Below are 57,671 nucleotides of genomic sequence, written 5' to 3'. Positions count from 1 at the left end.
AATTATTTTAGCCCCAATGACTTTGAAAGCCATTTTTAGGTATATTTCCTAAATATATACGGAGTTTAAAGAGCTTTGTTATCAGGAATAATCTACAAAAAATACACCAGCTCTTTTTTTTGTCTTAGCAATCCTTTTGCTCTATATGAAATCATTATCTTTGCAATTCTAAATAAAGCTAAGCGATACACATGCTACAAGTAAATTTTATTCGTGACAATTTTGATCAGGCAGTAGAAGGATTAAACAAACGTTTTTTCCCTGAGGCAGCTCAAAAACTGCAGGATGTCCTGGATTTAGATAAAAAAAGAAAAGAAACTCAATTAGAGAGAGATCAGCTTCAAGCCGAATCCAACAGCATTTCCAAAAAAATTGGAATGCTTATGAAAGAAGGCAAAAAAGATGAAGCCAATGAAGTAAAAGCTAGAACAGCTGAAATCAAAGGCCAAATAAAATCCTTGGAAGAAAGCTATAACGAGACCGAAGATTCCCTTCGCTCGCTATTATATAATATCCCCAATATTCCTCATAGTTCTGTTCCTGCAGGAAAATCAGCAGAGGACAATGAAGTGGTATTTGAACACGGTGAAACACCCAACTTATACGCGGGCAACCAGGCTCACTGGGACTTGATCAAAAAGTACGACATCATAGACTTTGAACTAGGGAATAAAATCACTGGTGCTGGATTTCCTGTTTATAAGGGCAAAGGAGCCAGACTTCAAAGAGCCTTGGTCAACTTTTTCCTTGATGAAGCTACCAAACAGGGCTATAATGAAGTTCAGCCACCGATTCTTATCAACGAGGACAGCGGTTATGGCACTGGTCAGTTACCTGACAAAGAAGGTCAAATGTACCATGCTACTGCAGACAACCTTTTCCTGATCCCAACAGCTGAAGTCCCTGTGACAAATATGTACAGGGATGTGATGGTCAAGGAATCTGATCTCCCTATAAAAAACACTGCCTTTACGCCATGTTTTAGAAGGGAAGCGGGCAGCTGGGGTGCCCACGTGAGAGGACTAAACAGATTGCACCAATTTGACAAGGTGGAAATTGTACAGATTAGTCACCCGGACAAATCATATGAAGCCTTGGAAGACATGAGCCTTTACGTTCAAGGACTCTTAAAAAAACTAGGTCTTCAATACCGCGTCTTAAGACTTTGTGGAGGAGATACTGGCTTTACTTCTGCCCTTACGTATGATATGGAAGTTTACTCAGCCGCTCAGGGAATGTGGCTTGAAGTAAGTTCAGTAAGTAACTTTGAAACATACCAAGCCAATAGACTAAAGCTCAGGTTCAAGGATGAAAATAAGAAAACAGTCTTGGCACACACCCTAAACGGAAGTGCATTGGCTTTACCGAGAATTGTGGCATCCATTCTGGAAAACAACCAAACGGAAAAAGGCATTAAGATGCCTGAGGTACTGGTTCCTTATCTAGGCTTTGAATGGATTGATTAATTCTCATCTATCCATCATGCTAAATGCCTTTTCAGGACTTTCTGAAAAGGCATTTTCTATTTCAGCCCCTATTAGAAAAAAACAACTTGACAGCATCTTATTCAGCTAAACCAATCTTTCCTATATTTGTGCCGCTATGTGGAATGAAATAATTGTTTTGATCAAAAAGGAAATCACCCTAGAGTGGAGACAAAAATTCGCACTCAACGGTATCCTATTATATGTGGTCAGCGCAGTGTTCATCACTTACCTGAGTGTCGGTGCCAAGCAGGGCAACCTTTCCATCCCTACTTGGAATGCACTTTATTGGATCATTATATTATTCTCCTCAGTCAATGCTGTCGCCAAAAGCTTTGTCCAAGAACACCAGGGAAGACAGCTATATTATTATATGATTGCCTCTCCAGAATCAATTATACTATCAAAAATAATTTATAATACGCTTCTGACCTTGATATTGGCCCTATTGGGGTATACTGTATTCAGCATCATTTTGGGTAACCCGGTTCAGGACCAGGGAATGTTCATCCTCAACCTACTACTAGGGTCGGTTGGATTTTCTGCCTGTCTTACCATGGTTTCAGGCATCGCTTCCAAAGCAAGTAACAATGCCACCTTAATGGCCATTTTGAGTTTCCCTATTATCATTCCTATACTTTTGATGGCCATAAGAATCTCAAAAAATGCGATAGATGGTCTTGACAGAGGAATAAGCCTTGATAAACTTTTCACCCTTTTAGCTATAAATGCAATAATTGGCGTTACGGCTTATATACTCTTCCCCTATCTCTGGAGAAGCTAAGAGAGTTTACAGACTAGGGAGCGTCCGCCCATGTAACTTTTTAAGGAAAAGGTCGAAAATGAGGAACTTATACCTTACTTTTGCATTTGTATAGCAAATTTATCAAAATGCGAGCACACTGGTGGAAAGTATTGGCGATCATACTATTAGCATACACGATTGTCGCCGGTCTTCTATTTGAAGTACCTAGATTACCCATTCTCAACGAAACAATCCGCGCACTTTATTTTCATGTGACCATGTGGTTTGGGATGATTCTCATGCTGATGGTGGCAGTGGCATATAGTGTAAAATACCTCAGGTCCGGCAATCTGCAGGACGATGATGTGGCCTTGGAATTCACCAATGCAGCCATATTATTTGGCGTACTCGGCATCATTACCGGTATGCTTTGGGCCAAGTTTACCTGGGGCGATTATTGGAGTGGAGACCCTAAGCAAAATGCAGCGGCCATAGGCTTGTTGATGTATTTCGCTTACCTCATCTTAAGGAATTCGCTAACTGACGTTCATCAAAGAGCCAGAATTGGCGCTGTATATAATATTTTTGCTTTTGCGGCCTTTATCCCGTTGATTTTTATTTTGCCACGTCTTACTGACAGTCTACACCCAGGAAATGGTGGCAACCCAGGCTTCAATGCCTACGATATGGACAGCAAGCTCCGCATGGTATTTTACCCTGCAGTAATTGCCTGGACATTATTGGGTGTTTGGCTTTCCAACCTTAGAATAAGAGCAAAGAGATTAGAAAGAAAATTAGAAGATAAAATTATTAATCAACATTAAATGCGAAAGTGGTTAGTGGTTTTCCTGCTTTTCATCAGCCTTCAGGTGGTGGCCCAGGAAAAAACAGAAATCAAAACTGAAGATTACGAGAATTACAGTGTAGACATGGCTGACCAAATGCGCGAAAACGGAAAAATCTACGTTTTGGTTGGCATAATTGGAATTGTTATGGGAGGTATTTTGGTTTACCTAGTAGGAACCGACAAAAAACTCTCACGGCTAGAAAAGGAATTCAACAGCTAAACCCCAAGCAAAGGATTTGCGTAAGGATTTTAGTCAACAAGATTAAACATGAAAAAGGGACATATAATAGGACTGGGTATCATTGCAGTGGCCATTATGATAATCATTTCCTCAATTGGAGATGCCAGTTCATACGAGAGTTTTTCCACAGCCAAAGAAATGGCCAACAGTGGGGATGACGCGCCGATACATGTTGTCGGTCAACTGACCAAAGACAGCATGGGTACTGTCACAGGCTTGGAAGTAAGTGAGGACAAAACCTCTTTTACCTTTACCATGATAGACAACGATGGCACTGTGCAACAAGTTTATTATAATGAACCCGTTCCTTCTGACTTCACTCGTTCTGAGCAGGTAGTGGTTATAGGCTCTTATAAAAATGAAAAAATGTTTGTTGCAGATAAAATATTGATGAAGTGTCCTTCAAAATATCAGGAAACGGAGCTTAAAGCAGCCTCCATGTAATCTTCATCAAATTTTGCACCTTAGATTTTCTCTAAAATTATGATCAATACCTTTATAGGTAACCTCGGCCATTTCATGGTGATTTTGGCTTTTGTTAGCTCCCTTGTCACGGCCTACTCCTATTATCAATACACGGTAGTTTCTGAAATAGAAAAAGCCAACTGGAGAAAATTCAGCAGGGTTTTCTTCTATATTCATGCCTTTTCTGCTGTCTCCATAGCAGCAATACTTTTCTATATAATTTATACATTCAGATTTGAATACTTTTATGCCTATTCGCATGCCTCCAAATCATTGCCTGTTCACTATATGATCTCCAGTTTCTGGGAGGGACAGGAAGGCTCATTTATCCTATGGATATTTTGGGACGTAATTCTGGGATTGGTACTTATCCACACCAACAAATCTTGGGAGGGTCCAGTAATGGTCGTTTTCTCCTTGGTGCAAGCTTTCCTTGTATCCATGATTTTAGGTGTTGTGATCGGAGATTTAAAGATAGGAAGTTCTCCATTTATCCTATTAAGAGAAGTAGCCAATGCGCCTATATTTGAAATTAATCCTGATTTCGTTCCTGAAGATGGAACGGGACTAAATCCATTGTTGCAAAATATCTGGATGGTCATCCACCCCCCAACGTTATTCTTGGGTTATGCCTCCACATTAGTTCCCTTTGCCTATTTGATGGCTGGCCTATGGACCGGAAGGTTTAAAGAATGGATTAGACCAGCTTTACCTTGGACCATCTTCTCTGCGCTGATTTTGGGTATGGGAATAATCATGGGCGCCTACTGGGCATATGTAACACTAAACTTTGGAGGTTATTGGAATTGGGACCCGGTAGAAAACGCCTCTTTTGTTCCTTGGTTGATCATCGTGGCTTCTATCCACACCATGATCACCTTTAAGAAAAGTAGCACGGCATTAAAAACCTCCATAGTTCTCGTCACCCTACAGTTTATCCTGGTATTATACGCTACCTTCTTGGTAAGGTCAGGTGTATTGGGAGACACTTCTGTACACTCCTTTACAGATTTGGGACTATCAGGGCAATTACTGATTTATCTCTTCTTTTTCATGTTCGTGGCCATATATTTCTCGGCAAGGTCATGGAACAAAATCCCTACCTCTGAAAAAGAAGCTTCTGTATATTCCAGAGAGTTTTGGATATTCATTGGGGCCACCACTTTAGGCTTGATGGCTTTCCAAATTATATTGCCTACTTCCATCCCTGTATTTAATGCAATTGTAGAAGCATTTGGAGGCATCTCCAATATGGCACCTCCTGCTGATCCAGTAACTTTCTACACCAAATTCCAATTATGGTTTGGAGTGGTATTGGCATTGCTCACAGCTGTGGGGCAGTTTTTCTGGTGGAAGAAGATGGACAAAAAGGAGCTTAAAAATGCCCTTGCAACACCATATATCATTTCTCTACTTATAGCAGCTGTAATTATTACAGTAGCCAAAGTATTCAATATTTCCTATATGGTCATTGTCATGGCAGGTACTTTCACCATTGTCGCCAACGCTACAATACTGGCCGGACTACTCAAAAAGTCCACCTTTAAATTAGCTGGTGGTTCTTTGGCGCATATAGGCTTGGGATTAATCCTGATGGGAGTAATGTTCTCTTCAGGTTATTCAGATGTGATCTCCATTAACATGTCCGGCTTGACCTATAAAAAGGACTGGGAAGATGAGCTGAACAAGGAAAATGTACTGCTTTGGATCAACCAGCCCCTTCAGATGAAGGACTATGAAGTGGTGTATAGAGGTAGAAACAAAAAGCTAGAAGGAGTACCTGGTTATGTAAGTGTCAACAAATTGGAGTCTACTGACAATGTCAATGAAGCCATTGCATTAGAAGACATCACTATTGATGGTAAGACCTATCATAAGAAAGGCGATAAAGTAAAAATTGTACTAGAGGAAAACAGCTATTTTGAGATTGAGTATTACCAAGATCAACAACTGCAGTTCACTTTGTTCCCAATGTCTCAGCCAAACCCTACTATGGGTCTGATTTCATCTCCTGACTCAAAACACTTCTTACAGAAGGACCTTTACACGCACGTTTCTGCCATCAACAGTTATGATGATCCAGAGTGGAGTGAAGATAAAGTTTTTGAAGCATCTCCTGGAGAGCAATTCCATTTGGCGGACTATGTAACTACTTTCGAAGGTGGTGAGGTATTGAATGAGGTGGAAGGTGTGGACCTTCAAGAAGGTGATGTGGCGGTTAAAGCCAATCTTACCATTCACGACCATGATACTGAAATTCAACTGGATCCCATATTTTTGATCCGTGGGAATTCAGTGGGTAAAATTCCTTCGGTTAATAATGATCTGGGAGTAAAGGTACAAGTGGATAATATTTCACCTGAAACCAATAAATTCTCCTTCAAGGTCAATACCTATCAAAAAGATTATGTGGTGATGAAGGCATTGGTTAAGCCACATATCAATATACTTTGGATCGGCACCATTATTATGTTGATAGGATTTGGTGTAGCCATTTATAGAAGATATGATGAATTTGTAAAAATGAGAGATAAAGGGCTTGAATAAGCTTTTCTACAAATCAATAAAAAGTCTGTATTTGAATGCAGACTTTTTTTATGTCAAGGAAAGATGGTATATAAACTAATCCAAACTGGATTTGTCTTGATTGACACCTAAACATTTTGTACAATCAACGAAAGCCGTATCTTAGGTTTCCAAATCATTTAATAATCGTCTATCAACTCCCATGGAGAAATATTCTATTGCGATTTTAGGAACAGGAAATGTCGCCTGGCATTTGGCGCCAGCTTTGGAAAATGCTGGACATTCCATTACTGAGGTGTATAGTAGAGATTTTCACCGCGCAGAAAAAATCACCCAAAACCTATATACTGCTGAGGTAAAAACTGACCTGGACTTTTCCAATAGCGAGGCAGAGATTTACATTATGGCCATCAGTGACTATGCCATTGAGCAAATGGCTGACTCCATTATATTACCCGAAAACAGTGTACTTCTTCACACTTCCGGCAGTATGGATCTGAATATCTTGGGCTATAGTTCAGCCACCTACACTGGTATATTCTATCCATTACAAAGTTTCAGCAAATCGCGCCCCTTGGATTTTGAAGATGTTCCATTTCTGTTGGAATCAGATGATCAGCAGACCATGCAAATATTAAAAAGGTTGGCCAAAAGCCTAAAATCAAGCTTTTACCAAGTCAAATCCAAAGACCGAAGGGCCTTGCATGTCGCGGCTGTTTTTGCCAGCAACTTCACCAACCATATGATCAGGATTTCTGAAGATATCATGAACCGACAGGGGCTTGATTTTGAAATGCTCCAACCATTGATTATTGAACAAATCAGTAAAACCCTACAAATAGGCGCTAAATCTTCACAAACTGGCCCTGCGGTAAGAGGAGACCTGAACACCCTTGACCTTCACCATCAATTTTTAAATTATAATGAGCAATTAGCAGAAATTTATAAGCTAATCTCCCAAGATATTATTGACGCTAATTAAAGGCAAATCAAAACAAGCAAACCCAATATTTTCGAGGTATAACTAAGCACTAACCATAGATTCGCCTATTTTTGAACCATGAATACGTCATCATCACCAAAAGCATTCTCATTTTCCGCATTTTTCAAAATTATCAGATCCGATAATTTGATGATGATGGCTTTTGCCCAAATCATGACGGCGTACTTCTTGGTCGAAAAACAAACTAATGGACAACCGATTATCTCAGATTATAATCTTTATTTACTGATCCTGTCTACTGTGATCATTGCTGCAGCTGGATACATTATCAATGATTACTATGATGTCAAAATTGACTATATCAACAAACCAGATGAAGTCATTGTAGGCAAGGGTATGCGAAGAAGGATGGTCATGTTTCTTCATACAGTCTTGAATTTTGCAGGAATAGGTATAGCCTGTATAGTGAGCTTAAAAATTGGCCTAATACACTTTATAGCTGCCTTTATCCTATGGCTTTATTCCAATTCACTTAAAAGGCTGCCATTTGTTGGAAACCTTGCCGTAGCCTTTTTAACTGGCTTGGCCATTTGGATCATAGGTTTTTACTATCAGCGCTCTGAAATGCTCGTTTTAACTTACGCCATCTTTGCTTTTTTCATCAACCTAATCAGGGAAATCATCAAAGATATTGAGGATCGAGAAGGTGACAGAAAGCATGGCTGTAAAACATTGCCCATAGTACTGGGTTTTAGGGCCACCAAAAACATCATTTTTATTATTGCTGCCATATTTGTTTTGGCCATCTTAATCGTCGCCTATAAAGTCAACAATCCCTTGTTGTATATTTATTTCGGTGCCTTGGGAATTTTGTTTTTCCTCTTCATGTATAAAATCTATTATGCAGACCGAAAAAGCCATTTCAGCCAACTAAGTAAACTATCCAAACTACTCATGCTAACCGGGGTTATCAGCATGGCTTTTCTGTAGGTAAAACTTTTTCGTATACTTATACTTAGGGTTCAGGGAAATCGTTTTTACAAACTATCAGAAAAGTGATGTCAGCCTGAGCGGAGTCGAAGGCAAGAAAACGGATCTCGACTCCGCTCGGTCTGACACCTAACTACTCTAATTAAACAATATCAAGGGTTAATAACGATTTCCCTTTCTTAGGGGTGAAAATGCTTAATGGCTAAAAATTTATCCTTATTTTTGTGTCCTCAATCATTTAGGATCATCTAAACAGGTAATCACTTGAAAAAAATCGCCATCCTAGCCTCCGGAAATGGCAGCAATGCCGAGGAGATCATCAAACACTTCAATGGCTCCGACTTGGCCCAAGTAATTTGCATCGCCTCTAATAAGAAAGATGCTTATGTATTGGAAAGGGCAAAAAACCATAATATTCCATGTTTTTCATTTACCAAATCCGAAATGGAAGCAGGAATCTTGGAAAAGACCTTTGAGGAAATGGAAGTGGATTTTGTGGTTCTAGCAGGATTCCTGTTAAAAATCCCCGATGGACTTATCCATAATTTCCCTGATAGCATGATCAATATTCATCCTGCCTTGCTCCCCAAACATGGAGGTAAAGGCATGTATGGCATGCGCGTCCATGAGGCAGTAAAGGAAAATGGCGACAAAGAAACTGGGATTACCATCCACTTTGTCAATGAAAAATATGACGATGGCCGGGTCATCTTCCAGAAAGCAGTTGCTGTGGAAGAATCAGATAGCCCAGAGGACATTGCCAACAAAGTACACGCATTAGAATACAAATATTTCCCAAAAGTAATCGAAAGTCTGCTTTAATCGGCTGATTTTCCTACCTTTGCAGTTTAAAAATAATTACGCAAACCTATTTCATACAATCCTTTCAAAAATGGCTGTTAAGAAAATTCAATCTGCCCTTATTTCTGTCTTTTATAAAGACAATCTTGAACCTATCATCGCCCTTCTAAAAGAGCAGGGAGTAAAAATATACTCTACTGGCGGTACACAAAAGTTCATTGAGGAGCAAGGTGCAGAAGTAACTGCTGTAGAAGATCTTACTGGATATCCTTCCATCTTTGGAGGTAGGGTAAAGACCTTACACCCAAAAGTATTTGGTGGAATCCTTCACAGAAGAGAAGATCAGGGAGACCTTTCCCAAGCCCAGGAATTCAAAATTCCAGAAATTGACTTGGTGATTGTGGACCTTTATCCTTTTGAGGAAACTGTAGCTTCTGGAGCTCCTGAGCAGGACATCATCGAGAAAATCGATATTGGAGGTATTTCCTTGATCAGAGCAGCAGCCAAGAACTTCAAGGATGTAACCATCATCGCTTCCCGTGACCAGTACGGTGAATTGGAGGAAAGATTGAAAAAGAATGAAGGTGGCACTACTATTGAAGACAGAAGATACTTTGCCGCTCAGGCCTTCCAAGTGTCCTCTAACTATGACACACATATCTTCAATTATTTCAACCAAACTGAAGAAATCCCTGCTTTGAAAATCAGTGAAACTACTGCCAAAGCATTGAGATACGGTGAAAACCCTCACCAAAAAGCCCATTTCTATGGCAAGCTTGAAGACCTTTTCGAGCAATTGAACGGAAAAGAACTTTCTTATAATAACTTGGTAGACATTGATGCAGCAGTTGCATTGATGGCTGAGTTTGACGGAGAAACTGCTTTTGCTATCCTTAAGCATAATAATGCTTGTGGTGTGGCCAAAGGAGCTTCCGTAAAAGAAGCCTACCTTAAGGCATTTGAAGCAGATACCCTTTCTGCATTTGGCGGTGTATTGATCACCAACCAAACTGTGGACAAAGCAGCTGCTGAAGAAATGCACAGCTTATTCTTCGAAGTATTGATCGCCCCTGCATTTGATGAAGATGCTTTGGAAGTATTGAAAGGTAAGAAAAACAGGATCCTTCTACTTCAGAAAACCAAAGTAGGTGGTACTAAGCAAATCAAGACCTTGTTGAACGGTATCATTGAGCAAGACAAGGATTTGTTCATGGAAACCAAAGAAGACTTCAAAGTGGCAACCAAATTAGCCCCAACTGAAGAACAAAAAGACGCATTGGTATTTGCTGCCAAAGTTTGTAAGCACACCAAATCCAATACCATCGTATTGAGCAACCAAGATCAATTGTTCGCCAGTGGTGTTGGCCAGACTTCAAGGGTAGATGCTTTGAAGCAAGCCATCGAAAAGGCCAAGTCATTTGGTTTTGAATTGAAAGGTTCGGTAATGGCTTCCGATGCATTCTTCCCATTCCCTGACTGTGTGGAAATCGCCTCAAAAGAAGGTGTAGCAGCAGTAGTTCAACCAGGAGGATCTATCAAAGACCAAGACAGTATCGACTTCTGCGACCAAGCTGGAATGGCCATGGTAATGACAGGAGTAAGACACTTCAAACACTAATTAGAAAATCAATTCTGATATATAATAGAACTCCCCAGCTGAAAGGTCGGGGAGTTTTTTATTTCATTTGTTGCTGTTGTTGCTGTTCAGGATTTGTAATCCTGAACAATAAATAAAGAGGATTTGAAATCCTCAACATTTAGATTCGGGATTGCAAATCTCGAATAGCCAAATTATCCGAATACCAAAAATTTTCGGCTAGTCTTAGTTATTCAAATATGATCTCCTTAATTTAAACTAGTTTATATTTTTCAACTAATATTTTTTTAGATATGGCTTTTATGTATAAAATCAGAGATCAATATGGAATTTACTTTCTAACATTTACTGTCAAGCAGTGGGTAGATGTCTTTTCGCGCAAAGTCTATACAAACCTTCTTATTGAGAGTATAAAACATTGTCAAAAACATAAGGGATTATTGGTTTATGCCTATGTCATCATGACCAACCATTGCCACCTAATAATCGGAAGTAAAAAAGACCCTTTAAGTGATATTATCAGGGATTTGAAAAAATACACGGCCAAAAGCATTATCAAAGCCATTGAAGAAAACCCTCATGAAAGCAGAAAAAACTGGTTATTATGGCTGCTGAAAAAGGAAGATGGTATTTGGTTCTGGAAAGAGGGATATCATGGAGAAGAACTCACTTCTCAGTATTTCATTGATACTAAAATCCGCTACATCCACCAAAACCCTGTAAAAGCAGGGATTGTTGAGAAAGAAGAAGAATATCTACTCAGTAGCTGTGGCGAGTTCTATGGAGTCAGAAAATGCCCCATAGAACTCGCTCCATTATAGTTTAACTGTCTGCTGTTCTGCTGTTCAGGATTTGCAATCCTGAACTAGAAATAAGGAGGATTTGAAATCCTCTTCACCTAGATTCGGGATTGCAAATCCCGAATAGCCATTATAGTTTCGAAAAGATAGCGCCAAAAGGACAATTTGGACTGCTTTTTGCTTAATCAGCCCGAGCCAAGCACGGAAAATCAAATAATCACCTAAAAAAGCATATTCCTACATAGAAAATGTCTTTTATTGCAAAGCAGTTTTCTTTCTCATTGCAAGTGATTTAAAAAAAAATTGTGCTCGATATTATAAATCCAAATTAAGGTAATAATTTTGTTGTCCCTCGTTTTATTTAAGCGTTGTTAATGCTAACTTTAAACGATCAACTCAAACGTAATTTATTAAGAAAAGACCAGGATGGGATTATTCGACTTTTTCTCAAGTGATATAGCTATAGATTTAGGTACAGCCAATACCCTTATTATACATAAAGAAAAGATCGTGGTGGACGAACCCTCGATCATTGCTATCGACAAATCCAGCAACAGGATTTTGGCGGTAGGTCGTGAAGCGATGAACATGCATGAAAAAACGCATGAAAACATCAAAACGATCCGTCCTTTAAAAGACGGAGTGATTGCGGATTTCTACGCAGCAGAACAAATGATCAGGGGATTGATCAAAATGATTCCTGGACATAAAAAAGGCATGTTTCCACAGTCACACCGAATGGTAATCTGTATTCCTTCTGGCATTACTGAAGTAGAGAAAAGAGCCGTTAGGGATTCTGCAGAGCATGCTGGCGCCAAGGAAGTGTACATGGTTTACGAACCAATCGCCGCGGCAATCGGTATCGGTATAGACATAGAAAAGCCTATGGGTTCCATGATTGTTGATATCGGGGGTGGCACCACAGAAATTGCCTTGATAGCCCTTTCAGGTATAGTTGCTGACCAGTCCATCAGAGTCGCCGGTGACACCTTCACCAAGGACATCTTGGACTATATGAGAAGGCAGCATAACCTACTTATTGGTGAAAGGTCTGCTGAAAAGGTGAAAATTGCCATTGGTTCTGCCTTAACGGAATTGGATGATGCTCCTGAAGATTATGAAATCAGAGGCCGTGATTTAATGACTGGTATTCCAAAAGTCATCAAAGTATCCTATTCTGAGATTGCCTTTGCCCTTGACAAGTCTGTTTCCAAAATTGAAGAGGCAGTTTTAAAGGCATTGGAGATCGCTCCTCCTGAACTTTCCGCAGACATTTATGACAATGGCATCCACCTTACTGGAGGTGGTGCATTGCTAAAGGGGCTGGACAAAAGACTTCACCAGAAGACCAAACTCCCTATTCATATCGCCGAAGATCCTTTGAGAGCGGTAGTAAGAGGAACAGGTACCGCCCTGAAAAATATAAATAGTTTCAGAACCGTGCTGATGACTTGATGATTGAATGCAACGCATATTATTATTCCTATATAGTATAAGGGCCTTTTTGCTATTCATCATCTTGGAGACAATAGCAATCTGGCTGATCGTAAGTTATAATTCACCACAAGGGGCTGTTTTCTTTAACAGCTCCAATAGTTTTACCGGAAGCTTTCTTAATGCAAAAGATGGTTTCACTTCCTATTTCTCCTTAGGAAGCACCAATGAGGACCTAGCGGCAAAAAACGCGGAATTAATGGCCAAACTGGCCAGCTACACCCCAGAAAAGGACAGTGTCACTTTTACGCTGGACAGTGTGCTTAGTTCCAATTATGAATTTAGATCCGCAAAGGTCATTAATAATTCCATCAACTTGCAAACCAACCAAATCACCTTGAATAAAGGGGCCAAGGACGGAATCAAAGCAGGCATGGGAGTCTTTAACGGAGAAGGGATTGTAGGTAGGGTAAAAGGTGTTTCCAAAAATTTCGCATCAGTAATATCACTTTTGCACACTGACCTATTGATTTCCTCTAAAATCAAAACCAAAAATGAGATTGGATCCACCCAGTGGGATGGAAAAAATCCACAATTGGCCAAATTGAAATACGTTCCAAGACACGTGGATGTTAGCAAAGGCGATACAGTGGTAACTTCGGGTTATAACGCTGTATTCCCCGAGGGACTTTTAGTAGGGACTATTGAAGAGGTCAATAAGGGAACTGAAACCAATTATTTGGACATTACCATTAAGTTGGCGACCAACTTCAATAAACTAACTTATGTATATCTGGTAGAAAACAATATGGAGGCCGAACTGGATTCACTCCAAGAAATTTCCACAAGCATCAATGAACAGTAAAACCATATTTACATCCATTATAGGACTTGCCCTATATTTTTTGATACAAATTCTGGTATTAAAAAACCTGGTGCTTTTTGGCATGGCTTTTTGCTTTCTTTACGTTATATATTTGCTACTGCTACCAATTGAAATCAAAACTATACCTATGATGCTCTTGGCATTCATTTTGGGTTTTGGTATTGACATATTCTACGATAGCATGGGACTTCATACGGGCAGTGCAGTTATGATGGCCTTTTTGAGAAGGCCCTGGATTCAATTAATCACTCCGACAGGCGGATACGACTCCAACACACCGCCTAATCTGTTGAACATGGGAATGGGATGGTATCTTACTTATTCACTACCACTTATATTAGTGCACCATCTTACATTCTTCTTCATTGACAATATCGGTACTAACTTGTATATTCCAATGATATATAAGACCTTGTCCAGTACTGTATTTACCTTTATAATAGGTGTTATTGTTCAAGTCTTGTTTTATAAAAAAAGTAGAAGCATTTAAATGAATGAGAACAGACACAGTGTCATCACTGTGGTCATTATTATTGTAGGCCTAGTTTTACTCACTAAGCTTTTTGTCATCCAAGTATTGGATGATAGTTTCCTGCGACGTGCTGAAAGAAATGCGGTGCAAAGAATAGTTGACTATCCCTATAGAGGATTAGTTTACGACCGTCATGGGGAATTGCTGGTTTATAATAATCCTGTTTTTGACCTCATGGTCATCCCAAAAGAGTTCAGCATCAAGGACACTTCTAAATTCTGTAAGTTGTTCCAAATCGAAAAAGATCAACTTATAGAGCGCTATCAAAAAGCTAGGAAATACTCCTACGTTAAGCCTTCTCCTCTGATAAAACAAATCTCCAACACAGAGTTTGCCAAAATCCAGGATTACCTTATAGATTACCCAGGCTTGTTTATTATGACCAGATCCGTCAGGGCTTACCCAGATTCTGTTGGAGCCAGTGCATTGGGATATATTGCTGAAATCCAACCCAAACAATTAGAGCGTGATTCTGCCAATTACTATAACCAAGGTGATTATATAGGCCATTCCGGAATTGAATCTTATTATGAAGGAATTTTAAGAGGAAAAAAAGGAGCGAAATATAAGATGGTCAATGTAAGAGGAGTGGACAAAGGCTCCTTTAAAAACGGACAATTGGATACAGCTTCCATTCCTGGCTATAACCTTCAATCTACCATAGACCTGGAATTGCAAAAGTATGGTGAAAAGCTAATGGAAGGTAAAAAAGGTTCAGTTGTGGCTATTGAACCCAAAACTGGGGAAATACTTTCCATCATTTCCGCACCAGTCTACAATCCAAATTTGTTGGCAGGGGCCGCTTATGGAAAAAACTATGGCAAATTACTTAATGACTACACAAGACCTTTGTTTAACAGGCCTATCATGGCCATGTACCCTCCAGGATCTATCTTCAAAATTGTTCAATCTCTTATCGGACTGCAATGGGGCATCATTACTCCAAATACAACTTTTGCCTGTAACAAAGCCTTGGTTGCATGTCATAATCATCCCAGCCCAGTAAGTTTATTTGGAGCCATTAGAAACTCCTGTAACCCCTATTATTATCAGGCTTACCGATTGATGATCAATCAAGATGTCTCTTCCAATACGTTTACGGACACCCAAATTGGATTGGACAAATGGCATGATGCAGTTGAAAAATTTGGGCTTGGAAACCGATTGGGCGTTGATTTACCATCTGAAAAAAGCGGCAGTATTCCCTCAAGCTTGTTGTATGACAGAATGTATGGCAAGAACAGATGGAAATACTCTACCATATATTCCCTATCCATTGGCCAAGGAGAGATGTTGGTTACTCCCATCCAGATGGCCAACCTTGCTGCTATCTTTGCCAATAAAGGATATTACTACACTCCCCATTTGATTAAATCTGTAGATGGAGACCCTGGAAAAATACCTGAAGAATACCAAATCAAGCATGAAGTTGGAGTGTCTCCGCATCATTTTGACATGGTTCAGGATGCCATGGCTGAAGCGCTTTATGGAACAGCCATGCGAGCAATCATTAGTGACATCACCATAGCCGGTAAAACCGGTACGGCCCAAAACCCGCACGGGGAGGACCACTCGGTATTCGTTGCATTTGCACCTAAGGAGAATCCACAAATTGCGATTGCCGTCTATGTAGAAAATGCAGGCTGGGGTGGTCGAGCGGCAGCCAGCACAGCTAGCCTGATGATAGAAAAATATTTAAGAGGACATATAGAAAGACCGAACCTAGAAAATTATGTCTTGGTCGGCGATTTTGGAGACTAAAGTGAGACAAGACGATTTATATATCAACAAAATTGATTGGCTAACCATATTAATTTATTTAGCCCTGGTGATGATTGGCTGGATCAATATCTATGCTGCTGTTTACGATGAACAAGCGGCTAAAAGCATATTTGATTTTAGTATCAATTCAGGTAAACAACTGGTATGGATAGGCACAGCTGTTCTCTTGATTACCATTATCATGGTGGCCGACTATCGGCTTTTTGACAACCTAAGTTTGATATTATTCGGTTTTTTCCTACTCATTCTATTGCTCACGCCATTTATAGGAAAAGAAATCAACGGGCAAAGAGCTTGGTTTGAATTAGGACCTTTCCGACTACAACCTGGGGAATTTGCCAAATTCGCTACTGCATTGGCCTTGGCTAAATTCATAGAGAAACCTTCCTTTGACCTAAGCCTTCCCAAATATCAATTTCAGGCCCTTTTGATCATCCTATTACCTATCAGTTTGATCATGCTACAACCTGATACGGGAACAGCCATGGTGTATACTTCCTTTTTTATCATGCTATATAGAGAGGGAATGCCACAGAAATATTATGTCTTGGCACTGGTCTTTATTGCTATTTCTCTACTTTCACTAGCAGTGGAAAACAATATTTATATTGTAGCAGCTGTTTCTGGTATCACCATTTTGCTGATTTTATCAGGCAAAAAAACCTGGAAAAGAATCTTGACCTTTACGTTAATTGGTGCAGCTATTATTGCTTATAGTTATAGTTTGGACTTAGTAGTTTCCAAACTACCCAGTCACCAGCAGAATAGGATCATGGTACTTTTCAATCCAGACATTGATCCATTGGGTGTGGGTTGGAATGTAACCCAATCAAAAATTGCCATTGGATCTGGAGGTTTTTGGGGCAAAGGCTATCTAGAGGGGACTCAGACTAAATTTGACTTTGTGCCCGAACAGCATACAGACTTTATTTTCTGTACTTTGGGAGAGGAATTTGGCTGGATAGGAAGTCTCGTGGTAGTCTCTTTATTTGCTGCCTTATTGATACGTTTGGTATTCTTAGCCGAGCGGCAAAAGACCCGCTTTTCAAGGGTTTATGGTTACTGCGTAATCTCGATATTACTGTTCCACTTTTTCATTAATATCTCCATGACTATTGGCCTGTTTCCTGTAGTAGGAATCCCACTACCCTTCTTTAGCTATGGTGGTTCCTCTCTTTGGTCATTTACCATATTGCTATTTATATTCATCAAACTGGATTCCCACAGAATTCAATTATTGGGCAGAATGAATTAAAAAAAGCCGAAGAAAGTTCCTCGGCTTTTGCATGCTTCTCTTATTCGGGCTGGGTCAGCTGATATTTTTTATCATACTGTTCAACCTGCCTAATTCTCCACTCTGGGCCCTCTAAGAACAATGGGTGTGGCAATTGCACATCCCAAGTGCCCAGCTTTTTTAAAAGCCTTTTGGTAATATCAAGGTTTTCCAAGGCCACATCATTTTGCTCTGAAATATCTTTTTCAAGATCATACAGCATTGGCAATCGGTCTGGAACCCTGATCAATTTCCATTTCCCTTCACGTATGGCAGCACTGATGGTAAATCTCCATTTAATTTCCTCATGTACAACACCTTGCTTATCACCTTTGAGATAAGGCATCAGATTTACCCCATCAAATTTATCCTCATCTTTCAATTCACCCCCTGCCAAAGCGACAAAAGTAGGCGTCAAATCAAGAGATGAAACCTGCTCTTCAAATACCTCACCGGCAGGAAGCTGTCCAGGCCAGTTGATAATAAACGGCACCCTGATTCCACCTTCCATCAACATTCCCTTTTTACCATTATATGGGGCATTAACAGAAGCATTCGTTTCAGCCGGCCCACCGTTATCACTGATGAAAACAATCATGGTATTCTCCCTCAAACCGGCATCTTCTAAAGCCTCTACTATTCTTCCTACATTTATGTCCAGTCTATGGACCATAGCTGCATAGGTCCTTCTTTTCTCATCCTTAATATCCTTGTACAGTTCCAAATCAGCTTCAGTGGCCTGCATAGGAGTATGTGGAGCATTAAAGGAGGCATAAAGAAAGAAAGGTTCATCCTTATGTCGCTCGATAAAACCGACACATTCATCCCCTTTATCGTCCGTAATATAGGTAATTTCCTGAGGGGTCTTATAATTACATTCTATAGGGCTTTTATAGCCTTTTCCATTTGGCGCTGAGGTAAAATAGTCATGTCCTCCACCTCTATATCCCCAAAATTCGTCAAAGCCCCTATTCAAAGGATAAAATTGATCTTCATAGCCTAAATGCCACTTTCCTACAATGCCAGTGGTATAGCCCAAATCCACTAAACGGTCAGCTACCGTCTTTTGGTCTACAGGTAAGCCTAAATATTCAGGATCAAAGCCAGGTTGATTATTCGCCAAGTTATTGTCATATCCAAACTCCACCTGGTTTCTTCCCGTCAAAAGCCCCGCTCTTGATGGGCTGCATACAGCTGAAGAAACATATCCCCCAGGGAAAAACACTCCGGACTTAGCCAAGGCATCAATATGTGGAGTTTTAATCTGGGTGCTCCCCGTAAAACTTAAATCACCATAGCCAAGATCATCGGCGACAATCAATATATAATTGGGCTTTTCCGAGCCATTTCCATTTTGAGCCCTCAGGCTAAAAGTGCTCACCAAAAGTAGGAGCACCACGACTGTTAATCTTTTCATAAATTTTCCTTATCTCAAAATGGGCAAAGCATTTCATCCTGCCTTCCACCATTCTTCTATTATAAATTCATTTAGAGATTATCAGATCTGTTGGGTGTTATTTCTCATCAAACTTCCTATATATCAGGTGCAAAAACTCATGGACCTCTTCAGAGTTCTTGTCCCAACTCAATTCAGTCAAATATCTAGCGTTAATCAAATCAATGGCTTCCACGAAGCTATCACATTGATCTATGGATTTAAAGGCATGCCCCATCAGGTCTGGATTACCTTCAAATAATTTTTTGGTGAACATGAATCTTTGGTTGATAGCCACTCCATCTTCCAAGCTATCTATGGGGCCTTTTAAAAGTCCACTTTGTTCAGATTCAAACTTAGCCCAAGCCAAAGCAGGATCTATATTTCCTTCTGCAGAGCTCACGGACACTTCTTTCTCCTCAAAAACAGGAGCTTCCTCCCTTTCTTCCTCCTGTATTTTAGGTTCCTCTTCTTTTGTCTCTTTATCTTCAATCATTGCCTCATCAGGAATGTCTGCATCTTCCTCATTTACTTTTTCAAACACCTCGATACTAGGTAAGAGCTCCTCCCAATTAATCGGGAGGACTTGACTTAAACTTCCCAATAGTTCTTTGGCTGGTGTCAGCTCAGCTTTTAGCCTTTCATAGACTTTGCTCAATTCATTCTTAAAAGTATCGGAATTGGCCTGTCCTCCTCTTTCCAAAAGTTCACCCAGAAGTTTCCCATGCCATTTGATATACTTCTTACTGGCCTTAAGGTGGTCAGCAGGACTGTTAGAAGCCGCTTTTTCAATTTCTCCCCAAAAGTAAACCATGGGATCCAAGGCCAGCAAAACAGTGTCTATCACTGCCACCTCCATCATCGGTTCAAAATGACCACGTTCGATTTTTATTGCCCTTGAAAGAACATTCATAAACTCCTTAAGTGCTGAAGCCACTGCCATATCCCGGTAATCAAAAAAAGGATTGCTTTTCAGCTTTTCCAATTCTTCTTGCCACTTCTCAAAAAGGGTCTTAATGATCATGAAATTAACCTGAGAATTGGGTGTAAGCTGGATAATTTCCTGCCCAGACATGTACTTTTTAGTACCGAAATAATCAGAACATACCTTATCTGAAAAGGTCTGAGCATAGTTTTCTAAATAATTGAGGTTAATTTTATCGTTCATTAGTAAGGATTTTCTTATATGAAGTAGAAGAATGATGCCTAAAATAGTAATTGAAAACCTATACCACAAGGAGATTTACACAAAAGCACCTGATAACAAAGTTATCGAAATTATCCATGAAAATGCTATAGATTGGATGCATGCTTGCGGTAAAAAAGGACGTTGCACTACTTGCATGATGATTGTCACAGAAGGTCAGGAAAATCTATCAGACTTGACCGAGAGGGAAGAATATTTTCGAAAATTGGGCAGGCTAAAAGAAAACCAACGATTAACTTGCCAGACGAAGATAAATCAGGGCAGCATTCGCATCAAGGTGGATGAACGGTACAAATTCCCACATATGGATTATAGCGAATAATTCCCCTGTTATTCATACTTCAATCAAGCTAAATTGAGATAAAGATCAACTGAAAATGTTTATAGAGCCTTCCATAGGAAACAAGCACCCCAAAGATAAAACAGGTCACATAGAGGTTATTTGTGGCTCCATGTTCTCAGGAAAAACAGAAGAGTTGATCCGAAGGCTAAACCGGGCCCTAATTGCCAAGCAAAAAGTGGAAATCTTCAAACCAGCGATGGATACCCGATATCATGAAACCAAAGTGGTTTCCCATAATGAAAATGAAATCAGGTCTACTCCGGTCCAATTTGCAGACGACATCATGCTTTTAGCAGGGGATTGTGAAGTCGTAGGTATTGATGAAGCCCAATTTTTTGATGAAAATCTTACACAAGTGGTGAATAAACTGGCACTAGGAGGAAAAAGAATCATCCTTGCTGGTCTGGACATGGATTTTGAGGGAAAACCATTTGAACCTATGCCACAGCTTCTTGCTATAGCCGAATATGTTACTAAAGTACATGCCATCTGCATGAAATGTGGGGATTTGGCTTCTTACAGCTTTAGACTATCGGATGCTAAACAAAAAGTGGTGCTTGGAGAAAAAGAAAGCTATGAAGCAAGATGCAGGAAATGTTTTTATGAAGACAAAAAATAATCCCTCACCTCCCTTTGTCCATTAGGCCATGATAAAAAAAACCCAAGGCATCGTTATTCACTATATCAAGTACAAGGAGACTTCTATTATCGTTAAAATCTTCACTAGGGACCTGGGGCTGAAGAGTTATATAGTCAATGGTGTGCGCAGCCCTAAGTCTAAATCTAAAATGGCCTTTTACCAGCCTCTCACCTTATTGGACCTGGTAGTATATGACAAGGACAATGCTTCCCTCAATCGAATTTCGGAAGTAAAACTATCCATTCCCTTTCATAAAATCCCTTTTGATTATTATCGATCTGGTACAGCTATGTTTATTGCTGAAGTGCTAGGCAAATCCATATACGAAAACTATCATAATGAATATCTGTTTGACTTTATCTATCAAGCGATCGCTTTATTGGATCAAGAGGGAATCAATCTGGGCAATTACCCCATAGCCTTCTTATTGGAAACTTCGAGATTTTTGGGTTTCTCTCCCAACAATGCTACTGAATTCTTTGAACAGGTCCATCCTGACATCAACGACTCCTCATATGCTTTAGAGGAAAAGCGACACTTCAACCAGCTCTTACATGCGCCATTCAATAATGAAACTAGAATCCCAGCATCTATTCGCAGGAAATTATTGGATGACCTTTTAAAGTTCTACAGCATACACCTTGAGACCTTTTCAGAAGTCAAATCCTTGGAAGTCCTTAGAAACCTAATGTAAAGCCAATCATCCGCTAATGATAATTTCTTTTATGCTTTTGGAAAAGATCCCAGAAATTTCATTGCCATCAGAGTCTACCAGTACAACTTCGAGTTTATGTTTACCAACTGGAAGATCACTGATTTTAACCTGACCTAACTCCTTAACAATATATTCCTTGCCATCCACGCTGATTTTTATGGTCATTCCATCTTCTTCCAAATCTCCTCCTACCAAAATAAAGTCAACTAGTACAGCTTCATCTTTTTTGAACTCTTGGCCATTATGAGGCAAATTTAAGCCAATTACAGGGTCTTCATTTTCCGGGAAAGGATTCGATTCTCCCACCACGAAATCTCTATCTACGTAGTTACCATATTCCTTTAGGGCAAGACCTGTGTCATCTACCAGATAGGCCAGCACCTTATAGGTTCCCCTATCAAGCTTCTTTTTGAAAATTGGCATATTATATCCAATAGGATCATTGCCATTAATAATCATCTTTAGCTGAAATCCATTTATCCCATCTTCAAAAGGATAATTTTTGATATTGAATTCAAATGGCACTCGCCCCTCCTTAAACACCTCATTTTCTAAAGGACTGTAGAGTTCTAACATGGCATCAGGATAAGACGCTTCTTGGATCAAGTATTGGAATTTAATAGCCTTCTCCTCTACCACTAATTCTTCTTCAACAAGGGACTCTTGTTCAACTTTTTCGTTGGTTTTGGTCTCACATGAAAGCATGATAAATATCATTAAAAATATATAGGCAATTGGGCTGATTTTCTTCATATGTACAACTTTGGGTTTGCCTAAAGATATTTAAATTTCCCATAAAATATTTACCTTGCAACATAAATAAAATACGTCATGAGTGATATCCTATATAATGAAATCCCATCTCTGGACCTGGCTGATTTTACCACTGGCGATGCCAATACAAAAGCTGCCTTTGTAAAAAAACTGGGGGATGCCTATCAAAACATCGGTTTTGTGGCAATCAAAAACCATGGCCTTACTCAAGAACTACAAGACAAGCTCTATCAAAGTATAAAGAATTTTTTCATCCTAGATGACAGTGTGAAAAATCAGTATGAACGTCCTGAAATTGGATATCAACGAGGATACACTGGAAAAGGCAAGGAACATGCAAAGGGAAGAAATACAGGGGATTTAAAGGAATTTTACCATGTCGGACAAGATTTAAGCCATATCCCAGATAGTGATCCACTCAAAAAAGATTATCCACCCAATGTTTGGCCCACTGAAATCCCTGATTTTAAGGATGTGGCCTTAGAGGTATTTTCTACCATTGAAAATGCCGGTAAAGCCATGCTTAGGGCCATTGCTCTTCACTTGGAACTTTCTGAAGATTATTTCGAGTCCAAGGTATTGCATGGCAACTCTATACTTAGGCCAATTCATTATTTCCCTATTCAAAATCCAGAAGAAGTCCCTGCAGATGCTGTTAGGGCAGCGGAACATGGAGACATCAATCTAATCACTCTTTTGATGGGAGCCAGTGCCGATGGACTACAGGTGCTTAGAAAAGATGGAAAGTGGATCCCTATCACAGCTCTTCCTGAACAGCTAGTAGTTAATGTGGGAGATATGCTGGAAAGGCTGACCAATAAAAAATTGAAATCAACCATTCACCGAGTGGTCAATCCTCCTAGGGACAAAATGAACAGCAGTCGGTATTCCATTCCTTTTTTCATGCACCCAAGGTCCGATATGGACTTAACCTGTCTTGATTCCTGCGTGGATGAAGAAAACCCAAAAGCATTTGCTGATGCCACTGCTGGAGAATTTCTAGAAGAAAGGTTAAGAGAACTGGGCTTACGTAAATAGTTCTCGTGACCATAAGGAAAGTCAAATATTACCTCTACCTAAAGGATGTCATTACATTGTCAGTTACGGCATTTGGGGGACCTCAGGCCTTCTTGGCAATGGTCTTGGACATGATGGTTAAAAAACGCCGTTATATTTCAGAGGAAGATCTTTGGGAATTACACGCACTCTGCCAGGTCTTGCCAGGCCCTACTTCAACTCAAACCATCTCTGCTATAGGTTATAGGGTTGGGGGGCCTAATCTTGCCTATCTCTCCTTACTGGTATGGATACTTCCTGCTACCCTCATCATGACTTCTGCGGCCATCTTGGTGGATTTCCTGCAGACCCAAACTTCCGGTTCGCTCGATTTTGCAAAATTCATTCAGCCTATGGCGATCGGTTTTATCATTTATGCGGCCCAGAAAACCATAGGTAAAATGGTCAAAACTCCCGAAGCGACCGTTTTGATGATGCTCTCGGCTTTTGTGGCTTTCTTCTATAATTCCCCCTACGTATTCCCGGTAATGCTGGTAATCGGGGGAGTGTTCACCTCTTTGAAATTTCATAAGCAGCCAAAAATAGAGGAAAAACGTGGTATCAATGTAAAATGGGCCAACTTCTTACTTTGGGCAGGAGTACTGATTCTAGCGGCCACATTAGGGCACTTTACCCGAATTCTACCCATCAGGTTATTTGAGAACTTCTACCGTAATGGTAGCCTTATATTTGGAGGCGGGCAAGTCTTAGTCCCTTACCTTTACACAGAATTCGTGGAGTTCAAGGCCTACCTTACATCCGAGGAATTTCTAACGGGCTATGCCATCTCTCAAGGAGTCCCAGGCCCTACATTTAGCATTAGTTCTTATATAGGTGCTCTCTCCATGCGTAGTATGGGAATTACCGGCGCTATTACTGGTGGATTAATTGCTGCTGCAGGTATTTTTCTGCCGGGTACATTCCTGATATTCTTTGTGATTAAATTTTGGGATGAACTCAAAAAATACAGGCCTGTCAGAGCGGCTTTGGAAGGCATCAATGCTGTCAGTTGCGGGATGTTGATTGCAGCTGCCTACTTGCTTTTTGAACCTATGCCGGCCAATATATTCAATATATCAGCCATTGTAGGAACTTATCTTTTATTGCAATTCACCAAAATCCCTTCACCACTCATCATCCTGGGCGGCATTGTAATTGGCTTGGGCTACCAACTGCTGTCCAATAATTTCTTGGGCTAATTAGTTACTGAAACTTCAGATTCAATATCCACTTTCAGGAAAGCGCCGATTAGCGATACCAAAGCTGTAATCAGGAAAAAGATCAAGCTAAAAGCTACTGCAGCATTTTTATCTATCCCCATATAGCTATGACTAAAAATAAATACCAGCTCCCTTGCTCCTACTCCTCCAATGGTCAAAGGCAATACGGCAACAATCGAAGACAATAAAAACACAAACTGGTAATCCAATATCTGCTCATGTATCCCCAAAGCCAAAAGGATAAAGTAGGCACTTACGAGCTGGGAGCATTGCACCAATATAGAATACAAGGAGCTTATCAGCATCGATGATCTGAAGGACTTAAACCACCACCAGTAAACCACTCCAAAAATAGTTGGTGTTAATAGCAAACCTGCTCCTGCAAGCATATTCAAGTCCATTATCGGCAGATCTATCCCATCTTTTTGCAAGAAAAACCAAATTCCCAAAAGCAAAAACACTAAAGCTGCCAATCCACTTATCCTATCCAAAAGCACCGCTGCCAAAAGCTTTTTAACTGGCCCTTTGAAATATTTATTGAGCAAGTAAACCTTATATCCATCCCCACCTATTCCACCAGGAAGGAACAGATTATAAAACATCCCTTTCCAATATAATTTGAGATTGCTTGTTTCAGACAAATTCACCTCCAAATCCCTGAAATAAAAATTAAGACGCAAAGAAGAAATCACCTTTGAAAGTGTAAAAAATAAAACGGCCAATAAAAGATAGCCCAAGTTGATATCCTTCAACACTTGCCAAGTGGCTTGTGTATCAATCTTTCGAATTACCAGGTAAATCGCTACTCCCGTAAGGAGTACTTTTAGGAGTAGCTTGATGTTTTTCTTATTCACCTCGGAATTCCTCTTTTACTTTATATGTCTTTTTATCCTGGGATTCAAAATAAGTCCTTATTATAATCTCTGCAACAATCCCTGTTGTGATCAGTTGCAAACCTCCTAGAACCAAGATCAAGCCCACCAACAATATTGGCCTTCCCCAGATATCTTCACCCAGAATTTTAAGGGCCAATAAATATATATTGATGATCACTCCAATGAAAAAGGCTAAAAGCCCCATAGTACCGAAAAGGTGAATAGGTCGCTGAAGGTACTTTTGGAAGAAAAGCATCAAAATCAAATCAGCCATTACCTTAAAGGTCCTGTTCAAGCCATATTTTGAAGTACCGTGAATTCTTGGATGATGCTTAACATCCACTTCGGTCATCCTAGCCCCTTCCTGCTTCGCCAAAACAGGAATAAAACGATGCAATTCCCCATATAATCCCATGTCTTGGGCAATATGTGCCTTATATACCCTTAAACTGCAACCGTAATCTTTCAAATGTACCCCTGTAGTATTTCTAATCATCCAGTTGGCCATCTTACTAGGAATCTTCCTAAGTACAAAACCATCCTTTCTATTGGCCCTTACTCCTGCCACCACATCCCAATCCTCATCAATGGCCTTTTTTAGCATCATTGGAATATCTGAAGGGTCATTTTGCAAATCTCCATCCATGGTGGAAATATACTCCCCCTCAGCATGGTCTATTCCGGCAGCCAAGGCAGTAGTTTGTCCATAATTCTTATTAAAAATCAACACCCTGGTTCGCTCATTTGCATATTTCTTTGATTCGGCAACAGTTTTATCCGTAGACCCATCATCCACCAATATCAATTCGTAATCTATACTTTCCATAGAGCTATAGATTGCTTCCAAAAGGGGTTTAATATTCTCTTCTTCGTTAAAAACAGTAACGACTAGAGAGAGTTGTAATTTAGACATACCATATAAAATTTGGCCAAAATTAATCCTTTTTTGACCTCTCACCAAGAAGCCCTATCAAAACCTAACCTTTTGATAATGCTTTCTTGATTTTACACCCTAGCATTAGGCTTATTTTTGATACATAAAAAAGACATTTAGGCATTAACACCTTGGACAAAGCAAAAAATGTAACAGCCACTTAAAAAATCCATTTTTGTTAAACAACACCTTTCAAAACTAAGTTAACAGCACATCCCTAAAACTTAACAAGCCTAAAAAAGAAGATAATCAACTAATTATACACTAAAAAGGAAAGATCAATAATGTTCATTTTCCTGCTCTTCCACATGCTGCAGGTTCTTATATACTTCAATACTGAAGGTCCGCACAGTATCCCCTCTATATACCACATGGAAAGCCTCTTTCAATATTCTTTCCTCAAATCCATTGAGCAGCTCAGATCGGTCACCTGTTCCCCTTTGCAGATAAAGCCCGAAATAACCCTTCCTTTCAAATTGTTCAATTCCAGGCCAAAGATCAAATTGGTTTTTTCTTCTCCCCAGGTTGATCGTATATGTCTGAGGATTGCCACTCACATAAAAAGCCATTTCAGAAGCCAAGTGATAACTATCGCTAAATATAAAATACTTATTCAAAGCCAAAGAATCAATGAGAAAATCCACTCTTTGCCCCATCTCGGCGTATCCAGCCAATCTACCAAGTGGATCCTTTTCTGGCTTCAATACCTTCTTATAGCCAAAGGAATCCAATGAGGCCGGGTTCATAACTAAAATTATCATCAATCCCGATACAGCGGTAGAATAAAGGGCATATTTTCTCCAATAATCCTCAGCACTTGAAACTACATAAACCATGGCAATACTTAGATTAACATAGGCGAATACAGGCCAATTGACCTCTACCCTTTTCGAAATGGAAATCCCAAAAAATAAACACCAGACCAATACCGCTGGTAGTAAAATAAATATCATTTGCCTTTCCTTATACTTCAGCATCCTACGAAAGGACATCAATAAGAAGGGAATGAAAAACGCTGAAATAATGGCCATTTGACCTCCGGCATACTCAGAGATGTACTTCAGTGAAGCGGTCAGATCAAAGGGCTTACTTTCACCGACCACCCCTCCAAGAGCCCCCACATGTTTAAAGGTGACAAAATCGTTTTGAATATTCCATATTATTATCGGAATAAAAGAAAGTGAAAATACCAGACAAAAAATATAAAAACCCTTTTCCTTAAGCTGTTTGGCATCCACCAATAATAAATACAAAAGAATCAATGGGATTACCAAAACCATAGTGTTTTTAGAAAGCATTCCCATTGCACTTGCCATACCTGCATAAATCCAATAACTGGTCTTATGGGTTTCTGTAGCCATCCAAAGCCAATAAAAACTCAAGGCCCAAAAAAACAATAAAGAGGAATCCGTAGTATGAAAGAAGGAGGCCAAATGAAAAAAAGGCATTACCAGCAACATAATAGCGGCCCAGAATCCAACCCTTGAATCCTTAAACATCTTCTCGCCCAGTTCAAAAACCATCCAGGCCGTGCCAGCTGAAAATAAGACCGCACTTAAGCGCACGGCAACATTGGTATGTCCAAACAGACCTGTGAAAATAAAATTGTACACTGCCACCATCAATGGCTTAGAATAATAATTCCAGTCCAAATTCTGTGACCATAACCAATGTTGTGCCTCCTCAGAAAACAAACTTAAAGAAGTAGTGGCTGTAAATAGTATCTTGGCTATTGATACCACCGAAATGATCAAAATCAATAGAAATGAATAACGCTTCACCTAAAAATCCTTTAGCGGGTCTAAACAATATCACTTAACGCTTAAATACATATTTATCTATATGTATTACCTTTTGCTACATAAATATAGCTATTATTTTATAGTTTATCATCTGAAAATCAACACATTCCATCCACAACAATACTTTTTTTTAACAAAATTTTAAGTCCTGATATCACCACTTCTTTTTGAAAGATTGTAACTTCGCGACCGTAAAGGACCTAATCCAAATAGTACAATTCCTATTATTCTTACTAATGAATTTAATGTTAGATAATTTTTCCTCTTCTATTCAAAACCGAGCCTGGCCAATTATTACTTTATTCATTCTTTTGGTTGCTCCTTTTGCCTTACAATTCCACCTCCACTATCCAGACGAAATGTATTATACTGATGCAGCCATCAAGATGATGCAAAATGGAGATTATCTCACCACCTATTTGGGCAGTGGGGAATTAAGGTTTAAGAAGCCCATTTTCACCTATTGGACTGCTCTGGCAGGATTTAAAATATTTGGAATTTCAGCCTTTTCATCGAGAGTTTTCTTCTTGCTGAGTGGAGCTATCATAGTTCTTTTGGTCAATCGCATTGCCCAGTTGATCTTCAATCAAAAAAACATCAGCTATTTAGCCACGTGTATTGCTGCCAGTCATGGTTTGATCATTTTCAGCAGTACCAGATCCATCCCCGATATTTTACTGGCCCTATTTATGACATTATCAGTCTTAGGAGTGACTGGCCTGATTAAATATGGTAACGATGCTTCCAAAAAGTATTTATGGATGCTCTATCTGGGAATTGGACTGGCATTTGAGGTAAAAGGGCTTCCTGCTGCTGCTTTAGGAGGCATTGCCCTTATATATTTGCTGGTCAATCCTTGGCAAAGAATTTCCTGGAAAAAGCTGGCTCATATACCTTCGATTATTATCATGTTGATAATAGGCTTGTTTTGGTTTTGGGCCATGTATATCAAATTTGGACCTACCTACCTAAACTCCTTCATAGAGGATCAAGTAGGCATCCGTGTGGGGAGTAAACTCTTGCTTATTGCTACCAACTTCCTTTTGGCTGTAGTTCTTTATTTTCTGATGTTCTTCCCTTGGATAGCACCGGGGATAGCTTCCCTAAAAAAGATTCATCCAAAGGTTTCTGACATTAATAAATCCTTTTTTGGCTTTGTATTTATCTGGTGTATTTCCATGGTTTTAATGACCAGCATGGTTTCAGTATTTTATGAAAGATACCTCCTGCCCGTTCTCCCTGTAAGTGCTGTAGCTCTGGCTTGGCTGATAGCGCAAAACCCAATAGGATTGAAAAGCAAAGTAATAAAATGGACTTCTGGTATATTTCTGTTCCTCAACTTAATCGTCATCCTCACTGCCCTATACCTCAATTTAGGACTGGGAACGTTTACCTTTTTTACCGCTTTGGGAATATTAATTTCTATGGCACTACTAATTGCTCTTTATCTTGCATTTAAGAAATCTTGGCAACCAGCCACCGTTCTTACTACAGCTATTTTATTGATATTTTTTAGTCTATCTCTTTTCACCAAGGTCATTTCTTTACCTGATCAAGGAGTACAAGCCGCTGAGCATATCCAGAAAAAAAATATAACTAATGATAGTAAAATAGCCTTTATTGGCAACCTCCATACTGCCAGCAAGATTAGGATAGGTCTGGGAACGGATTATTCTTTGGTCAATCTACCAAAAGCTAATTACCAGGAAGCTTTGTCCAATTTTGATTTTCTCATTTGTGATGAAGAAACTAGGCAAAATTTAAATGATGCTGATTATAAAATAGAAGTGGTCTCTACCAATTGGAACGCGAAATATATTCCTGACATTCTTTTGTCAATCTTGGAAGGCACTCAGGATAATTGGAGGGAAAAGGGCACAAAAAAATTCTACTGGGCAGAAAGATTATAAAGCAAAAACAAAACCCGCTCACTTGAGCGGGTTTGTTGATGCATTATTTAAATTGTGGGTTATATTTTTATTGTCTAGCTAGCACTAGCTTTTCTTTGAACTTTTTGATCTGCCTTCTCAGACCCTCGATCGCTTCATCAGCAGCAGCTTCAAAAGAATCCTTCTGATGCTTTGCGAACAACTGCTTCCCAGGTACATTCAATTTAATTTCAACGATTTTGTTTTCGTTTTTCTCGTTCTTATCGAGCCTCATAAATACTTCGCCGTCAATAATCCTATCATAGAAAGTATCTAACTTATCCGCTTTTCTCTGGATAAAGTCTATCAACTTCTGATCTGCGTCGAAATGGATTGAATGCATTTGTAATTTCATAATTTTAACAGTTTAAAAGTTAAACTTTTATTTAAGCTTTAGGATGTGCTTGGTCAAACACAGCCTTCAGTTTTTCCATAGAGTTGTGAGTGTAAACTTGCGTAGCAGCTAAATTGGCATGTCCCAAAAGATCTTTAACCGCATTGAGGTCTGCTCCTTTATTGAGCAAATGGGTCGCAAATGTATGTCTCAGAAGGTGAGGACTACGCTTGGACGTCTGCGCAAAAAGGTCTAAATATTTCCTCACTATTCGGTAAATCTTCATTGGGTACGCTTGCTTTCTTGTATTTATAACGATAAAATAATCACTCTCGTTTACATTTGAAAATGTTTCTTTAAATACTTTCTTGTACGAAATAATATTCCTTACCAACTCATTTGTAAGAGGAATTATTCTTTGTTTCTTACGTTTACCCAACACCTTAACTGTCTGACCCTGAATATCAATGTCTTGCCATTTTATTGACAATAATTCGGACAACCTTACCCCTGTTAGATAAAGAAACTCCATTACCGCCTTATCTCGCTGACCCTCAAAACCTTCCTCATAAGATATTTCATTCAATACCTTTTCCATGGTATTTTCCTGAACAAATTCGGGCAATCTTTTCGGTGTTTTTAGTGCTTTAATTTTGTAGGTGGGATCTTTGGTCAACACGCCAGAGCGCAATAAAAATTTATAATAAGATCTCAGGGTGGCTATTTTCCTGTTGACGGTGGTAGCAGATAATGCTTGTTCTACCAAATCCACGATCCATGCTCGAATTTCAGCATGCTGTGCCTCTTCCAGTTTTTCCATCCCAAAGGACAGTTGTAAAAAATCCTTAAACTGTTCTAGATCCTTCTGGTAAGCCAAAACTGTATGAGAACTGGCCCGTTTCTCATGTTCAAGGTAGTTTATAAACGAAAAAAGCATATCAGCGTAATTTAATACGCTAATATGCTCATTTATTTTCTAGAATGGAAGTAATAAATTATCTCCCTTCTTCGTCCTGCATTCTTTGCTTGTAGGCGGCTTTAATTACCTCTGTTCTTCTTTTCACAGATGGTTTTTCGAAATGTTGACGAGATCTAAGTTCACGGATTGCTCCAGTTCTGTCAAACTTCTTTTTGAAACGCTTAAGCGCTTTTTCGATAGATTCGTTCTCTTTTACGTTTACTACGATCATAATTTTACACCCCCTTTCGTGCTGCAAATGTATAAAGATAGTTCGGTAAAACAAAACATTGTTTTAAATCAGCTTAATTCTTATCCAATAATTCGGAAATTTATTTCAGTATCTCTCTTGAGATAACCAGTTTTTGAATTTCTGAAGTGCCTTCGCCTATAGTACAAAGCTTCGCATCCCTATAATACTTTTCTACAGGATAATCCTTGGTAAAACCATATCCCCCAAATATCTGTACCGCCTCATTGGCCAACTCCACGGCTACCTCGGATGCGTAATACTTCGCTTTTGCACTGGCCAAGGTCACATATTCCCCTCTGTTCTTCAAATTCGCGGCCTTAAAGGTCAATAGTTTTGCTGCCTCTAATTTGGTGGCCATGTCTGCCAATTTAAATGAAATCCCTTGATAGGAGCTAATGGGCTTGTTAAACTGATGCCGCTCCTTTGAATACTGAATGGATGCTTCCAAGGCTCCTTCTGCTATCCCCAGTGAAAGTGCCGCAATGGAGATCCTTCCGCCATCCAATACCTTCATGGACTGTATAAACCCTTCTCCTTCTTCACCCAACATCTGGCTTTTGTGCACCTTGCAGTCTTGAAAAATCAGTTCTGCAGTTTCTGAGGTACGCATTCCCAGCTTGTCCTCCTTCCTACCTCCTTTAAATCCTGCCATACCTTTTTCCAAAATAAAGGCAGTCATTCCATGCGAATCACCCACATTTCCTGTACGGGCGATCACCACGGCCACATCCCCCGAGACTCCATGGGTTATGAAGTTCTTTGCCCCATTGATAATATAATAATCACCATCCTTTACAGCTGTTGTCTTCATATTGGCTGCATCGGAACCCGTATTGGGCTCAGTGAGCCCCCAAGCTCCTAGGTATTCGCAGGAGGCTAACTTAGGCAAATATTTTTCTTTTTGTTCATCGGTGCCAAAAAGCATTATATGTCCACAGCAAAGTGAATTATGGGCTGCCATGGACAATCCAATTCCCGGGTCCAGCTTAGCCAATTCCAAAATTGCAGTTACATACTCATCATAACTAAATCCGCTCCCTCCATACTTAGTAGGAATCAGTACTCCCATCAAGCCCAATTCACCTAGCTTTTTAAAAAGTGGCAAAGGAAATTGCTGTTCATCATCCCATTCTTTTCTAAAAGGGCTTATTTCCTTGGCACCAAAGTCCCTGATCATATGGGCAATCATGCTTTGATTTTCATTCACATCAAAATTCATCATGGCATCGTTAGTTCTTGGGTTATATTCTTTCTGGATGTTCTGGCAGGTAAACACCTGCCACATAAGCAACTCTACCTAAGATATTAACTTCCACGCAAATATTTAGTTTTCAAGGATTAAAAAGCCGTAAAAATTTCATGGCATATCTGATTACTTTATATTTGCCCAGACATCAAACAGAGCCCCTTAAAACCTATTTAAAACAAACAATTCATGCAACAAATTTTAATCACTGGCGGAGCTGGATATATAGGTTCCCACACAGCCGTAGCCTTGGTAAATGCCGGTTTCGAGCCTATTATCATTGACAATTTTTCCAATTCAGAAAAAACAGTTCTAAATGGACTTGAAAAAATCCTCAATCGTTCTGTAAAATGTTACGAAGGGGACTGTAATGACCGTGAAATGGTTAGAAATATTTTCAAGGAAAATAATATTTCTGGTGTTATCCATTTTGCAGCTTCCAAGGCTGTGGGCGAAAGCACCCAGATCCCTTTAAAATATTACAGCAATAATATCAATTCCTTAATTGTATTATTGGAGACAATGAAGGAATTCAATGTAAAAGACATCGTATTCTCTTCATCCTGTACCGTATATGGCCAACCAGACGAGTTACCAGTAAAGGAGACCACCCCTAGAAAAGATGCCGAAAGCCCTTATGGTAACACAAAGAAAATCTGCGAAGACATCTTAATGGACCATGTAAAGAGTGGTGCAGCAGCAAGAGTGGTAGCCCTAAGGTATTTCAACCCTATTGGCGCCCACCCTACTTCCCTTATTGGTGAATTGCCTATCGGAGTACCAGCAAACTTAATCCCATTTGTCACTCAAACGGGAGCGGGTATTAGAGAAAAGATCACTGTCTTTGGGGATGATTATGACACTCCTGACGGCACTTGCATCAGAGACTATATCCATGTTATGGACTTAGCCGATGCCCATGTAAAATCCATCCAATACCTTACGGACAAAAAAGACAACTTCTTTGATCTTTTCAATGTTGGAACAGGAAATGGGAACACTGTGATGGAAGTTATCAAAGCTTTCGAAAAAGTAAGTGGAAAACCGCTTAATTATGAATTGGGACCAAGAAGAAGTGGAGATATCGAAAAAGTATGGGCCAATACTGACAAAGTGAGCAAAGTCCTAGGCTGGACACCTGAATACAATTTGGAAGATGCCTTAAAAGATGCCTGGAACTGGCAACTGACTTTGGCTAAATAATATTAGTGTTGTGTTGCTTCATAACTACCGTTACTTAGGTACTCAAGGTGACGAAGGACTGTCAGGTTGAGCGGAGTCGAGACCCTGTTCAAACGACAAATAACACTTGCATCAATAAACATCACCAAATATTTTCAGACCGAACGGAGTCGAAGTGTTAACATCACTTCGACTTTGCTCGGCCTTATCAAAACAACTATTACCCAACTGGCCTGTAATGTCGCAAACAAAACGGCTTGGTTGGAATTAAATTAGGCCTTGAATTACAAATACTTTATTTTTTATCCAGGGTCATTTCAAAGCTTGGATACCACTTTTCCCCATTAGGGGAATACTTGCCCACTTCATACCATTGACCTGAATCATTTAGACTGATCACATATTTCATTTTTCCACCTTGGGGAATATCAAAACCCCACTCAAAATGGCTTTCGCCAAGTGCTTTAAAATAGGCATCTATGCTTAGGCCATTTCCTCGCCAAACCTTCATCTCATACTTTTCTTGCCATTGATTATAGGTGATCACAGCGACAGCATTGAATTTCAAAACTCCCTCCACAAAGCCTTTCCCCTCGATTAACAGCATTTTCCCTTCGAGCTTATAGCTCACTTCCTCATATTGCTTCAACTCGATAAGCTCTCCAGCACCCTGCCGGCTTGTTGCGATTCCAGCCCATTCTCCTTGCAAGAAGGTCAATTTCCCCATAGCCTCATCCGCTTTGTTCTGCGCCATTGCAAAACCTGATAACACCCAAAACAGTGCAAATACAAATACCTTTTTCATGGTTGATATTTATTGTAGGAATCCTAAACATAAAGCAGTTTAAAAAATAAAGCAAATGGAATCGCTTCAAGCCAATGAATCCACAATCCTATTCTTCAACTATTTCAATAGTTTTTAGTATATTTAGTAAAATCATTTAGATCATGGGACAATGGCTACTTTTTTGCGTAATAGGACTTTTTTATGCCTGCCAATCAGGACCATCAAGATCTGAAAAAGAGCATGAAATTGTATCCTCAAAAAGTTTTGTGGATTTTGGCGAAAATCTCATCACTCCAAAAACATTCAACTTAACCATCAGTAAATACAAGGACAAAAATGCACATATTTTCATAGACCCTAATCTACAAATTGTCATCAGCGACTTAGACAAAAAACTACTGATTGACATCATTCCTTTAAAGAGAGGTGATGGACCAAAACAACTGCAGTTACACCCTAATAAAGCCATCCCCATTTTTGATGATCACTTTTTAATAACTTCACTCACCCATTTCTATATCGTTAATAATAAAGGAGAAGTAGTCAAAAAAACTGACTTACAAAACTCTGTAATTGGAAAGCTTGGTGAAAAATATCATGAATTTTTCCTTTCAGGTGCTTTGACTGCGTACCCTAGAACCGATGAAGGAGATATTATCATTCAACTAAAAAGAAATTTTTCGGTCAACCTTATCCATACAATTCCTTACCCAATATTTCCACATTTCCTTAAACTTCAAATTGACCCAGAAAATTGGGAATTCAATTTCGAGCAATTGCCCATTTTCTTTCCAGAGGAATTCATAAAATCGCCTGACCTCAGTTATAAAAACAATGAAAACCCAAGCTATTCAGTTTCAGGAAACTTTTTAATTTATCAATATTCCTTTTCATCAAAGGTATTCTTCTACGATTTCACTAGCGGGAAAACCAGAAATATAATGTTAAATCCTTCTTCAGGAGACAATTTCTCTCCACCTGACCGACGACCTTTAGCAAACTTTGAAAGTACTTCCTTTGGTCTGCCATATATTGACGAAGTTAATCATATAATATATCGAATTAGAACAATTATCAACTTAGAAGATGGAATGGAAAACCAGAGATACTTGGACCTATTCTATGAAGATGGTGAACTGCTTAAGGAATATTACCTCGGAAAAAACAAAGACCTACTATACTCCGGATTTTTCGGGTTCAAAGACCAGTATAACTTGACACCCTTTGAACCAAGTACCTCCGATGAGCATTTGGAATTTTTCCAGTACAAATTGGTGGAAAAGAATTAAAAGAAATACAATCGGACTTTAAGCTATCTGACATTGCTGTTTCATTGGATTTTGATAATGAGCTCTCAGAAATATTAAACGAGCGATAACGGGTTCTATTCTAAACCATATTTCAACCAAAATATCACAGCACTTATCCGGTGATAGAGAGCATTTTAATAGTAAATTAATGAAGAAATTACAATAAGTTACCTTTTAAACCTTAATATAAAGACTAATATTTAATAGATCATCAAGGGATCAATATTCTGAAAGAAGATTTTTAGTTACAACTTCATTTTCAAAACAAACCAATTCAGGGATTAAGCTTTTCCTGCTTTTAATTTTTTGGTCACATCTTCTCCTCCATTTAGCAAATATAATAGTGGCATAGGGCGGTCTTTTCCTTCTATAAACTGTGGACGCGCATTCCAAGGAGCAACAGAAAGTACATTACAGAAATCCATCCAAAACTGAAGCCTTGCCGGTTCAAGGTCCCAAGTCATATGAAAGTGATTTGCAGGAGCATATTGTTTATATTCCAGCATGGAAGCATATTTGGGAACAACAAAAGTATGTGGCCAAGTAGGATTGGCTCCCTCACAAATTTTTTGAGCCAAATCTTTTGGTAATTCCACTGTTTCAGCCTCATCCCAGATCATAGAAAACATCCCTGATAAGGAACTAAAGGCCAAGCGGGCAGCCAAGCCCTTGATTTCCCCTGGGGAGATAAAGTGAACCGAATTGCCCAAATAATAAAAATAATCCACTGCTTTGGGAAAGCTGATCTTTTCCATAACCTCCTTTTCTGAAGTTCCCGGCACTGCCGCCCAGTTGAATGAGGCGGAACCAGAATTCACACCATCAACAAATCCTTTTTGCATCCAAGGCTCATTACCAGATGCCTGATAGCCATTTTGGGCGGCAAACTCAGCTACATCCTCTTTTTCCCAAACCTTTCTGAAATCCATAAACAAAGGTGGATTCCCCCCTGAAAGCCAAGTCATAAACAACTGTGTCAACAGGGCCTGCACATCTGCCTCTGTCGCAAAAGGCTGCACAGACTTAGGTCCATTATGGTCAAAATCACTATTGAACAAGGACTCCATAATGTCCGCCACAGGCAATTGGATCCCACGATCATCGGATCCCCATTCCAACTGGCTCATAAATCCTCCACCTACAGCATCCAACTCCTTCATCAGATCCCTAACGATCAGATAAAGCGCCAAGCTTTGGTCTAGCAATTCACTATCCTTTTCCCCATCAGGTAACTCTATCCTCTCCCCTGCATGATTTTCCAGCCAACTCCTCAGTTTCTTTAACTCTTCCTTATCATAAGATTCCTTTTTCAGCATATCTGCCAGCAACTTCATATCCAGTCTAGTTATTTCCAAACCGAACTGGTTCCTGGTTTCCAACACATGTGGCAAAGCGGTCTCCATGCCCATGGAGTCATGCCCGAAAACGACTACCCTTTTACCCTTTAGGCCCTGAAAGGTTACTGCAGCATAGCACCAATCGATTAAATCCTTGGCTGTTTCTGAACTCATTTCGGGATTTTGACCTGAATCCGGCCATTTACCCACATTGATGTGCGTGAGCTTTCCATATTGGGCTATAGCACCAGAAGTAGCATGGGTATAAACCACCCCTGGACGGGTGCCACTATTACCCGTTGTAAAATTGACAGGAATATCTTTTGGAAAATGTGAAAGTAAAGAAATGGTAGTCAATTGCGGAAAGGACCAGGTATCTGGCACACAAACTAGAATATTGACCCCCACCTCTTTAAACTGAAGAGCTACCTGATCCGCTTGGGCCTCGGCATCTATCAAGACATCCGAATAAACCACATCTACAGCAGCGCCGCCAGGCAATATCACCTTTCCTGCTAATACATCTGCAGCGTGCTTTATGAGGTTAATACTGCGTTCCCTGCTTGCAGCATCAATGCGCGGATCGCAAGGGGCAAAGACTCCAATCACAGGCTTACCTGTATTTGGCCTGACCTCTCTAGACAATAATTTCGCTTCCATATTGAATATTTTATCTATTGATATAGCTATTTCGTTGCTTTTTCTTGAATACTAAAGAGAGTAGAAATCCAGAGAAAAAAATCACCATAGTACCGATCACAATGGTCAGATTCGTATGTATAGGATTTCGGAAAGAAAACCATGGTCCTTCAGTAATGAATATTGGAGTCAAACTCATCCAAGAAATCACCAGAACACCAATTACTGCTGCAATAGCAGCCTCCAACTGATTGACATTTTTTGAAAAATAAGCCAGTAAAAACAGGCCCAAAACACCTCCACTAAAAACAGAAGACAAGGCCCACCATGCATCCAAAGCACTTTTCACCTGAATCATTGCCAATGCAACCATCATACTTAGCAGCCCCATGAACACTGCCGATCCAACCAACACTTTAAAATTGTTTTTCCTGTTTGAAAGAGATGGAAAATACTTCTTGAAATAATCGGTAAGTATCACAGTGGAAGAACTGTTCAAACTGGTTGAGACTGTACTCATCCCGGCAGCAAAGATAGAAGCTATCAGCAAGCCCGTCATTCCTCTTGGGAGTCCATTGACAATGAAAAAAGGAAAAATCTTGTCCCCTGCATCTGCTGCTCCTAAATCAGCAGGAAGCAAATCCGGTTGCACCTGATAATAGGCAAACAGGGCTGTCCCAATAAAAAAGAATAAAAGCGAAACGGGCACATACAAACTACTTCCAAACCAAGTCGATTTGATCGCCTCTTTATCGGATTTGGCACTCATGTATCGTTGTACATAATTCTGATCTATTCCGAAATTTTGAAGATTGATAAACAAACCGTAAACCAAAATCCCCCAAAAGGTGGTTTCGCTCAAACTTATTCCAAAGCTTCCTAAACTAAATTTGCCTTGTCCCCTACCTATTTCTATCACTTGCATTGGCCCCTCAGGCATAGAAAACAAAATAATTACCAAACAAAGTATGGCGCCCAGGATCAAGACTATCCCCTGAATTGCATCTGTCCAGATGACCGCTTCGATACCGCCCAGGGACGCATAAATGATAACAGAAACCCCTGTCACAATGATAATGGTCATAATATCCCAACCCAATAGGGCATTCATTGGCAAGGCCAACAAATACAATATGGTTCCCATTCTTGCCAACTGAGTGAGCAAGTAACAAATAGAAGCATAGTTTCTTGCCCATGACCCAAACCTGGTTTCCAGGTAATAATAAGCTGAGGGACTTTTCAACTCCCTATAAAGCGGAACAAAGAATTTAACAGCTACTAAGGCGGCTATCGGAATTGAAAGACTAAACACAAAACTGTTCCAATTGCTCATATAAGCATTACCTGGCAAAGCCAAAAAGCTGATACTACTTACGAAGGTGGCAAAAATGGACATTCCTATAGCCCAGGCAGGCAACCTCTTTCCTCCCACCATATAGTCATCAGTAGTTCGACCTTTTCTGAAATAGAATGAAGCTCCGAAAAACAGTATGCCCATCATGTATACTAAAAAAATGACCAGGTCTATTACGGGTAATTGCATGGGGTTATTGGGTTATTAAATGATTCTCTATTTATATTTTCTAGGGAAAATAATATATGAGCCAATTCTAGTCAATTAGCCCTGCTTTTTTCTGCATCATTTCCCTTATTCCCCTTAAATTAGCAGCTATCTCCTCAATTTCTTTTTCTCTAAATCGATGTAATGGAGAAGCCATATAATCATTACAGATTCCCATAATCTTCAATACTGCCTTAATTCCTTTCAGATAGCTGGAACCAAACTTACCCAGGGAATACAGCTTTGATGAGATTTCCATTACAATGGCATGGAGGGCTCTGACAGTAGCTATATCACCTGCTTCTGCTGCTTCATATAGTTTTACATATAACTCAGGAAACATATTGGCACCACCATTTACCCCCCCGTGAGCGCCAAGCAAAACTGTTTCTGCCATTATTTCTTCCGGCCCCACAAACAAGGAAAAATCTGATCGCCCTTTCATCTTGTTCATTACATTATTGAAATAAGCGTTATTGCCAGAACTATCCTTTAAACCTACTATCCCCTCATATTTAGACAATGTCCTCACTGTGTCAGGTTCAATAATAATTTTGGTATGAGAAGGCATGTTATAAAGAAACAAAGGTAGGGAAAGCCGCTCCACCAAAAATTCATAATACTCTATTAATTCAGGCTGGCCAAGATTAAAATAATAAGGTGGTGCAGCAACCACAGCTGAAGCCCCCTCCTTCTCTGCTGTCTCCGCCAATCGCAGACTCTCAGCTGCAGCAGTATCCGTAATCCCTACCAAAACTGGCACTCTGTCATCAACTATTTCACAAGTTCGTTTGACTAGCTCGTGACGAATAACATAAGAGAGGCTTGTAGACTCTCCTGTAGTCCCCAAAATAAAAAGTCCATGAACTCCTCCAGCCAAAATATGATTAACAAGACGTTCAAGTCCTTTCAAGTCAAGATGGTATTCATCCGTAAGCGGGGTGACCATCGGTGGAATAATCCCTTTAAATGGCCGAGGTATATTATAAGTTGTCTTCATCACTTAATAATACTGCTTTTATCTGTTTCAGACTATTATGCAGTAACACCATTAAGCAATCGAACACAAAATATTCAAATAGAATTGGCTATTCGCCAGCAATACGAAATATTATATCGAACCAAAAATATTCTCATTTAGTCAATGGCAATTGAAACAGCAGGGCTCAATTCTTTAAGCATCCATATAGTACAGGTAAAATGCCCAGAATCACCCAATGGTTGATCCAAACGCCTAAAACCTTGTCTTTTATAAAGACCAATGGCATTTTCAAATTCGGGAATGCTTTCTATATACAGCGACTTAAAACCAAGTTCTTGGGCACTTTCTGTACATTTTTTCAATAAAGCCTTCCCTATTCCCTTTCCCCTTGAAGAGGGAGCAAGGTAAAACTTCACTAACTCTGCCACCTCTCTGGGCAAGCCTTCTGTGGGATATACGCCACAGCAACCTAATATTTCTCCACTGGCTTCTGCTATCCAAAAAACTGACTTAGAGGTCCTTTCAAAAAGCCCATATAAATCCTCCATATCTGGATCTGCGAAAACGGTTCCCTCACGAGGAGCATCAAACTCAACAAAAACGTTTTGAATCAATTCCTTTACGGCTTGGTTATCCTTGATTTGTATAGGACGGTATTGAATGTTCATAAGTGCAAAAATAATAATAAGCCGTAAAGCGGCTATTTTCAATCAAAAGAAAAAAAGTATCCCAATTGCTCAGGATACTTTTTGGTTTGGATTTAATTAAACACTAATCGAAAATATATCTGATGCCCACCTGACCTCTCCATCTTGACAGGAAGTCACTAACAAAGTAAGGATTTCCATTGCTTAGCCCAGATCCATCATAAGAGTAGGTGGGTATCTTTGTACCATCTTCATACCCATCAAAGTTGATTAATGAGAAGGAGTTATTGTTTACACTGTATTGTCGACCCCATTCCTTACTAATCAAATTGCCCAGATTAAACACATCAAATGAGAACTGTAACCTATGGTTGGTATCCCCGACAGTTTTCAATTGGAATTCATGCATAAAGCGCATATCCACTTGATTGGTCCAAGGAAGCCTATCACCATTCCTTTCGACATAATCACCTCTTCTTGATTTTAGGTAATCATTCCCCTCAATAAAACTATTTAACATATCCCACTGCCTTGTCTGTTCTTCAGGCGTACCTGTAAAATTTATCTCCCCAGAGTTGGCAGGAACATAGATCAAGTCATTACCAAATGTCCTGTCATTGTTAATATCTCCATCATAAACATAGGATACTGGAATTCCAGATTGCCCATTATAGAATAATCCTATAGTGGTAGCAGAACCATTTTGGTATTCTATTCTGTAATTCACTGAGGCAATCACTCTTGATCGGATATCATTATCAGCAAATCCAATCCCAGGATTATTTCCACCGTTCACATTTTCCACATATCTCCAGTTGGAAAATGCCTGACTGGAAGTACCTCCATTCACGTCCTTGGATTGCCCATAAGTATAGGCCGCACTCAAGGACAAACCTCCTTCAAAAAATTTCTGAAACTGCCCAGTAAGGTTATAGGCATACCCCTTGTCAGTATTTGTTAATAAGATGACATTATTAAAATTATCATTGATAAAACCATTGAAATAAGTCCTGTTATCAGGGCCTCCTTCAAGTGTTCCATCTTCCATGATATTCAGGTTTTTAAAATCTATGTTTTTAAGGTTTTTGGTATAAATGGCCTCAAACGTACCAATGATCCCCCCAGGGAACTGATGGTCAATGGCTCCATTTAACCTAAACACTTGTGGAAACTTGAAATCCTTATCCGTTACATTCACTTCCGAAATGCCAAGAGGCTCATTAAGATCTTCAGCATCAGGCTGGCCATAGGGATCTGGCACAAATGTAAAATCCTCTCTTCCTTCAAAATCCCCCAAACTGCCATCATTTCTGAATAAAGAAATTCTAGCAAATTCATTCCCTGTATTGGTATATTGGTTGGACAACCAAACAAAAGGCACCCTACCAGTAAATAAGCCTATACCACCTCGAACCTGAGTGGTTCCATCACCATTGACATCCCAGTTCACCCCTACTCTCGGCGAAATCATCAACTGGCTTCCTGGCATCTGATCCGTAGCCACATCATATTCTGCAAAAGCTTCATTGAAAGCAGTATTTACAGAAGGCTCTTCAGAGAAAGTTGGGATATCAAGCCTGATTCCTGCAGTTATCTTCAAATCCCTGCTGGCCTGATATTCATCCTGAACATAAAATCCTAATTGGTATGCATTAAATTCTGCTCCTTGCAATGGATTATCTGTCCTGGAATAAGAATAATCGTAGCTTCTTGGCAGGATCTCAGCCGCTGTGCCCACCGTTTCGAAATCCTCCAAAGAATGGTAAGAATAAGCACCAAAATTTTGTCTGATGAACAGGTTATAAGTTTTGTAAAACTCATTGTGTGTACCTACCGTAATGGTGTTTTTACCCTTATAAAAAGTCAAATTATCCGTAATGGTCAGTACATCCTGATCCAACTGATTTGCTGTGGAGAAAGGCTCCGAACCGAAGTTAATACTTCTCCCTCCTCCTAATCTCACATTCACAGTAGGAAATGGATCTCCCAAATAATTCCTGTCATCCCTTACTGTGGTATATCCTATTCTTAACTCGTTGGAGATATCCGATCTGAAGTTACTGTTAAGTTCCAACACCGTACTGTTGGTAGTTGAAGGGAAGTACTCTCCATAATTATAAAAGTTTGCTTCATTAGGGCTTCTAAAACCATCGATGTTTTCCCCAAATACATAAGAGTGCCTTAGGGTAAGTTTATTGTTCTGGTTAATATTCCAGTCTAATCTGGCAAAAATCTTTTCGGAATTGGTCTCATTACTATATTCCCCAAATGGGCCAGGTTCATAGCCCAAGCGATTAGCGACTGCTTGCACCCTTTCCATCTCCTCTACACTGATGTTGGAATTACTGGTACCCGGTCTATATAGTAAAGGCTGGGTACGGCTGGTCACCTCACCATTGGCAAAGAAGAACAATTTATCCTTTATAATAGGACCTCCAAGTCTAAACCCAGTCTGATAATCTGAATAACTGTCCAGTCTAGTTCTTTCTTCATCTGGACTTTTGCCCACCAAGCTTTCATTATTAAAATAGTAATAAACCGAACCTTGGAATTCATTATTACCCGAACGGGTAATGGCATTGATACCACCACCTGTAAAACCTCCTTGACGAACATCATAAGGAGCTATCACTACCTGAACCTGTTCTATGGCATCCAAAGAAATGGGCTGAACACCTGTTTGCCCTCCATTGGTCCCTGAAGCAGAGAGCCCAAAAACGTCATTGTTGACGGTTCCATCTATAGCAAATTGATTGTACCTGTTATTTTGACCTGCAAAGGATATCCCGTCTCCTGCAGTGGAAGCCTGAGGAGTCAGTCGAGTAAAATCATTCAGGCCTCTTGAAATGGAAGGCAAAGAATTGAGTTGTTCATTACTAATGCTAGTAGCAGCACCAGTTCTCTCATCATTCATCACAGGATTTCTGACTGCAAGGACTTCTACTCCCTCAATCATAATCCCCTCCTCCTGAAGCATCACATCTAAGCTAAATGCTTGCCCCAAACGCAGGTTAATATCTTCGATAATTACGGTCTCAAAACCTATATAAGAGACTTCCACAATATAGGGGCCCCCAACACGCATTCCTTGAATAGTAAAACGGCCATCTATTCTAGTGGAAACACCATACTTAGTTCCTGAAGGCGAATGTATCGCTACAATATTGGCTCCAGGCAAAGTTTCACCAGAGGCGTCAGTCACAACCCCTTGCATACTTGCAGTAGTAACTCCTTGTGCCCAGGCCATATTCAAGACACCAAGTATCATTAATACTGTCAATAAATTTCTTAGTAGTAATTTCCTCATAGACTTAAAAACTGTTTAGAATTTGAACTAATTAAACATAAAATTATAGGACTTTTAGATGTTTTATTTTTAATATTTATTAATTATAAACTCCTAAAAAAGTAGTCTAATTAATATCAAATAAAACTTCATTTAAAACAATATTCTAAATATAATCACTAAATAAGGCCAATACAAAATCAAACAACACAAACACCTTATTTATTAAAACCTTTAAATCGTCAAAAGCAAAAAAGAGACTTATGTGACATATATCCCATTAAATATAATTTAAATACATTTTTTATACACTCATTGATACTTTTTGTCCCTTCAGCACTATTCTAAAATTTTATTATCTTCAAAACTCCTTACAAATAACCATGCAAGCCTATTAGAATAACCCACTGAAAAACGGGCAATTATTTGTATCAAAAAGGTTCAACATATACCATTAGATTTAACCACAGAAAAATTTATGCAGACTAAAGGAATTGGCTGGCTTTATCTTTACCTCTTTTCAGGATTGGCTGATATAGCCTTGATCACTCAGCAGCAGGAACAAATGAGGTTTATATCAAAACCATTGCTGATGATATCCTTAACTGCCTATTTTTTGAGCGCCACTTCATTGATAAAGAACAGCTTGCTAAGAAAATCAGTAGGAGCGGCCTTGGTGCTATCCCTGATCGGTGATGTGTTTTTACTGTTTCCCGAAATGTTTTTGTACGGTCTAGGGGCCTTCTTTATTGCCCAAATATGTTATATCATTGCTTTCAAGCTTATCCAAAACCATCAGATAAACCTTAGGCAGATCAACTTTCTGAAAATCTTCTTTTATAACCTGCCCATTTATATTGCTGCGGCCATAGTTTACTTCCTCATCAACGACAGCCTCCACCAACTTAAAACCCCAGTAGTTTTATACATCTTGGCGATGGTCATGATGGTAAGCACCGCACGAGAGAGGTTCAAAAGGACAAATACACAGAGCTTCGTTCAGGTATTCCTGGGCGCAATACTTTTTTTGATTTCAGACAGTATTTTGGCCTTAGACCTGTTCTTTCAGCCAATCAACAATAGTGGCCTTTTGATCATGGCCACATATATTCTTGCCCAATTGCTAATTGTCATGGGCATCAGAAGTCACCTTGTTTACAGTCCTGTCAAAACTAAAGACCAATAAAAAAGCAGGTACCTCTAAGGCACCTGCTCAAAATGTATATTCAAAACTATTTGAAATTACTTCTTTAGATCCAATTGAATACTCAACTCTTTTAATTGATCATCAGCAATGACACTTGGAGAATCAATCATTACATCTCTTCCAGAATTGTTTTTCGGGAATGCGATATAATCTCTAATTGAGTCACTACCTCCAAATATGGCGCAAAGTCTATCAAAGCCAAATGCGATCCCTCCGTGTGGTGGGGCACCATATTCAAATGCCTCCATAAGGAACCCAAACTGGGCTTGTGCTTCCTCATCAGTAAAGCCCAAATGCTTAAACATGGTCTTTTGAGTATTTCGGTCATGGATTCTTATAGAACCACCACCGATCTCAACACCATTGATCACCAAGTCATAGGCATTGGCCCTAACTGCTCCTGGATCCGATTCCAGTAATGCAATATCCTCTTTCTTAGGAGATGTAAATGGATGGTGCATGGCATGATACCTTGCAGTTTCCTCATCCCACTCCAATAATGGAAAGTCTAATACCCAAAGAGGTTTGAAGACATTCTTATCTCGAAGACCAAGATCTGCGCCCAATTTCAACCTCAATTCAGAAAGCTGCTTTCTCGTAGCATTCTTATCTCCAGAAAGGATCAACATCAAGTCTCCTGGATGTGCGCCCATTTTCTCTGCCCAAGCTTTAAGGTCTTCCTGGCTATAGAATTTATCTACAGAAGATTTAAAGGATCCATCTTCATTGCACTTCACATATACCAAACCTTTGGCTCCGATCTGCGGACGCTTCACCCACTCGGTCAATGCATCCACCTGCTTTCTGGTATAGCTGGCAGCACCTGGTGCACAAATACCAACAACCAGTTCAGCTGCATCGAAAACATTGAAACCTTTGTTCTGAGCCAAATCATTCAGCTCAACAAATTTCATGTCAAATCTAAGGTCAGGCTTATCATTACCATAATATTTCATGGCATCGGCAAAAGTCATTCTTTCCACTTCTGGTAACTCTACCTTTTTCACCGTGGAGAACAAATGCTTCACCAAACCTTCAAAGGTCTGCAAGATATCTTCCTGATCCACAAAGGACATTTCACAGTCTATCTGAGTAAACTCAGGCTGCCTGTCGGCCCTTAGGTCTTCATCTCTAAAACACTTTACTATTTGGAAATAACGGTCAAATCCACTGACCATTAACAATTGCTTAAAGGTCTGAGGAGACTGTGGCAATGCATAAAACTCTCCTTGGTTGATCCTGCTAGGCACCAAAAAGTCCCTAGCCCCCTCAGGAGTAGATTTGATCAACACAGGAGTTTCCACTTCCATAAAATCTTCCGCATCCATGAACTTTCTAGTCTCCTGCATCATATGATGTCTTAGCTGAAGTTTTTCACGGACTACCCTTCTTCTCAAATCCAAGTAACGGTATTTCATTCTCAATTCCTCACCCCCATCAGTTTCATCCTCAATGACGAAAGGAGGAACTTTGGCAGCATTCAATACTTCCAAAGCCACCACCTTCAATTCAATATCTCCGGTAGGAATCTTATTGTTTTTAGAAGTTCTTTCAATCACTTCTCCTTTGGCCTGAATAACAAATTCTCTTCCTAAAGAAGCAGCTTTATCCAATAGCTCCTGATCACTGGACCCTTCTTCAAAAATCAATTGGGTAACGCCGTATCGGTCTCTTAAATCCACCCATACCAATCCACCTTTATTTCGGACCCGTTGTACCCAACCAGAAAGTGTCACTTCCTTGCCCACATCCTCTAAGCGCAACTCTCCACAAGTATGTGTTCTTAGCATATTTTTATTGTTTTATTCAATATTGATCGCCAAAGATAATAATTCGAATCACAGTTTACTATTATGACAAAGAGTATAACATATTTTTATGATCTTTTTTTCGGCAAAGTTCAAAAAATAGCGAGCTTTGTGTCTCGGTTTCCAAGAAAATAACAGAGAAAATCCACTAAACCAAGTAATGAGTACCAAGCTACTGGTAAGTGGCTCAAAAAAAGGCCCAAACGCTTGGAAATTGACCTAAATTTAAACTAATTACCGTATTATTTAATCGCCAAAATCAAAATTAGGGAATGAAGAAAAAATGGATCGCAGCAGCAGGAGCAATGCTGCTGGCGGCGGCAGGAATTGGATACTACCAATTTAATCTTGAGCCGGAAAGAGAGGTCGTGGTAGAAGAAACTCAAACACCTGTTGAAACAGAAATCGTAAAGGAAAAAAACTTGCTTTACGGCATCGATGTAGATGACTTAGCTGTTGTCGAAGGGGTAGTGGGAAGGAATCAAACACTCTCAACCATACTGGCCCCTTTTAATGTCCCCTACCAAATCATTGACCAAATAGCGAAAAAATCCAAGGACATTTTTGATGTCAGGAAAATCGCCTACAATAAGAAGTACACTGTCCTGACAGCCAAGGACAGTAGCTCCACAGCAGCGTTCTTTATCTACGAGCCCAATGCTGCGGAATTTGTAGTCTACAAATTGGATGGTAAGGATATATATAAAGAGGCCAAACCAGTAGAATATAGGAAAAGGGAAGTCGCAGGACAAATCACCAGCTCCCTTTATGTAAATATGACCCAACAGGGCATCACCCCGGACTTAATTGACCAGTTTGCAGACCTTTACGGCTGGAGCGTAGATTTCCAGCGCCTGCAAAAGGGAGACAAATACAAAGTAGTTTATAACGAAAGAGTGGTTGAAGGAGAAGTGGTAGGAGTTGATGATATCCAAGCAGCCTTTTTTGAGCATATGGGACAGCCTTATCATGCCATTCCTTTTGAACAAAATGGACAGGTTTCCTTTTTTGATGAGAAGGGCAACAGTTTTAAGAAGGCCTTTTTGAGAGATCCGGTTAAATTTACTAGAATTAGTTCCCGATATAACCTCAGAAGATACCACCCAGTACAAAAAAGATACAAAGCCCACCTTGGCACAGACTATGCTGCACCAAGAGGAACGGAAATCAGAGCAGTGGGTGATGGAACCATCATTGCTGCCAGTTACACTGGAGGCAATGGTAATTATGTTAAGGTTAAACATAACGGCACATACACTACCCAGTACTTGCACATGTCCAAAATAGCAAGTGGGATAAGGAATGGCGTAAGAGTAAAACAAGGACAAGTAATTGGCTATGTAGGTAGCACCGGTTTGGCCACAGGACCTCACCTTTGTTTCAGGTTCTGGAAACATGGCAAACAAGTTGACTGGTTAAGAGAGGAAATTCCGCCTTCAGAACCGATCTCAGAACAAAACAAACTGGCTTTTGAAAGAGTAAAACAAGAAAAACTTGATTTGCTAGCCTCTATTCCTTATGAAGAAGGACAAGATGAAGACAGGTTATTAACAGAGAGATAAAAAGACAAATTGGAGGTCCTTAAGATTTAAGATTATATCTCTCTAATGATTCAGGATATTTCAATAAAAGATTACATAAAAAATAAGGCGGTCAATTGACCGCCTTATTTTTTTGTTCAAATCTCTTTTCTTTACTATAAATTCATGATCCAAGCTCCTTCATAACCCGCTTTTCTCACTTGGGCCAACTGCTTACTAAGCTCATTGGCATTATTGCTTTTTATAGCATAACAATAATATAATCCGCTTGCATCATCAATGAAAAAACCTGCATCAGCAAATCCATTCAATCTTGAATTCAAAGAGTGCTTAGTAGCGTTGGTGCTGGAGGAAAACACTCCAGTCACCACTACTGTTCCACTTGCTTCACTGATCAAACCTTTTTTTTTAAGATAAGCCATCTTCTCTTCCTGAATCTCTTCATTGGAAGCATTGATGTTCTTTTCATTTAGCATCAACTTGATTTCTGTTCTTCTGTTCAACTGGTGTTCTGCTTCAGTACAGTTACCATCCTCACAGCCATGTACAGGGCGGGTCTTCCCAAACCATTTATAGGAAATTCTGCTTTCAGCTATTCCCCTTTTTGTTAGAAAATCCCTTACCACCTCAGCTCTTTTTTCTGAAAGCCCTTCATTATATGCTTCAGAACCTCTTACATCGGTATGTCCTTCCAACGCCAATTGAATGCCTTCTCTTTCCTTCATTAGAAGCAATAAACGTTCAAGTTGTTTCACTCCTTCTGTTCTTAAAACCGCTTGGTCAAAATCGAAATAAACGGTAGGTACATTCATTTGGATACCCAAATTCGGCTTAGAACACAGATCCAATAAGTCCGCAGGTAATTCATACTCCTTGCTTTCATCTGCAAAGGCCATCAACACTAACTCACTCCTGCGGTTCATTTGGTGGGAACGCTCTGGACATGGTACACCATCGCCACAATCATTGGCCAATTCCTTTTCACCAAACCACTCTTCATGCACCCTATTTGAAGCTATTCCTTTTTGTCCCAAATAGGCCGCAACAGCATCTGCTCTAGTATTACTCAATTTCTCATTATACTCATCTGAAGCCCTCGCATCTGTATGTGACCTCACCATTAAATCCAAATAATCGTGCTCATTCATCAATGAGGCTAGCTTATCCAATACTGGCTGAGCATCACTTCTGATCATCGATTTATCCAGGTCATAATATACCAAATCCACAAACACAGTAGTCCTATAAGGAATTGGGATCAGTGTATATTCCCTTTCTAACAAAGTACCTTCCATCCCTACAGAACTGATGCCTTCATCATGCACAGGGAAATAACCTTTTTTACTGATCTTCAATTCATAATCTGCTTCAGGTGCAATATTAGCTTTGATCTCTCCTTCAACATCTCTCTCCAAATCAATGGCCTTGTCCATGTCTTTTTCTATAAACTCTGCTACAAATCCATCAGTAATTAAATCTCCATTACAATCTTCCACCTTGGCCAAAAACCTCCTGTACATATCTTTGATCAGGTAAATATCGTCATAGCCCATACCTCCTGTTCTATTTGAGGATAAATATTGACTTCCTTCTTCTGACAATGTCATAGCAAAATCATCCTGCGGTGAATTGTATGGAATACCCATATTTTTCACATTAGAAAAGCTACCATTATCAAAATCTGCTTTGAAGATATCAAGACCTCCTAATCCAAAATGTCCATCAGAAGAAAAGTAAAAATGCTTACCAAAAAGGAATGGATCTCTTTCATCTCCACTGGTATTGATGGCTTCACCTAAATTCTTGGGCTCACCAAAGTTGAAATCCTTGTCATATTCTATCACGTAGATATCAAACCCACCGTAACCACCTTCCATGTCAGATGCAAAATAAAGCTTGTTGCTAGACTCATCAAGGAATGGATTGATCAGTGAATACTTCAGCGCATCATTCAAAGGGAAAGCACTATAGTCAGCAAATTCACCATTCTCACCTATTTTACTGAAATATATCTCAGGGTGAAAATCAACAAATTCATCTTGATTTTGGCCAAAATCCATTTCTGGATTGACCATTTTTCTGGTTTTCACTTTCTTACCATCTATTCTTTTCACCTCACGGGTTACTGTATAGAATGCCACGGCTTGCTCTTCCAAAAAGAACGGGTCTGCAAAATGGTAACTATCAGGAACTGGTGAATTCAAGCTGGCAACTTGTCCATCTTTATTGATTTTATAAACTGTCAAGAAATCTCGACCTGTCCAAGCATAATGATCTTCATCAATTTTATTGGAAACATCAAACCTCAATGCAGCTTTTCCTGAACCACCTTCAGCTCCTCTGTCAGATGCAAAATATTTATTTCCTTTGGCATCCATTACCATTCCGAAATCTGCAGATGATGAGTTCAAAGAATCAATGCCCACAGCTTCCAAAGCTACAGGCTTATTGTACCAGCTCATCATAGAATCAAGGTTGATCTTGTCCAGCTTGCCGTCTTTAGGCAAAGAGTCCAATGCCACTACCAATTCACCCATCTTTCCAAGCTGGTTGGCTGCAGCCGCAAAGCTCACATAATCCTGAGTGCTGGCTTCTTCAAACCCAACAGTAGTTTTCCACCATTTATAGGCATTATCATAGTCGTTCAGCTTTTGGTAGCTTTTTGCTGCCATCTGCGCCGCAACATACTTGCCCTTTTTATCAAAAGCCTTTTCATAAACCTGAGCGGCTTCCTCATAATTAAACAACTTATACTGTTTATCAGCATAACGAAGGAGAGCATTCTGGCCAAAAGCCGGTACTTGGCTAAATCCTATAAATGCACCCACAAACAGAAGTATAAAAATCCTTTTCATATCTAGAACCATCTTGGGTTTTTCATTCTAATATTTTTAGGAGTAATATAATAACCCACAGAAATCTCATGGGAATTGTTTCTTAAATTACTCAAAACATTGGTACTATGATCATAAGCATACCCAATTCTTAAATTATTAGTGGCAAAAATTTCAAGTATTGCCGCAATAGAATTCCTCTTGGATAAACCTTCCTGCAAGGCCTCATTGCCATTGCCCATGTTGGAACGATAGGATCCTCCCAACCATATAGTCTGCATAAAGAGGAACATACCATTGATATCATAATTGGTTGCACTTCCTTTTTCTTCCTTGATCAAGATGGATGGCTTGAACTGTACATCATCTGAAATCGGAAGCATGGCTCCTGCGGTAAAATAGTAATGAAAATTATGATAAGCCAAGGCAATATCTTCTTTCTCAAGTGCCTTCTTTCCTACCAAATTATACACACTTATACCTGTATAAAACCTTGCTGTGTTAAAGAAAATCCCTGTATTAACATTAGGTGTAAAAACATTTACCCTTCCTTCAGGAATATTATTATCTCCAAAATCATTCGGATCTAGCATGGTACCATCTATAACATATTCAGAAACCCCTGCACTTACCCCCAAACCAAGGAATGACCCACGCCCTGTCTGGATTCTGTAAGCATAAGTTAACATGCCCGAAGAGGTCTGCGAAGGCCCTATTTTATCTGACATGATAGAAGCACCAAATCCCATGGTACCTTCATTGGCGCTTAAATCTGCCGTAATGGTGAAGGTCTTAGGAGCGCCTGGGAAATTAACCCATTGGCTTCTATAGGTTGATTGAATATAGGGTACTCCCTTATAACCGGCATAACCCGGGTTCACATGCAGTCCATTGAATATGTATTGGCTGAACTGCGGAAGCTGTTGGCCAAAAGTACCCTGGGTAGCCGTGAAGGCTACCACTAGGGACATTATGAAAATTTTAAAAATACTTTTCATCTTTTTATCAGCTTTTAGTTATCGAATTCACTTCCATCCTTAATCACTTGGATCCAGCCTTTAAAGATATGCTGCTCTCCTTGTCTGTCAGTTACTGTCAGTACGTAGAAGTAGGAACCTGCATTAAGGCCTTCTGCTGTCCAATCCTGCTGGTAATCTTTCGCTTCGTAAACGTGGTCTCCCCATCTGTTGAAGATCACAATCTCGTTTTGCTCAAATTTATCCAGACCTTTAATCACAAACTGATCGTTCTTATTATCGACATCTCCTGGTGTGATCACATTCGGGATGAAGAATGGTTCGATAACATTTTGATCTATCGCTGTATTATCATCAGGATCAATTTCGTTTTCCGCTGCATCAACGGTCACTTCATTGATCACATTTCCTGATGCCTCAGCTCTCACTGTCAGCGTGATGGTAAGCTCTCCTCCCACAGGGAAGAATGGTACGTTCCAAGTTACATTTTGTCCGTTCACATTCATTTCAGGAATTATCTCATCACTACTGCTCACATAAGTTGCATCCACAAAGCTTACATTTGATGGAAGTCGATCCGTAACTAGGACATCACTTGCATCCGCTACTCCTTCGTTTCGAACTACTATCTGGTAGTCGAATTGGTCACCTTCATAAATCTCCGCTCCCATGGACGATTTGGTAATGCTCAAGTCAATGTCTGCCAACTCAATCACCACAGCCGCTGCTTCATCACTTATTGTGTAATCTCCCGCAGTAGCTGTTGCCACGTTGATTGCTGTACCTTCTGCAAGCGCCATTACTTGGATATCGAAGGAGATAGATTCTCCTGGTGCCAGACTTGGTACTGACCAAACTGTCACTTCTCCATCTATTGGCTCTCTTGTAGAGGACACCATCATATATTCAGCAGGCAACAGATCTGACAACACTATATCCTCAACTGTGAATATACTATTGTTGGTTAAGCTGATCATATAAGTTACCATTTCACCTACTGTCGCATTGGTCACATTCACCGTTTTGCTTATGCTCATTGACAATGGCCTCACCTCAACGGTTACCTCTGCAGTTCCACAGATTGGATCAGGGATACTTACATCACATACTTGATAAGTGAAGGTATCTGTACCACTGAAGTTCGTGTCAGGAACATAGGTAATTGTTCCATCAGGATTCACAGTCACCGAACCATTTGCCGGTCCATCGACCACTGTTACACTTGAATTATCCAACTCAACAAAGTCTGTAGCATCATTGTCCAGGACATCGATATTAACTTCCTGATTCTGATTAGTAGTCACTTCGTCATTCATTGGCAACACCTCATTGGCAACTATTCTGAAAGTCACTATTGCATCATCCATATTGCTTGGATTAAGTTTTTCTCTCAACTCATATCTCAAGGTGTATTCTCTGGCCTCAACTCCTGGAAGTATGGACAAGGTACCGTCAGCTGCGATCTCCAAACCTATGATGCCATCCAAGTCAACAAACTCAAAGTCTACATCATCTGGGCTTACATTCTGTCCATTCAACCTATCGTTTAGCAAGATGTTTCCGAAGGCTCTAGAGTTAGGCCTATTGAAGACTCCGAAGTTATCATCATTAGCTATGATTCTGTTGAAAGAAGCTCCAGACTCTTCACTTGCATCATCTTCAATTGTGTTACCCTGTGGATCATTAGCAGAAGCATTCGCCACGTTAGTGACACCTCCATTATCCAAATCACGCTGAGTAACAGTATAAACTGTATTGAATGATTGGCTTTCACCTGGAAGCAAGGTCGCTACAGTTTCTTCAAATCCTGTCAATGGATCACCAACAACGACATTGTTTAGCGTTACGTTGCCAGTATTTGTCACCGTCAAAGTATAAGTGATTTCTTCACCTATTACACTGAAGCTTTCCTTATCAGCAACTTTGTCTAAATTAATTCCAGCGCTCAATTCAGCAGGAACTTCCTCTTCGTCTCCAAACTCGTGATCGTTATCTCGAGGGCCTTTGCCTATAACAGAAGCTTGGTTATTTACGAATCCTCTATCTAGATCTTCCTGAGTTACTGTGTAGCTAGTATTGACAGTTACAATTACTCCCGGAGCTAGACTTGCTACATTATGTACTAGCCCTGTAAGAGGATCTACTATGATAATGTTTGACAAGGTTACATTGCCTGTGTTGGTTACATGGATTTCATAATCCAACACATCACCAACTTCATCGAAGTTTTCACTTATCGCTACTTTATCCAAATGGATACCTGGAGTTTGGTCCGCGTCAATGGTTACTTCATCACTATCACCTTCTTCTCCACCTGCTGGTGCATCAGCAGTTACAGAAGCCATATTTGTCAACATTCCGGCATCCAAATCTTCCTGAGTGATCACATAAGTTGTGATCAACTCTTTTTCTTCATTTGGCATCAGTCCACCTACATTCTCATCCATTCCAGTTAAAGGATCTGTGACTACCACATCGCTTAGGCTCACATTACCTGTGTTGGTTACTGTCAAAGTATAGGTGATCAATTCACCAAGTTCACTGAAGGAATCCTTATCAGCAGTTTTGATCAAATCAATTGCGGCAGATTGAACAATCATGGTTACCGCATCATCCTGGGCATCTGCAGTCTCGTTGCTGCTCACTACTGCTACGTTAACCAAATCGGATCCTGCATCGATATCCACTTGGGTCGCTTCGTAAGAGGCGCTGTATTCCCATGCTTCAGTCAGATCCAACTCACCGTCATTGTCAGTATCACCACCTACAAAGGTTGCTCCGCCTGCAAACTCATCCACTACACTTACTCCCGTCAAGCTTACGTTTCCAGTGTTTGTTACTGTAATCGTATAGTTTAGGATAGCCGGTGCACTGATCTCAGCAACATCTACTACTTTCTCGATAGCAATGCCTGCAGATTGAGTAATGGTAGTGATAGCGTCATCTTGTGCTTCCGCTGTCTCATTACTGCTTACAATCGCAGTATTAATCAAGTCAGCTCCCGCATCGATATCAGCTTGAGTTGCTTCATAAGTAGCACTATATTCCCAAGCCTCAGCTAGATCAAGTTCTCCATCATTGTCCGCATCTCCACCTACGAAAGTTGCTCCGCCTGCAAACTCATCCACTACACTTACTCCCGTCAAGCTCACATTACCTGTATTGGTAATCGTAATCGTATAGGTCAATGTAGTTGGTGCATTGATATTAGCGTCATCAACTATTTTCTCAATCGCAATACCCGCGGACTGAGTAATGGTAGTAGTTGCATCATCCTGCGCATCCCCTGTCTCATTGCTGCTTACAATCGCAGTGTTAACTAGGTCAGCACCTGCATCGATGTCAGCTTGAGTAACTTCATATGTAGCACTGTATTCCCAAGTCTCGGTCAAATCAATTTCACCGTCATTATCTGTATCTCCACTTACTAAAGTTGCTCCACCTGCGAATTCATCCGCCACAATTACATCAGTCAGACTCACATTGCCAGTGTTCGTAACAGTGATTGTATAGTTCAGAGTAGTCGGTGCACTGATCTCTTCTACATCAACTGCTTTCTCGATGGCTATTCCTGCAGACTGGGTGATGGTTGTCAAAGCATCATCACTAATTGGGTTTCCTAACTCATCCACAGTCACCGTTACAGTGTTCACCAATGGATTGCCTTTATCAATATCACTTTGTGTGACATTATATTCTGCAGCATATGTCCATTTCTCACCCACTTCCAATATACCGTTTGCATTTACACTTTCAGTTGGAGTGCCTAAGTCTCCTGATCCGCCGCCAGGCATTACATCCACAGGGGACACATTATTAAGGCTGATATTACCAGTATTAACAATTTCAATAGTGTAAGCAAGGGTTGAAGGGGTGTTAATATTACCCAAATCAACAATTTTATTCACAGTGAATGCCGGAGACTGCGTGATTGTCGTTGTCGCATTATCCTGCGCATCAGCAGTCTCGTTGCTACTTACAATGGCAGTGTTAACCAAATCAGCTCCTGCATCTATATCCGCTTGAGTAGCATCGTAAGAGGCACTGTATTCCCATGCTTCAGTCAGATCCAACTCGCCGTCATTGTCAGTATCACCACCTACAAAGGTTGCTCCGCCCGCAAAGGCATCCGCTACGCTTACCCCGGTCAAGCTTACATTACCAGTATTGGTTACCGTAATCGTATAGTTAAGGGTAGTCGGTGAACTGATATCAGCCACGTCTACCACTTTCTCGATAGCAATGCCTGGAGTCTGCGTGATCGTCGTTGTAGCATCATCCTGCGCATTTCCGGACTCATTGCTGCTTACAATGGCAGTGTTAACCAAATCAGCTCCTGCATCTATATCCGCTTGAGTAGCATCGTAAGAGGCGCTGTATTCCCATGCTTCAGTCAGATCCAACTCACCGTCATTATCTGCATCGCCACTTTCAAGGGTAGCCCCGCCCGCAAAGGCATCCGCTACGCTTACCCCGGTCAAGCTTACATTACCAGTATTGGTTACCG

Annotated in this window: 46 protein-coding genes; 26 read left to right on the top strand and 20 right to left on the bottom strand. The window is 39.9% G+C overall.

Annotation, left to right across the window (positions count from 1 at the left end; translation table 11 throughout):
* Positions 1-191: 191 nt before the first annotated feature.
* The 16 genes from serS (at position 192) to rodA (ending at position 17,328) form a co-directional block, all read left to right on the top strand.
* Positions 192-1,466 (top strand): serine--tRNA ligase, encoded by a 1,275-nt coding sequence (gene serS / locus KMW37_RS17335; RefSeq protein WP_215225919.1) that lies wholly within the window; start codon positions 192-194, stop codon positions 1,464-1,466.
* Between the two features lie 136 nt (positions 1,467-1,602).
* Complete coding sequence (locus KMW37_RS17330) at positions 1,603-2,268, top strand: heme exporter protein CcmB (protein WP_215225918.1); 666 nt, start codon at positions 1,603-1,605, stop codon at positions 2,266-2,268.
* 80 nt (positions 2,269-2,348) lie between these two features.
* A complete protein-coding gene (ccsA, locus tag KMW37_RS17325; protein ID WP_317195586.1) occupies positions 2,349-3,053 on the top strand; it encodes a cytochrome c biogenesis protein CcsA in 705 nt (234 codons plus the stop codon).
* Positions 3,054-3,296: a CcmD family protein gene (locus tag KMW37_RS17320; protein ID WP_215225916.1), complete on the top strand. Its 243-nt coding sequence runs from the start codon at positions 3,054-3,056 to the stop codon at positions 3,294-3,296.
* Positions 3,297-3,344: 48 nt separating this feature from the next.
* A complete protein-coding gene (locus KMW37_RS17315; protein WP_215225915.1) occupies positions 3,345-3,761 on the top strand; it encodes a cytochrome c maturation protein CcmE domain-containing protein in 417 nt (138 codons plus the stop codon).
* 39 nt (positions 3,762-3,800) lie between these two features.
* On the top strand, positions 3,801-6,329 hold the full coding sequence (locus tag KMW37_RS17310) for a heme lyase CcmF/NrfE family subunit (protein WP_215225914.1): 2,529 nt from the start codon (positions 3,801-3,803) through the stop codon (positions 6,327-6,329).
* A 181-nt stretch (positions 6,330-6,510) separates the two neighbouring features.
* On the top strand, positions 6,511-7,290 hold the full coding sequence (locus KMW37_RS17305) for a Rossmann-like and DUF2520 domain-containing protein (RefSeq protein WP_215225913.1): 780 nt from the start codon (positions 6,511-6,513) through the stop codon (positions 7,288-7,290).
* A gap of 78 nt (positions 7,291-7,368) precedes the next feature.
* Positions 7,369-8,241 (top strand): geranylgeranylglycerol-phosphate geranylgeranyltransferase, encoded by an 873-nt coding sequence (locus tag KMW37_RS17300; protein ID WP_215225912.1) that lies wholly within the window; start codon positions 7,369-7,371, stop codon positions 8,239-8,241.
* 264 nt (positions 8,242-8,505) lie between these two features.
* Entirely contained in the window at positions 8,506-9,063 is a 558-nt protein-coding gene (purN, locus tag KMW37_RS17295) for a phosphoribosylglycinamide formyltransferase (RefSeq protein WP_215225911.1), read from the top strand.
* 70 nt (positions 9,064-9,133) lie between these two features.
* A complete protein-coding gene (purH, locus tag KMW37_RS17290) occupies positions 9,134-10,660 on the top strand; it encodes a bifunctional phosphoribosylaminoimidazolecarboxamide formyltransferase/IMP cyclohydrolase (protein WP_215225910.1) in 1,527 nt (508 codons plus the stop codon).
* A 281-nt stretch (positions 10,661-10,941) separates the two neighbouring features.
* Entirely contained in the window at positions 10,942-11,460 is a 519-nt protein-coding gene (locus KMW37_RS17285) for an REP-associated tyrosine transposase (RefSeq protein WP_246581548.1), read from the top strand.
* A 405-nt stretch (positions 11,461-11,865) separates the two neighbouring features.
* Positions 11,866-12,894, top strand: coding sequence for a rod shape-determining protein (locus KMW37_RS17280; protein WP_186753510.1), 1,029 nt, complete (start codon positions 11,866-11,868; stop codon positions 12,892-12,894).
* A gap of 7 nt (positions 12,895-12,901) precedes the next feature.
* Positions 12,902-13,738, top strand: a complete 837-nt coding sequence (gene mreC / locus KMW37_RS17275; protein WP_215225908.1) for a rod shape-determining protein MreC — start codon at positions 12,902-12,904, stop codon at positions 13,736-13,738.
* Positions 13,739-13,886: 148 nt separating this feature from the next.
* Complete coding sequence (locus tag KMW37_RS17270) at positions 13,887-14,249, top strand: Rod shape-determining protein MreD (protein ID WP_317195585.1); 363 nt, start codon at positions 13,887-13,889, stop codon at positions 14,247-14,249.
* Positions 14,250-16,052 carry a penicillin-binding protein 2 gene (gene mrdA / locus KMW37_RS17265; RefSeq protein ID WP_215225906.1) on the top strand — a complete coding sequence of 601 codons (1,803 nt, stop codon included), beginning with the start codon at positions 14,250-14,252 and terminating at the stop codon, positions 16,050-16,052.
* 1 nt (position 16,053) lies between these two features.
* Positions 16,054-17,328, top strand: a complete 1,275-nt coding sequence (rodA, locus tag KMW37_RS17260; RefSeq protein WP_215225968.1) for a rod shape-determining protein RodA — start codon at positions 16,054-16,056, stop codon at positions 17,326-17,328.
* Between the two features lie 40 nt (positions 17,329-17,368).
* Here rodA and KMW37_RS17255 read toward each other — a convergent pair whose 3' ends face one another.
* Positions 17,369-18,763 carry a sulfatase gene (locus KMW37_RS17255; RefSeq protein ID WP_215225905.1) on the bottom strand — a complete coding sequence of 465 codons (1,395 nt, stop codon included), beginning with the start codon at positions 18,761-18,763 and terminating at the stop codon, positions 17,369-17,371.
* A 97-nt stretch (positions 18,764-18,860) separates the two neighbouring features.
* Complete coding sequence (locus tag KMW37_RS17250) at positions 18,861-19,949, bottom strand: hypothetical protein (RefSeq protein WP_215225904.1); 1,089 nt, start codon at positions 19,947-19,949, stop codon at positions 18,861-18,863.
* 34 nt (positions 19,950-19,983) lie between these two features.
* Here KMW37_RS17250 and KMW37_RS17245 point away from each other — a divergent pair, with 34 nt between their 5' ends.
* The 3 genes from KMW37_RS17245 to recO are packed head-to-tail and all read left to right on the top strand — an operon-like array spanning position 19,984 to position 21,665.
* Positions 19,984-20,310 (top strand): 2Fe-2S iron-sulfur cluster-binding protein, encoded by a 327-nt coding sequence (locus KMW37_RS17245; protein ID WP_215225967.1) that lies wholly within the window; start codon positions 19,984-19,986, stop codon positions 20,308-20,310.
* Between the two features lie 55 nt (positions 20,311-20,365).
* Positions 20,366-20,950, top strand: coding sequence for a thymidine kinase (locus tag KMW37_RS17240; RefSeq protein WP_215225903.1), 585 nt, complete (start codon positions 20,366-20,368; stop codon positions 20,948-20,950).
* A 28-nt stretch (positions 20,951-20,978) separates the two neighbouring features.
* Positions 20,979-21,665 carry a DNA repair protein RecO gene (gene recO / locus KMW37_RS17235; protein WP_215225902.1) on the top strand — a complete coding sequence of 229 codons (687 nt, stop codon included), beginning with the start codon at positions 20,979-20,981 and terminating at the stop codon, positions 21,663-21,665.
* Positions 21,666-21,671: 6 nt separating this feature from the next.
* Here the strand turns inward: recO and KMW37_RS17230 are convergent, their stop codons facing one another.
* Entirely contained in the window at positions 21,672-22,439 is a 768-nt protein-coding gene (locus tag KMW37_RS17230) for a hypothetical protein (protein WP_246581546.1), read from the bottom strand.
* A 78-nt stretch (positions 22,440-22,517) separates the two neighbouring features.
* Here KMW37_RS17230 and KMW37_RS17225 point away from each other — a divergent pair, with 78 nt between their 5' ends.
* Together KMW37_RS17225 and chrA are read left to right on the top strand one after the other, a co-directional pair.
* Positions 22,518-23,498, top strand: a complete 981-nt coding sequence (locus tag KMW37_RS17225) for an isopenicillin N synthase family dioxygenase (RefSeq protein WP_215225901.1) — start codon at positions 22,518-22,520, stop codon at positions 23,496-23,498.
* Between the two features lie 5 nt (positions 23,499-23,503).
* The gene (chrA, locus tag KMW37_RS17220) at positions 23,504-24,715 is read left to right on the top strand and encodes a chromate efflux transporter (RefSeq protein ID WP_215225900.1); all 1,212 of its coding nucleotides are present in this window, start codon (positions 23,504-23,506) and stop codon (positions 24,713-24,715) included.
* On the opposite strand, the gene KMW37_RS17215 is transcribed toward chrA, so the two are convergent.
* The 3 genes from KMW37_RS17215 to KMW37_RS17205 form a co-directional block, all read right to left on the bottom strand.
* On the bottom strand, positions 24,712-25,590 hold the full coding sequence (locus KMW37_RS17215) for a lysylphosphatidylglycerol synthase transmembrane domain-containing protein (protein ID WP_215225899.1): 879 nt from the start codon (positions 25,588-25,590) through the stop codon (positions 24,712-24,714). The genes chrA and KMW37_RS17215 overlap by 4 nt on opposite strands.
* Entirely contained in the window at positions 25,583-26,524 is a 942-nt protein-coding gene (locus KMW37_RS17210) for a glycosyltransferase family 2 protein (protein ID WP_215225898.1), read from the bottom strand. The genes KMW37_RS17215 and KMW37_RS17210 overlap by 8 nt, the downstream gene beginning before the upstream one ends.
* A 299-nt stretch (positions 26,525-26,823) precedes the next feature.
* Positions 26,824-28,326, bottom strand: coding sequence for an ArnT family glycosyltransferase (locus KMW37_RS17205; protein WP_215225897.1), 1,503 nt, complete (start codon positions 28,324-28,326; stop codon positions 26,824-26,826).
* Between the two features lie 266 nt (positions 28,327-28,592).
* Between KMW37_RS17205 and KMW37_RS17200 the strand changes: the two genes are divergently transcribed.
* The gene (locus KMW37_RS17200; RefSeq protein ID WP_215225896.1) at positions 28,593-30,257 is read left to right on the top strand and encodes an ArnT family glycosyltransferase; all 1,665 of its coding nucleotides are present in this window, start codon (positions 28,593-28,595) and stop codon (positions 30,255-30,257) included.
* A gap of 67 nt (positions 30,258-30,324) precedes the next feature.
* Here the strand turns inward: KMW37_RS17200 and hpf are convergent, their stop codons facing one another.
* The 4 genes from hpf to KMW37_RS17180 all read right to left on the bottom strand — a co-directional run bounded on the left by hpf (position 30,325) and on the right by KMW37_RS17180 (position 33,039).
* Positions 30,325-30,630 (bottom strand): ribosome hibernation-promoting factor, HPF/YfiA family, encoded by a 306-nt coding sequence (gene hpf, locus KMW37_RS17195; RefSeq protein ID WP_186753479.1) that lies wholly within the window; start codon positions 30,628-30,630, stop codon positions 30,325-30,327.
* A gap of 31 nt (positions 30,631-30,661) precedes the next feature.
* Positions 30,662-31,546, bottom strand: a complete 885-nt coding sequence (locus KMW37_RS17190; RefSeq protein WP_215225895.1) for a tyrosine-type recombinase/integrase — start codon at positions 31,544-31,546, stop codon at positions 30,662-30,664.
* A gap of 58 nt (positions 31,547-31,604) precedes the next feature.
* Positions 31,605-31,799: a 30S ribosomal protein S21 gene (gene rpsU, locus KMW37_RS17185; protein ID WP_215225894.1), complete on the bottom strand. Its 195-nt coding sequence runs from the start codon at positions 31,797-31,799 to the stop codon at positions 31,605-31,607.
* Between the two features lie 100 nt (positions 31,800-31,899).
* On the bottom strand, positions 31,900-33,039 hold the full coding sequence (locus tag KMW37_RS17180) for an acyl-CoA dehydrogenase family protein (protein WP_215225965.1): 1,140 nt from the start codon (positions 33,037-33,039) through the stop codon (positions 31,900-31,902).
* A 216-nt stretch (positions 33,040-33,255) separates the two neighbouring features.
* Here KMW37_RS17180 and galE point away from each other — a divergent pair, with 216 nt between their 5' ends.
* Entirely contained in the window at positions 33,256-34,269 is a 1,014-nt protein-coding gene (gene galE, locus KMW37_RS17175; RefSeq protein WP_215225893.1) for a UDP-glucose 4-epimerase GalE, read from the top strand.
* A gap of 274 nt (positions 34,270-34,543) precedes the next feature.
* Here galE and KMW37_RS17170 read toward each other — a convergent pair whose 3' ends face one another.
* A complete protein-coding gene (locus tag KMW37_RS17170; protein ID WP_215225892.1) occupies positions 34,544-35,053 on the bottom strand; it encodes a hypothetical protein in 510 nt (169 codons plus the stop codon).
* A gap of 143 nt (positions 35,054-35,196) precedes the next feature.
* Between KMW37_RS17170 and KMW37_RS17165 the strand changes: the two genes are divergently transcribed.
* Positions 35,197-36,324, top strand: coding sequence for a DUF4221 domain-containing protein (locus KMW37_RS17165; protein ID WP_215225891.1), 1,128 nt, complete (start codon positions 35,197-35,199; stop codon positions 36,322-36,324).
* Positions 36,325-36,626: 302 nt separating this feature from the next.
* Here KMW37_RS17165 and KMW37_RS17160 read toward each other — a convergent pair whose 3' ends face one another.
* The 5 genes from KMW37_RS17160 to KMW37_RS17140 all read right to left on the bottom strand — a co-directional run bounded on the left by KMW37_RS17160 (position 36,627) and on the right by KMW37_RS17140 (position 44,818).
* On the bottom strand, positions 36,627-38,342 hold the full coding sequence (locus KMW37_RS17160; RefSeq protein ID WP_215225890.1) for a hypothetical protein: 1,716 nt from the start codon (positions 38,340-38,342) through the stop codon (positions 36,627-36,629).
* Between the two features lie 10 nt (positions 38,343-38,352).
* Positions 38,353-39,864, bottom strand: coding sequence for a sodium:solute symporter (locus tag KMW37_RS17155; RefSeq protein ID WP_215225889.1), 1,512 nt, complete (start codon positions 39,862-39,864; stop codon positions 38,353-38,355).
* A gap of 67 nt (positions 39,865-39,931) precedes the next feature.
* Positions 39,932-40,882 (bottom strand): dihydrodipicolinate synthase family protein, encoded by a 951-nt coding sequence (locus tag KMW37_RS17150; RefSeq protein ID WP_215225888.1) that lies wholly within the window; start codon positions 40,880-40,882, stop codon positions 39,932-39,934.
* A gap of 137 nt (positions 40,883-41,019) precedes the next feature.
* A complete protein-coding gene (locus KMW37_RS17145; protein WP_215225887.1) occupies positions 41,020-41,532 on the bottom strand; it encodes a GNAT family N-acetyltransferase in 513 nt (170 codons plus the stop codon).
* Between the two features lie 103 nt (positions 41,533-41,635).
* Positions 41,636-44,818 (bottom strand): TonB-dependent receptor, encoded by a 3,183-nt coding sequence (locus KMW37_RS17140; RefSeq protein ID WP_215225886.1) that lies wholly within the window; start codon positions 44,816-44,818, stop codon positions 41,636-41,638.
* 457 nt (positions 44,819-45,275) lie between these two features.
* On the opposite strand from KMW37_RS17140, the gene KMW37_RS17135 reads away from it, so the two are divergent.
* Positions 45,276-45,983 carry a lysoplasmalogenase gene (locus KMW37_RS17135; protein ID WP_215225885.1) on the top strand — a complete coding sequence of 236 codons (708 nt, stop codon included), beginning with the start codon at positions 45,276-45,278 and terminating at the stop codon, positions 45,981-45,983.
* 56 nt (positions 45,984-46,039) lie between these two features.
* Here the strand turns inward: KMW37_RS17135 and aspS are convergent, their stop codons facing one another.
* Positions 46,040-47,794 carry an aspartate--tRNA ligase gene (gene aspS / locus KMW37_RS17130; RefSeq protein WP_215225884.1) on the bottom strand — a complete coding sequence of 585 codons (1,755 nt, stop codon included), beginning with the start codon at positions 47,792-47,794 and terminating at the stop codon, positions 46,040-46,042.
* Between the two features lie 290 nt (positions 47,795-48,084).
* On the opposite strand from aspS, the gene KMW37_RS17125 reads away from it, so the two are divergent.
* Complete coding sequence (locus KMW37_RS17125; RefSeq protein ID WP_215225883.1) at positions 48,085-49,374, top strand: M23 family metallopeptidase; 1,290 nt, start codon at positions 48,085-48,087, stop codon at positions 49,372-49,374.
* Between the two features lie 134 nt (positions 49,375-49,508).
* Here the strand turns inward: KMW37_RS17125 and KMW37_RS17120 are convergent, their stop codons facing one another.
* From KMW37_RS17120 to KMW37_RS17110, 3 genes are all read right to left on the bottom strand, one after another.
* Positions 49,509-52,208, bottom strand: coding sequence for an OmpA family protein (locus tag KMW37_RS17120; RefSeq protein WP_215225882.1), 2,700 nt, complete (start codon positions 52,206-52,208; stop codon positions 49,509-49,511).
* 2 nt (positions 52,209-52,210) lie between these two features.
* Complete coding sequence (locus KMW37_RS17115; protein ID WP_215225881.1) at positions 52,211-53,185, bottom strand: PorP/SprF family type IX secretion system membrane protein; 975 nt, start codon at positions 53,183-53,185, stop codon at positions 52,211-52,213.
* A 14-nt stretch (positions 53,186-53,199) separates the two neighbouring features.
* On the bottom strand, positions 53,200-57,671 hold a 4,472-nt coding region (locus tag KMW37_RS17110; RefSeq protein ID WP_215225880.1), incomplete at its 5' end, for a DUF7507 domain-containing protein.

The organism is Echinicola shivajiensis (assembly GCF_018642165.1).
GTDB lineage: Bacteria > Bacteroidota > Bacteroidia > Cytophagales > Cyclobacteriaceae > Echinicola > Echinicola shivajiensis.
The sequence above is the reverse complement of the archived record's forward strand: the minus strand, read 5'-3'. Positions and strand labels throughout refer to the sequence as shown.

What these genes read in the sequence shown, in the direction of transcription:
- aspS (WP_215225884.1), bottom strand. Translation starts at nt 47,794, where the DNA reads ATGCTAAGAACACATACTTGTGGAGAGTTGCGCTTAGAGGATGTGGGC.
- KMW37_RS17285 (WP_246581548.1), top strand. Translation starts at nt 10,942, where the DNA reads ATGTATAAAATCAGAGATCAATATGGAATTTACTTTCTAACATTTACT.
- rpsU (WP_215225894.1), bottom strand. Translation starts at nt 31,799, where the DNA reads ATGATCGTAGTAAACGTAAAAGAGAACGAATCTATCGAAAAAGCGCTT.
- KMW37_RS17135 (WP_215225885.1), top strand. Translation starts at nt 45,276, where the DNA reads ATGCAGACTAAAGGAATTGGCTGGCTTTATCTTTACCTCTTTTCAGGA.
- KMW37_RS17165 (WP_215225891.1), top strand. Translation starts at nt 35,197, where the DNA reads ATGGGACAATGGCTACTTTTTTGCGTAATAGGACTTTTTTATGCCTGC.
- KMW37_RS17120 (WP_215225882.1), bottom strand. Translation starts at nt 52,208, where the DNA reads ATGAAAAGGATTTTTATACTTCTGTTTGTGGGTGCATTTATAGGATTT.
- KMW37_RS17240 (WP_215225903.1), top strand. Translation starts at nt 20,366, where the DNA reads ATGTTTATAGAGCCTTCCATAGGAAACAAGCACCCCAAAGATAAAACA.
- KMW37_RS17230 (WP_246581546.1), bottom strand. Translation starts at nt 22,439, where the DNA reads ATGAAGAAAATCAGCCCAATTGCCTATATATTTTTAATGATATTTATC.
- purH (WP_215225910.1), top strand. Translation starts at nt 9,134, where the DNA reads ATGGCTGTTAAGAAAATTCAATCTGCCCTTATTTCTGTCTTTTATAAA.
- mrdA (WP_215225906.1), top strand. Translation starts at nt 14,250, where the DNA reads ATGAATGAGAACAGACACAGTGTCATCACTGTGGTCATTATTATTGTA.
- KMW37_RS17210 (WP_215225898.1), bottom strand. Translation starts at nt 26,524, where the DNA reads ATGTCTAAATTACAACTCTCTCTAGTCGTTACTGTTTTTAACGAAGAA.
- KMW37_RS17305 (WP_215225913.1), top strand. Translation starts at nt 6,511, where the DNA reads ATGGAGAAATATTCTATTGCGATTTTAGGAACAGGAAATGTCGCCTGG.
- KMW37_RS17315 (WP_215225915.1), top strand. Translation starts at nt 3,345, where the DNA reads ATGAAAAAGGGACATATAATAGGACTGGGTATCATTGCAGTGGCCATT.
- KMW37_RS17190 (WP_215225895.1), bottom strand. Translation starts at nt 31,546, where the DNA reads ATGCTTTTTTCGTTTATAAACTACCTTGAACATGAGAAACGGGCCAGT.
- galE (WP_215225893.1), top strand. Translation starts at nt 33,256, where the DNA reads ATGCAACAAATTTTAATCACTGGCGGAGCTGGATATATAGGTTCCCAC.
- KMW37_RS17225 (WP_215225901.1), top strand. Translation starts at nt 22,518, where the DNA reads ATGAGTGATATCCTATATAATGAAATCCCATCTCTGGACCTGGCTGAT.
- KMW37_RS17270 (WP_317195585.1), top strand. Translation starts at nt 13,887, where the DNA reads ATGATGCTCTTGGCATTCATTTTGGGTTTTGGTATTGACATATTCTAC.
- KMW37_RS17150 (WP_215225888.1), bottom strand. Translation starts at nt 40,882, where the DNA reads ATGAAGACAACTTATAATATACCTCGGCCATTTAAAGGGATTATTCCA.
- KMW37_RS17115 (WP_215225881.1), bottom strand. Translation starts at nt 53,185, where the DNA reads ATGAAAAGTATTTTTAAAATTTTCATAATGTCCCTAGTGGTAGCCTTC.
- KMW37_RS17200 (WP_215225896.1), top strand. Translation starts at nt 28,593, where the DNA reads ATGTTAGATAATTTTTCCTCTTCTATTCAAAACCGAGCCTGGCCAATT.
- KMW37_RS17245 (WP_215225967.1), top strand. Translation starts at nt 19,984, where the DNA reads ATGCCTAAAATAGTAATTGAAAACCTATACCACAAGGAGATTTACACA.
- KMW37_RS17145 (WP_215225887.1), bottom strand. Translation starts at nt 41,532, where the DNA reads ATGAACATTCAATACCGTCCTATACAAATCAAGGATAACCAAGCCGTA.
- KMW37_RS17300 (WP_215225912.1), top strand. Translation starts at nt 7,369, where the DNA reads ATGAATACGTCATCATCACCAAAAGCATTCTCATTTTCCGCATTTTTC.
- KMW37_RS17155 (WP_215225889.1), bottom strand. Translation starts at nt 39,864, where the DNA reads ATGCAATTACCCGTAATAGACCTGGTCATTTTTTTAGTATACATGATG.
- KMW37_RS17160 (WP_215225890.1), bottom strand. Translation starts at nt 38,342, where the DNA reads ATGGAAGCGAAATTATTGTCTAGAGAGGTCAGGCCAAATACAGGTAAG.
- KMW37_RS17250 (WP_215225904.1), bottom strand. Translation starts at nt 19,949, where the DNA reads ATGAACGATAAAATTAACCTCAATTATTTAGAAAACTATGCTCAGACC.
- KMW37_RS17125 (WP_215225883.1), top strand. Translation starts at nt 48,085, where the DNA reads ATGAAGAAAAAATGGATCGCAGCAGCAGGAGCAATGCTGCTGGCGGCG.
- KMW37_RS17140 (WP_215225886.1), bottom strand. Translation starts at nt 44,818, where the DNA reads ATGAGGAAATTACTACTAAGAAATTTATTGACAGTATTAATGATACTT.
- KMW37_RS17255 (WP_215225905.1), bottom strand. Translation starts at nt 18,763, where the DNA reads ATGAAAAGATTAACAGTCGTGGTGCTCCTACTTTTGGTGAGCACTTTT.
- KMW37_RS17310 (WP_215225914.1), top strand. Translation starts at nt 3,801, where the DNA reads ATGATCAATACCTTTATAGGTAACCTCGGCCATTTCATGGTGATTTTG.
- KMW37_RS17170 (WP_215225892.1), bottom strand. Translation starts at nt 35,053, where the DNA reads ATGAAAAAGGTATTTGTATTTGCACTGTTTTGGGTGTTATCAGGTTTT.
- KMW37_RS17330 (WP_215225918.1), top strand. Translation starts at nt 1,603, where the DNA reads ATGTGGAATGAAATAATTGTTTTGATCAAAAAGGAAATCACCCTAGAG.
- KMW37_RS17180 (WP_215225965.1), bottom strand. Translation starts at nt 33,039, where the DNA reads ATGAATTTTGATGTGAATGAAAATCAAAGCATGATTGCCCATATGATC.
- serS (WP_215225919.1), top strand. Translation starts at nt 192, where the DNA reads ATGCTACAAGTAAATTTTATTCGTGACAATTTTGATCAGGCAGTAGAA.
- KMW37_RS17280 (WP_186753510.1), top strand. Translation starts at nt 11,866, where the DNA reads ATGGGATTATTCGACTTTTTCTCAAGTGATATAGCTATAGATTTAGGT.
- recO (WP_215225902.1), top strand. Translation starts at nt 20,979, where the DNA reads ATGATAAAAAAAACCCAAGGCATCGTTATTCACTATATCAAGTACAAG.
- KMW37_RS17320 (WP_215225916.1), top strand. Translation starts at nt 3,054, where the DNA reads ATGCGAAAGTGGTTAGTGGTTTTCCTGCTTTTCATCAGCCTTCAGGTG.
- hpf (WP_186753479.1), bottom strand. Translation starts at nt 30,630, where the DNA reads ATGAAATTACAAATGCATTCAATCCATTTCGACGCAGATCAGAAGTTG.
- mreC (WP_215225908.1), top strand. Translation starts at nt 12,902, where the DNA reads ATGCAACGCATATTATTATTCCTATATAGTATAAGGGCCTTTTTGCTA.